General features: G+C 71.3%; 49 protein-coding genes and 2 tRNA genes (1 of these 51 running past the window's edge). 34 read left to right on the top strand and 17 right to left on the bottom strand.

What is annotated here, in order from left to right; genetic code table 11:
* A protein-coding gene (locus tag ACFTXQ_RS17190) for a M28 family metallopeptidase (RefSeq protein ID WP_382641504.1) crosses the window boundary here: on the top strand, positions 1-324 show its 3' end. The gene continues 1,158 nt to the left of window position 1, outside the view; the window shows 324 of its 1,482 coding nt (coding positions 1,159-1,482); its start codon lies off the left edge, out of view; the stop codon is at positions 322-324.
* A 67-nt stretch (positions 325-391) separates the two neighbouring features.
* Here the strand turns inward: ACFTXQ_RS17190 and ACFTXQ_RS17185 are convergent, their stop codons facing one another.
* On the bottom strand, positions 392-3,712 hold the full coding sequence (locus tag ACFTXQ_RS17185; RefSeq protein ID WP_382641502.1) for a S8 family serine peptidase: 3,321 nt from the start codon (positions 3,710-3,712) through the stop codon (positions 392-394).
* A 262-nt stretch (positions 3,713-3,974) separates the two neighbouring features.
* Positions 3,975-4,535, bottom strand: coding sequence for a CGNR zinc finger domain-containing protein (locus ACFTXQ_RS17180; protein WP_382641500.1), 561 nt, complete (start codon positions 4,533-4,535; stop codon positions 3,975-3,977).
* Positions 4,536-4,648: 113 nt separating this feature from the next.
* Here ACFTXQ_RS17180 and ACFTXQ_RS17175 point away from each other — a divergent pair, with 113 nt between their 5' ends.
* Together ACFTXQ_RS17175 and ACFTXQ_RS17170 are read left to right on the top strand one after the other, a co-directional pair.
* On the top strand, positions 4,649-5,107 hold the full coding sequence (locus ACFTXQ_RS17175; protein ID WP_382641498.1) for a VOC family protein: 459 nt from the start codon (positions 4,649-4,651) through the stop codon (positions 5,105-5,107).
* Entirely contained in the window at positions 5,107-6,015 is a 909-nt protein-coding gene (locus ACFTXQ_RS17170) for a pyridoxamine 5'-phosphate oxidase family protein (RefSeq protein WP_382641496.1), read from the top strand. Before ACFTXQ_RS17175 ends, ACFTXQ_RS17170 begins: the two co-directional genes overlap by 1 nt.
* Here ACFTXQ_RS17170 and ACFTXQ_RS17165 read toward each other — a convergent pair.
* Together ACFTXQ_RS17165 and pepN are read right to left on the bottom strand one after the other, a co-directional pair.
* Positions 5,991-6,950, bottom strand: coding sequence for a hypothetical protein (locus ACFTXQ_RS17165; protein ID WP_382641494.1), 960 nt, complete (start codon positions 6,948-6,950; stop codon positions 5,991-5,993). The genes ACFTXQ_RS17170 and ACFTXQ_RS17165 overlap by 25 nt on opposite strands.
* A gap of 230 nt (positions 6,951-7,180) precedes the next feature.
* On the bottom strand, positions 7,181-9,739 hold the full coding sequence (gene pepN, locus ACFTXQ_RS17160) for an aminopeptidase N (RefSeq protein ID WP_382641492.1): 2,559 nt from the start codon (positions 9,737-9,739) through the stop codon (positions 7,181-7,183).
* Between the two features lie 142 nt (positions 9,740-9,881).
* On the opposite strand from pepN, the gene ACFTXQ_RS17155 reads away from it, so the two are divergent.
* On the top strand, positions 9,882-10,526 hold the full coding sequence (locus ACFTXQ_RS17155) for a DsbA family protein (protein WP_382641490.1): 645 nt from the start codon (positions 9,882-9,884) through the stop codon (positions 10,524-10,526).
* Between the two features lie 124 nt (positions 10,527-10,650).
* Here the strand turns inward: ACFTXQ_RS17155 and ACFTXQ_RS17150 are convergent, their stop codons facing one another.
* Complete coding sequence (locus ACFTXQ_RS17150; protein ID WP_382641488.1) at positions 10,651-11,307, bottom strand: superoxide dismutase; 657 nt, start codon at positions 11,305-11,307, stop codon at positions 10,651-10,653.
* A gap of 160 nt (positions 11,308-11,467) precedes the next feature.
* A complete protein-coding gene (locus tag ACFTXQ_RS17145) occupies positions 11,468-12,877 on the bottom strand; it encodes an amino acid permease (protein ID WP_382641486.1) in 1,410 nt (469 codons plus the stop codon).
* Between the two features lie 169 nt (positions 12,878-13,046).
* Here ACFTXQ_RS17145 and ACFTXQ_RS17140 point away from each other — a divergent pair, with 169 nt between their 5' ends.
* Complete coding sequence (locus tag ACFTXQ_RS17140) at positions 13,047-13,829, top strand: SDR family NAD(P)-dependent oxidoreductase (RefSeq protein ID WP_382641484.1); 783 nt, start codon at positions 13,047-13,049, stop codon at positions 13,827-13,829.
* Positions 13,830-13,903: 74 nt separating this feature from the next.
* On the opposite strand, the gene ACFTXQ_RS17135 is transcribed toward ACFTXQ_RS17140, so the two are convergent.
* A complete protein-coding gene (locus ACFTXQ_RS17135) occupies positions 13,904-15,286 on the bottom strand; it encodes an amino acid permease (RefSeq protein WP_382641482.1) in 1,383 nt (460 codons plus the stop codon).
* Positions 15,287-15,577: 291 nt separating this feature from the next.
* Here ACFTXQ_RS17135 and ACFTXQ_RS17130 point away from each other — a divergent pair, with 291 nt between their 5' ends.
* A complete protein-coding gene (locus ACFTXQ_RS17130) occupies positions 15,578-16,162 on the top strand; it encodes a biotin transporter BioY (protein WP_382641480.1) in 585 nt (194 codons plus the stop codon).
* 92 nt (positions 16,163-16,254) lie between these two features.
* On the opposite strand, the gene ACFTXQ_RS17125 is transcribed toward ACFTXQ_RS17130, so the two are convergent.
* The gene (locus ACFTXQ_RS17125; RefSeq protein WP_382641478.1) at positions 16,255-17,691 is read right to left on the bottom strand and encodes an amino acid permease; all 1,437 of its coding nucleotides are present in this window, start codon (positions 17,689-17,691) and stop codon (positions 16,255-16,257) included.
* Between the two features lie 219 nt (positions 17,692-17,910).
* Here ACFTXQ_RS17125 and ACFTXQ_RS17120 point away from each other — a divergent pair, with 219 nt between their 5' ends.
* Together ACFTXQ_RS17120 and ACFTXQ_RS17115 are read left to right on the top strand one after the other, a co-directional pair.
* Positions 17,911-18,396 (top strand): ribose-5-phosphate isomerase, encoded by a 486-nt coding sequence (locus ACFTXQ_RS17120; RefSeq protein WP_382641476.1) that lies wholly within the window; start codon positions 17,911-17,913, stop codon positions 18,394-18,396.
* Positions 18,397-18,459: 63 nt separating this feature from the next.
* A complete protein-coding gene (locus ACFTXQ_RS17115; protein ID WP_382641474.1) occupies positions 18,460-19,269 on the top strand; it encodes an Fpg/Nei family DNA glycosylase in 810 nt (269 codons plus the stop codon).
* A gap of 32 nt (positions 19,270-19,301) precedes the next feature.
* On the opposite strand, the gene ACFTXQ_RS17110 is transcribed toward ACFTXQ_RS17115, so the two are convergent.
* Positions 19,302-20,537: a GNAT family N-acetyltransferase gene (locus ACFTXQ_RS17110; RefSeq protein WP_382641472.1), complete on the bottom strand. Its 1,236-nt coding sequence runs from the start codon at positions 20,535-20,537 to the stop codon at positions 19,302-19,304.
* A gap of 117 nt (positions 20,538-20,654) precedes the next feature.
* Here ACFTXQ_RS17110 and ACFTXQ_RS17105 point away from each other — a divergent pair, with 117 nt between their 5' ends.
* The 3 genes from ACFTXQ_RS17105 to ACFTXQ_RS17095 all read left to right on the top strand — a co-directional run bounded on the left by ACFTXQ_RS17105 (position 20,655) and on the right by ACFTXQ_RS17095 (position 25,169).
* Positions 20,655-21,797: a PP2C family protein-serine/threonine phosphatase gene (locus tag ACFTXQ_RS17105; protein WP_382641470.1), complete on the top strand. Its 1,143-nt coding sequence runs from the start codon at positions 20,655-20,657 to the stop codon at positions 21,795-21,797.
* Positions 21,798-21,912: 115 nt separating this feature from the next.
* Entirely contained in the window at positions 21,913-22,752 is an 840-nt protein-coding gene (locus ACFTXQ_RS17100) for an ABC transporter ATP-binding protein (RefSeq protein WP_382641606.1), read from the top strand.
* On the top strand, positions 22,752-25,169 hold the full coding sequence (locus ACFTXQ_RS17095; protein WP_382641468.1) for an FtsX-like permease family protein: 2,418 nt from the start codon (positions 22,752-22,754) through the stop codon (positions 25,167-25,169). Before ACFTXQ_RS17100 ends, ACFTXQ_RS17095 begins: the two co-directional genes overlap by 1 nt.
* Here the strand turns inward: ACFTXQ_RS17095 and ACFTXQ_RS17090 are convergent.
* Positions 25,166-25,768: an AAA family ATPase gene (locus tag ACFTXQ_RS17090; protein WP_382641604.1), complete on the bottom strand. Its 603-nt coding sequence runs from the start codon at positions 25,766-25,768 to the stop codon at positions 25,166-25,168. The two genes, ACFTXQ_RS17095 and ACFTXQ_RS17090, sit on opposite strands and share 4 nt — an antisense overlap.
* Complete coding sequence (locus ACFTXQ_RS17085) at positions 25,765-26,412, bottom strand: DUF4232 domain-containing protein (RefSeq protein WP_382641466.1); 648 nt, start codon at positions 26,410-26,412, stop codon at positions 25,765-25,767. Before ACFTXQ_RS17085 ends, ACFTXQ_RS17090 begins: the two co-directional genes overlap by 4 nt.
* Before the next feature lie 127 nt (positions 26,413-26,539).
* On the opposite strand from ACFTXQ_RS17085, the gene ACFTXQ_RS17080 reads away from it, so the two are divergent.
* From ACFTXQ_RS17080 to ACFTXQ_RS17070, 3 genes are all read left to right on the top strand, one after another.
* On the top strand, positions 26,540-27,928 hold the full coding sequence (locus tag ACFTXQ_RS17080) for a pyridoxal phosphate-dependent decarboxylase family protein (protein WP_382641464.1): 1,389 nt from the start codon (positions 26,540-26,542) through the stop codon (positions 27,926-27,928).
* Entirely contained in the window at positions 27,925-28,380 is a 456-nt protein-coding gene (locus tag ACFTXQ_RS17075) for an HD domain-containing protein (protein WP_382641462.1), read from the top strand. The genes ACFTXQ_RS17080 and ACFTXQ_RS17075 overlap by 4 nt, the downstream gene beginning before the upstream one ends.
* Positions 28,381-28,557: 177 nt before the next feature.
* Positions 28,558-28,752, top strand: coding sequence for a hypothetical protein (locus tag ACFTXQ_RS17070; protein ID WP_150519620.1), 195 nt, complete (start codon positions 28,558-28,560; stop codon positions 28,750-28,752).
* Between the two features lie 22 nt (positions 28,753-28,774).
* On the opposite strand, the gene ACFTXQ_RS17065 is transcribed toward ACFTXQ_RS17070, so the two are convergent.
* Positions 28,775-29,272 carry a DUF4231 domain-containing protein gene (locus ACFTXQ_RS17065; protein WP_382641460.1) on the bottom strand — a complete coding sequence of 166 codons (498 nt, stop codon included), beginning with the start codon at positions 29,270-29,272 and terminating at the stop codon, positions 28,775-28,777.
* 125 nt (positions 29,273-29,397) lie between these two features.
* A tRNA-Gly gene (locus ACFTXQ_RS17060) sits at positions 29,398-29,468 on the bottom strand.
* Between the two features lie 166 nt (positions 29,469-29,634).
* On the opposite strand from ACFTXQ_RS17060, the gene ACFTXQ_RS17055 reads away from it, so the two are divergent.
* The 5 genes from ACFTXQ_RS17055 (at position 29,635) to clpX (ending at position 34,397) form a co-directional block, all read left to right on the top strand.
* Positions 29,635-29,711, top strand: a tRNA-Pro gene (locus ACFTXQ_RS17055).
* Positions 29,712-29,900: 189 nt separating this feature from the next.
* Positions 29,901-31,292, top strand: coding sequence for a trigger factor (gene tig, locus ACFTXQ_RS17050; RefSeq protein ID WP_382641458.1), 1,392 nt, complete (start codon positions 29,901-29,903; stop codon positions 31,290-31,292).
* A 286-nt stretch (positions 31,293-31,578) separates the two neighbouring features.
* Positions 31,579-32,196, top strand: a complete 618-nt coding sequence (locus tag ACFTXQ_RS17045; protein WP_362467257.1) for an ATP-dependent Clp protease proteolytic subunit — start codon at positions 31,579-31,581, stop codon at positions 32,194-32,196.
* Positions 32,197-32,282: 86 nt separating this feature from the next.
* Positions 32,283-32,957: an ATP-dependent Clp protease proteolytic subunit gene (locus ACFTXQ_RS17040; RefSeq protein WP_382641456.1), complete on the top strand. Its 675-nt coding sequence runs from the start codon at positions 32,283-32,285 to the stop codon at positions 32,955-32,957.
* Positions 32,958-33,110: 153 nt separating this feature from the next.
* Positions 33,111-34,397, top strand: coding sequence for an ATP-dependent Clp protease ATP-binding subunit ClpX (gene clpX, locus ACFTXQ_RS17035; RefSeq protein WP_365172109.1), 1,287 nt, complete (start codon positions 33,111-33,113; stop codon positions 34,395-34,397).
* A gap of 73 nt (positions 34,398-34,470) precedes the next feature.
* Here clpX and ACFTXQ_RS17030 read toward each other — a convergent pair whose 3' ends face one another.
* The gene (locus ACFTXQ_RS17030) at positions 34,471-35,373 is read right to left on the bottom strand and encodes a hypothetical protein (RefSeq protein ID WP_382641454.1); all 903 of its coding nucleotides are present in this window, start codon (positions 35,371-35,373) and stop codon (positions 34,471-34,473) included.
* Positions 35,374-35,465: 92 nt separating this feature from the next.
* Entirely contained in the window at positions 35,466-36,050 is a 585-nt protein-coding gene (locus ACFTXQ_RS17025; protein WP_382641452.1) for a hypothetical protein, read from the bottom strand.
* 99 nt (positions 36,051-36,149) lie between these two features.
* Here ACFTXQ_RS17025 and ACFTXQ_RS17020 point away from each other — a divergent pair, with 99 nt between their 5' ends.
* The gene (locus tag ACFTXQ_RS17020; RefSeq protein ID WP_382641450.1) at positions 36,150-38,771 is read left to right on the top strand and encodes a valine--tRNA ligase; all 2,622 of its coding nucleotides are present in this window, start codon (positions 36,150-36,152) and stop codon (positions 38,769-38,771) included.
* Positions 38,772-38,857: 86 nt separating this feature from the next.
* On the opposite strand, the gene ACFTXQ_RS17015 is transcribed toward ACFTXQ_RS17020, so the two are convergent.
* Complete coding sequence (locus ACFTXQ_RS17015) at positions 38,858-39,406, bottom strand: vitamin K epoxide reductase family protein (protein WP_382641448.1); 549 nt, start codon at positions 39,404-39,406, stop codon at positions 38,858-38,860.
* Between the two features lie 152 nt (positions 39,407-39,558).
* Here ACFTXQ_RS17015 and ACFTXQ_RS17010 point away from each other — a divergent pair, with 152 nt between their 5' ends.
* The gene (locus tag ACFTXQ_RS17010; RefSeq protein WP_382641446.1) at positions 39,559-40,707 is read left to right on the top strand and encodes a sensor histidine kinase; all 1,149 of its coding nucleotides are present in this window, start codon (positions 39,559-39,561) and stop codon (positions 40,705-40,707) included.
* Between the two features lie 6 nt (positions 40,708-40,713).
* Here the strand turns inward: ACFTXQ_RS17010 and ACFTXQ_RS17005 are convergent, their stop codons facing one another.
* Positions 40,714-41,763, bottom strand: a complete 1,050-nt coding sequence (locus ACFTXQ_RS17005) for a rod shape-determining protein (RefSeq protein WP_382641444.1) — start codon at positions 41,761-41,763, stop codon at positions 40,714-40,716.
* A 117-nt stretch (positions 41,764-41,880) separates the two neighbouring features.
* Here ACFTXQ_RS17005 and ACFTXQ_RS17000 point away from each other — a divergent pair, with 117 nt between their 5' ends.
* The 13 genes from ACFTXQ_RS17000 to ACFTXQ_RS16940 form a co-directional block, all read left to right on the top strand.
* Entirely contained in the window at positions 41,881-43,392 is a 1,512-nt protein-coding gene (locus ACFTXQ_RS17000; RefSeq protein ID WP_382641442.1) for a bifunctional folylpolyglutamate synthase/dihydrofolate synthase, read from the top strand.
* Between the two features lie 3 nt (positions 43,393-43,395).
* The gene (locus ACFTXQ_RS16995) at positions 43,396-43,764 is read left to right on the top strand and encodes a DUF4233 domain-containing protein (RefSeq protein ID WP_382641440.1); all 369 of its coding nucleotides are present in this window, start codon (positions 43,396-43,398) and stop codon (positions 43,762-43,764) included.
* A 64-nt stretch (positions 43,765-43,828) separates the two neighbouring features.
* Positions 43,829-44,239 (top strand): nucleoside-diphosphate kinase, encoded by a 411-nt coding sequence (gene ndk, locus ACFTXQ_RS16990; protein WP_382641438.1) that lies wholly within the window; start codon positions 43,829-43,831, stop codon positions 44,237-44,239.
* 319 nt (positions 44,240-44,558) lie between these two features.
* Entirely contained in the window at positions 44,559-45,578 is a 1,020-nt protein-coding gene (locus tag ACFTXQ_RS16985; RefSeq protein ID WP_008738981.1) for a rod shape-determining protein, read from the top strand.
* Positions 45,579-45,709: 131 nt separating this feature from the next.
* Positions 45,710-46,651 carry a rod shape-determining protein MreC gene (gene mreC / locus ACFTXQ_RS16980; RefSeq protein ID WP_382641436.1) on the top strand — a complete coding sequence of 314 codons (942 nt, stop codon included), beginning with the start codon at positions 45,710-45,712 and terminating at the stop codon, positions 46,649-46,651.
* A 13-nt stretch (positions 46,652-46,664) separates the two neighbouring features.
* The gene (mreD, locus tag ACFTXQ_RS16975; protein WP_382641434.1) at positions 46,665-47,372 is read left to right on the top strand and encodes a rod shape-determining protein MreD; all 708 of its coding nucleotides are present in this window, start codon (positions 46,665-46,667) and stop codon (positions 47,370-47,372) included.
* 12 nt (positions 47,373-47,384) lie between these two features.
* Positions 47,385-49,565: a penicillin-binding protein 2 gene (gene mrdA, locus ACFTXQ_RS16970; RefSeq protein WP_382641432.1), complete on the top strand. Its 2,181-nt coding sequence runs from the start codon at positions 47,385-47,387 to the stop codon at positions 49,563-49,565.
* Between the two features lie 14 nt (positions 49,566-49,579).
* Entirely contained in the window at positions 49,580-50,779 is a 1,200-nt protein-coding gene (gene rodA / locus ACFTXQ_RS16965; protein ID WP_382641430.1) for a rod shape-determining protein RodA, read from the top strand.
* Positions 50,780-50,828: 49 nt separating this feature from the next.
* Positions 50,829-52,349, top strand: a complete 1,521-nt coding sequence (locus ACFTXQ_RS16960) for a CHAD domain-containing protein (RefSeq protein WP_382641428.1) — start codon at positions 50,829-50,831, stop codon at positions 52,347-52,349.
* Positions 52,350-52,424: 75 nt separating this feature from the next.
* Positions 52,425-54,347: a TIGR03960 family B12-binding radical SAM protein gene (locus ACFTXQ_RS16955; protein WP_382641426.1), complete on the top strand. Its 1,923-nt coding sequence runs from the start codon at positions 52,425-52,427 to the stop codon at positions 54,345-54,347.
* A gap of 62 nt (positions 54,348-54,409) precedes the next feature.
* On the top strand, positions 54,410-55,474 hold the full coding sequence (locus ACFTXQ_RS16950; RefSeq protein WP_382641425.1) for a hypothetical protein: 1,065 nt from the start codon (positions 54,410-54,412) through the stop codon (positions 55,472-55,474).
* A 111-nt stretch (positions 55,475-55,585) separates the two neighbouring features.
* Complete coding sequence (locus tag ACFTXQ_RS16945; RefSeq protein WP_382641423.1) at positions 55,586-56,365, top strand: TIGR03936 family radical SAM-associated protein; 780 nt, start codon at positions 55,586-55,588, stop codon at positions 56,363-56,365.
* 236 nt (positions 56,366-56,601) lie between these two features.
* Positions 56,602-56,999 (top strand): hypothetical protein (locus ACFTXQ_RS16940; protein ID WP_382641421.1); only part of this gene is annotated, 398 nt, incomplete at its 3' end.

The following is a 56,999-nucleotide window of genomic DNA, read 5'->3' as shown; positions in this document are numbered from 1 at the left end:
CAGATCGAGGCGCTGATCAACGGCTTCCTCGACAAGAAGGGCAAGCCGCACGAGGGCAGCGACTTCGACGGCCGCTCCGACTACGGCCCGTTCATCGAGAACGGCATCCCGGCCGGCGGCACGTTCACCGGGGCCGAGGGCATCAAGACCGCCGAGCAGGCCAAGCGCTACGGCGGCACCGCGGGGGCCCCGTACGACCCGAACTACCACGGGGCGGGCGACACGCTGAAGAACCTGGACCTCAAGGTCTTCGACACCAACCTGGACGTCATCGCGCACGCGGTCGGCACGTACGCCGAGTCCCTGCGGTCGCTGGGCAGGTAGGCGCACGCGGGAAAAGCCCGAAGGGCCGGTGCTCCGGGGAGCGCCGGCCCTTCGGTTTTCCTCCGTACTACGGGAGGACCTTCTCGATCTGCACGCTGCCGGTGCCGGCGGCGGTGCCGCGGGCGTTGAGCAGCTCGACCTGGCCGAAGAACTGACGGCCCTCGGGGGCCGCGCTGTTGACCAGGACGTTCGCCGAGACGGACGCGGAGGCGCCGTTGGCGAGGTTCACCGCGGCGGCATCGTCGACCTGGACGGAGCCCAGGGCGGCCGAGAAGTACACGTCGCGGTAGTCGTACGTGGTGGAGCCGGCCGGGACCGCGTAGCCGATCACCTTGACGGTGTAGGTACCGGCGGCCGGGTTGGCCAGGCTCACGGCCTCCTCGGAGTCGCCGTCGGCGGAGGAGCCGACCTTGACGCCGTCCTTGTAGACCTCGAGGTCGAGGTCGGCGCCGGTGTCGGACACCTTGCCGATGGCCACGTCGAGGCGGGAGACGCCCTCGCCGATGGTGACCTCGGAGGTCTGGGTCTCACCGTTCGCGATGGTCGGCTTGGCGACCTTCGCGGAGCCGAGCGGGCCGCCCTTGAGCTTGCCGCCCGAGATGGCCGCGGCGTCGTTCTTGACGGTCCACTGGACGGGCGACGGGGTGCCCTGCTTCACCTCGGGCAGGACCTTGACCGCGGGGTCGAAGGCCGCGCCGAGCACGGAGACGTCCAGCTTGAACGGGTTGTCGAGCAGCGGCGACGTGCGGCGCGACTCGACCTCGATCTCCCAGACGCCCGGGGTCGGCTCGGGGTACGAGCGCAGGTCGGGGCGGCACTTGTTGGCCGGGTTGTCGTAGTTCGGGTAGCACTGGGTGGTCGCGCTGTCCTCGACGCCCACACCGTACGGGTGGATCGAGATGAAGCGGGTCTGGCTGCCGGCCGCGAGACCGCCGAGGGCGACCTCGAGGGACTTGGCGCCCTGCGGCACGGTGACGAAGTACGACTTGTGGCTGTTGCGCTGCACGGAGGAGGTGTCCGACAGCGTGAACGACGGCTTCGCCAGCGGGGTGGAGACGACGACGGTCGACAGGATCTGCTTGTCGATGCCCTCGGTGGTCTCGTCGTCCAGCTGCAGGATGCCGCTGTGGACGCCGCCGGTCTTGGCCTTGGCCTCGACCTTGATGGTGACGGGCTTGTTCAGCGGCAGGGTGACGTAGTCGTAGCCGCCGACGACCTTGAAGGTGCCGTCGTTGTTCCGCCAGCTCAGGTTGTGGCGGGTGCCGTACTTGACGCCCGTGGTGCGGGTGACGACGACGTCGTAGACCTTCTTCTGGCCGACCTTGAGGCCGCCCTCGCGGTCGTAGACGCCGGTGCCGAAGCCCGGGGTCTTCAGGAACTGGTCGATCGCGGTGTCGACCGGCGCCTTGACGGTGAACTCGTTGGCCTTCGCGCCGCGCTGGATGGACTCCCACGCGCCGGGGACGTTGATGAGACCGGAACCCTGTGCGTGGGCCGGGACATCGTCGATCTTCTTGGCGGTGCTGGTCAGCGCCACCCGCAGGGAGGCCGGGTCCAGCTTGATGCCGTGCTGCTTGGCGGCCGAGATCAGCAGGGCGCTGGCGCCCGCCGCCTGCGGCGAGGACATCGAGGTGCCCTGGAGCATGCCGTAACCGGCCGGGAGGTTGTAGCCGGCCTCCTTCACGGGCGCACCGGGCAGCCAGGTCTGGATCGTGTTGATCGAGGCGCCGGGGGCGGTGATGGTGGGCGTGAACCCGCCGTCCTCACGCGGACCGCGCGAGGAGAAGGGGAACATGTTGTACTTCTTGGTCACGCCGGAGCCGTAGTTGGCGGCCCAGGTCTCCTTGGAGACCGCGGCGCCCACGGAGATGACCTTGTCCGCGAGGCCGGGGTCGCCGATGGTGTTGATGCCGGGGCCCTCGTTGCCCGCCGAGATGACGAGCTGGACACCGTAGGTGTCGATGAGGTTCTTGTAGAGCTCGGAGCGCGCGTTGTTGCCGTCGTTCAGCGCCGGCAGACCGCCGATGGACATGTTGACGATGTCCACGCCGCGGTTGACGACGAGGTCGATCATGCCCTCGGTCAGCGCGATGTTGGTGCAGCCGCCGGACCAGGAGCAGGCGCGCGAGGAGACGATCTTCGCGCCGGGCGCCTCGCCGTTCATCGCGCCGCCGAAGAGGCCGTTGGCGGAGGTGATGCCGGCGACGTGCGTGCCGTGCTCGGACTCGATGATGCCGACGTTGACGAAGTCGGCCTTCTTGCCGACCCAGTCACCGCCCAGCGGGTCCATCGGGACGTCCTTGCGGATCTCGATCACGAACGGGATGCGCTCGGCGACCTCGGTCGCCGGGTTGTCCGTGCCGAACCAGCCGATCTGGTAGCCGTCCTTGTACGGCTTCATCGGCTCGTTGTTCGTGAAGTCGCCGTCCTGGTCGGTGTCGACGCGGACGGTGCCGGCGGCGGCGTCGTAGAGCAGGCCGAACCGGTCGGTGGTGTCCCCGTCCCGGTTGACGTCGCCCTTCATGTCACCGTTCGCGGTGATCGACTCGCTGAAGCGGCTCCACTGGTAGCTGCCCTCGGGGGCCTTCCAGCTCTGGCCGCCCGCGGTGAAGGTGCCGCCCGTGGCGGTGACCGGGGTGATCTGGGCGCGCCAGGTGGCGTCGCCGTCGGTGATCGGGTCGGTCGCCGTGACCCAGTCGACGATCTTGCGCTCGCCGGTGGTGGTCTTCTGGAGGGCCGGGTGTCCGAGGTCGACGCCCGAGTCCATGATGCCGATGGTCACGCCGCGGCCGTCGGCCTGCGGGTTGTTCTTGACGAAGTCGACCGCACCGGTCTCGAAGGACGGGTTGTACGGGTTCTTCGCGGGGGTGTTCTTGTCCGGCGCCGGGTAGGCCTCGGCCGCGGTCTTGGTGGCCGCGCCCTCGGTGTGGGCGTCGGGGCGCGGGTCCGGCAGCTGGATCTCGTGCCGCAGGTCGATGCCGTGCACCGAGGACAGCTTGGCGGCCGCCTTCAGGGCCGCCTCCGCCTTGCCGGTGGGCAGGGTGGCGCGGACGTAGCCGAGGTTGTCGTACGTCTTGCCCACCGAGGCGCCCTGGACGGCGTCGAGCTGCTCTGCCACCTGCTTGGTCTGGCCGGGGGCGGTGGCGACCATGACGGTGACGTTCGCGTCACCCTTGGCCTTGGCCTCCTGGAGCAGTTCGGCGTCGGCCGAACCGAGCTTCTGCTCGGCGGACTTCACCGCCGGGTTGGAGCCCGGCTTGTCGGCGCCGGTTGCCGCGAAGACGGGCACGGATCCGGTGGCCGCGAGGGCGGCCACCAGTCCGGCCGCAGCCGCGACGCGCGCGACGCGCCGGGCCCCGGGTATGGGGCTTGGGGATTCGAGGGTCATCAGCATCCCTGGTAAGTGAAAGAAACGGTCCGGATTTCGGTGCCGGATGACCGGTCAGCTTTGCGCAAGCGACAGCCCTTTGGGGAGGGTTGTCATTGACCGAGACCTGCCATGGCGGACACTCGCCAGTGCGGGGTTTGCGCCAGTGCGGCCATGTCGGGGCATACCGGTGTGAACCGAGGGTGCTGAAGAGGGTATTTGTCGACTTACCCGCCTTGCCGTGACGAACGGTCTCAGAGCGGGTGTGACAGATTTGGCGCGCTCAGCGCTCGCGCGTGCGCGCGTAGTGGCGCGAGGCCTTCGCCCGGTTTCCGCAGGCGGCCATCGAGCACCAGCGACGGGTGCCGTTGCGCGAGATGTCGTGGAAGTGCAGGACGCAGGTCTCAGACGCGCACTTGCGGATCCGGTCGGGCGCGGAGCCGAGCAGTTCGAGGTAGTCGCGCGCGGCCGTCCAGGCCGGACCCCAGGCCGGATCGGCGAATTCGGCGCGCTCGCCCGGTCCTTCGGCGGTCAGCGTGGCGCGGATGCGGCCGTGCTCCAGCACCGCGTCGACCAGCGCCCGGGCGCTCTCGTCGGACGGGTCCGCCACCGCACGGGCCAGCGCCTCGCGGGCGGTCAGCAGGTGGACCAGGGTCGCGGCGTCTGCGCGGAAGCGGTCGGCGAGGCCGGCGCTGTGCAGCCAGATCGAGAGTCCCTCGATCCGGGTCAGCCCGAAGGCCCCGGCGAAGAGGTCGGTGAGCTCGCCCTCGTGCATCCAGCGGGTGTTCAGCAGGTCGAGGGCGACCGGCTCCCCGGTCAGGGGTCGTGGGTCCGCCGCCGTCATGTCCGCCTCCTGATGCCGCTAACCCCTCAAGGGTACGTGAGCGGTTGACGATCTCCCTTCTAACCTCTAACCTCGATTTAGAAGGTTAGAAATCCTCTGGGGAAGGTACTTCCATGACGACAGTCATCGGCACGCTCCGCACCGGCCACGTGGGCCTGAACGTCACCGATCTGGACCGCTCGCTCGCCTTCTACCGCGACGCCCTCGGCTTCGCGCTGCTCGGCGAGGGCAAGGAGGAGGGCCGCCGCTTCGCCTTCCTCGGCCAGGACGGCGAGCTCGTCCTCACCCTCTGGCAGCAGGCCGAAGGCGCCTTCGTCCCTGCCGCGGCCGGACTGCACCACCTGGCGTTCAGCACCGGCGGGATCGAGGAGGTGCGGGAGTACGAGGCGCGGCTGCGTGAGCTGGGCGTCGAGTTCGCGTACGACGGGGTGGTCGCCCACCGCGAGGGTGCGGCCTCGGGCGGCATCTTCTTCCACGACCCCGACGGCATCCGGCTGGAGATCTCGGCCCCGACCGGCGCCGAGGGTGAGCCCGCCCCCGTCACGGGGGCGCCGACCTGCGGGTTCTTCTAATGACCGGGGCATACCACGCGGGGCCGCTGGCCGTGCAGGAACGGGTCGGCGTACGGGAGCTCGCCGAGCACGTCGGCCGCTCGATCGGCACCGGCATCCGGGACGTCGCCGCGGCCTTCCTGGAGCTCCAGCCCCACCTGGTCGTCGGCGCGGCCGACGGCGCGGGGCGGATGTGGGCCTCCCTGCTGACGGGTGCGCCCGGTTTCGTACGGGCCACCGGGCCGGACCGGATCGCGGTCGCCGGCGGGCCCCCGGCCGGCGACCCGCTCGCGCAGGCGCTGGCCACGACCGGGACCAGTGTCGGCACCATCGCGCTCGACCCGCGCACCCGGCGCCGGATGCGGCTGAACGGGACCCTGGAGGTGACGCCCGGGGGCTTCGCCGTCGAGGCCGAGCAGGTGTTCTCCAACTGCCCGAAGTACCTCCAGAAGCGGGAGCCGCTGGACCTCGCCGCCGAAGGGGCCGGCGTCGTAGGGCGGGGGGACGCGCTCACCTCCGGCCAGCAGCGGGCCGTGCGCGGCGCCGACACCTTCTTCGCCGCCACCACGGCGGAGGCGGACGGGGCCGACGTCAGCCACCGGGGCGGGTTCCCGGGCTTCGTGGAGGTGCTCTCGCCGGTGGAACTGGCCTGGCCGGACTACGCGGGCAACGCCATGTTCCTCACCCTGGGGAACCTGGTCGCCGATCCGCGGGCCGGGCTGCTCTTCCCGGACTGGGAGAGCGGGGCGGTGCTCCAGCTCAGCGGCCGGGCGGAGACCGAGTTCGGGGGCGACGGGGAGCGGCGGGTCCGCTTCCGGGTGGAGTCGGTGGTGGAGAGCCTGCATCCGGGGCGGCTGCGCTGGAGCACCCCGGAGTACTCGCCGGCCAACCCGGCGCTCGGCGGTCACCTGGGCAGGACCACCAGGTAGGCGGCGGGCTCGCGGTCGCCGGACGCCGTCAGGGCGGTCCGGACGACCGCGGCCTGCTGCTCGGGCCAGTCGCGGAGCTTGCGCGGCGTGATGTGGATGACCGTCACCCCGAGCCGCTCCAGGGTCTCGCGCTTGCGCACGCACTCGGACCACTCCTCGTCCTCGCCCTGGCGCGGGGCGCGGGTGTCGATCTCCACGGCCACGGAGTGCTCGGGCCAGTAGGCGTCGACCCCGCCGAGGTGGGGGCCGCCGGGCAGCCGCAGGTCCACGTTCCAGACCGGCTCGGGGAGTTCGTAGCCCCGTACGAGGTGGTACAGCCGGTCCTCGGCCATGGCCCGGCCCTCCGCGAGGAGGGACTCGACGGCGTCGACCACGTGCGGCCGGTTCAGCAGCCGGGCCACGGTCAGCTCCCGCACGACGGCGGCCGGTTCGCAGTGGCCGGCGCGGACGGCCTCGCTGAGCAGGCGGCGTACCGTGCCGGCGTCGTCGAGCTGGGCGACGGCGTCGGCCACGGCCCGGGCGACGGGGGCCACCGGGAGCCCGGTCACCTCCTGGGACCGGGGCGGGGTGTGGGCGCGCACGATCCGCACGTCGCCGGTGGAGCGCAGCCGCCGGGTGCCGGGGACGAGGACGTCGATGTGCGAGAGCGCGAGCAGCGCGGGTGCGGAGGCGAACCGGTAGAGCGCGAGCGCCGCCAGCCCGGTGATCATGGCCTCGCCGCCGCGGCGCCCGGCGTAGAGCAGGGCGGCGTGCAGGCGCTCCTCACTGGTCGCGGGCCCGGAGTGGAGCAGGAACACCCCCGGCAGGATCTGCTGCCAGGGCCGCTCGGCGGCGTCCGAGGCGGTGACGCCGTGCTCGCGCAGCTGGGCGAGGGTCAGCACGCGGGGGCGGCTGCCGGTGAGGTGGGCGAGGGGGAGGGGTGCGTTCTGGTTCATGACGCGGTGATTCCCTCAGGCCATGGCCTTGCTAACCCCTGTTACACGCTCGTCGGCAAATCCGGACAAGCCGGGGCTAAAGTACGGGCGTTCGACGGCCGATAGGCTGCCCCGCCGCTTCCTGGGGCTCCGCCCCAGACCCCGCGCCTCAAACGCCGGCGAGGCTGGATTTGGCCGGCGTTTGAGGAGCGGGGGTCCGGGGGCGGCGCCCCCGGCAACGGCGCCGCAGGCTAGCTGCCCGCCGCCGCGTCGCAGCGCTGCGCGCGCAACGCTCGGGCCAGGTCGTCGCGGGACTCCAGGACCAGGCGGCGGAGCGCGGGGGCGGCGTCCGGGTGGGACGTGAGCCAGGCGTCGGTGGCCGCCACCGTGGACTCCGGGTCCTGGAGGGCCGGGTAGAGGCCCTTCACCACGTCCATGCCGATCTGGATCGACCGGTCCGACCACACCCGCTCCAGCACCGCGAAGTACGGCTCCGCGTAAGCCGCCAGCAGCCCCCGCTGCGAAGGCTGCTGCATGCCGTTGATCGTGGCCTCGACCAGCGCGTTCGACAGCGCGTCCGACTCCACCACCGCCGCCCACGCCTGGGCCTTGACCGCCTCCGACGGCCGCGCCGCCAGACACCGCACCTGGTGCCGCTTGCCCGACGCCGTGTCGTCCCGGGAGAGTTCGGCCCCGAGCGCGGCTTCGTCCACCGCCCCGTGCGCGGCCAGCGGCAGCAGGAAGTCCCACCGCAGCTCCTGGTCCACCTCCAGCCCGTCGATCCGCGCCGAGCCGTCCAGCAGCCCCAGCATCAGCTGGAAGTCGCCCTCCGTCGCCGCGCTCGCCGCGAAGAAGCGGGCCCAGGTCAGCTGGTGCTCCGACCCCGGCTCCGCCAGCCGCAGCTCGTGCAGCGCGCCCGCCGCCAGCTCCCGGCCGCCCTGCTCGCGCCGCTCGGGCGCCGTGTAGTGGGTGACCGCCGTCAGCGCCTGCGCGTGCAGCATCTGCAGCACGCCGACGTCCGTCTCCCGCCCCGCGTGCGCCAGTACCAGCGCGAGGAAGTCACGCGCCGGCATCAGCCCGTCCCGCGTGAGCCCCCACAGCGCCGACCAGCTCAGCGCCCGTGCGAGGGGGTCCGTCAGGTCGCCCAGGTGCGCCCGCAGCGTCGCCAGCGAGCCCTCGTCGAAGCGGACCTTGCAGTAGGTCAGGTCCTCGTCGTTGACCAGGATCAGGTCGGGCCGCTCCCGCCCCGCCAGCTCCGCGACCACCGTCCGCGCCCCCGCCACGTCCACCCCGGCCCGCGCGTAGCGCACCAGCGTGCCGTCCGGCTCCAGCCGGTACAGGCCGACCGCGACCCGGTGCGGCCGGAGCTCGTCGCCCTCCTGCACCACCGCCAGTTCGGTCACGCGCCCGTCCGCGTCGTACGTGACCAGCGGGGTCAGCACGTTCACGCCCGCGGTCTGCAGCCAGGCCCGCGACCACTCGGCCATGTCCCGCCCGGAGACCTCCGCGAGCACCGACAGCAGGTCGTCCAGCGTGGTGTTCCCGTACGCGTGCGCCTTGAAGTAGCGCCGCGCGCCTTCCAGGAACGCCTCCCGGCCGACGTACGCGACCAGCTGCTTCAGCACCGCCGCACCCTTGGCGTAGGTGATCCCGTCGAAGTTCAGCTTCGCGTCCTCCAGGTCACGGATGTCGGCCGTGATCGGGTGCGTGGACGGCAGCTGGTCGGCGCGGTAGGCCCACGCCTTGCGGCTGTTGGCGAAGGTGACCCACGCCTGGTCGAAGCGGGTGGCCTCCACCAGTCCGAAGGAGCCCATGAAGTCCGCGAAGGACTCCTTCAGCCACAGGTCGTCCCACCACTTCATGGTGACCAGGTCGCCGAACCACATGTGCGCCATCTCGTGCAGGATGACGTTCGCGCGCCGCTCGTAGGAGGCCTGGGTGACCTTCCCGCGGAAGATGTACTCCTCCCGGAAGGTCACCATCCCCGGGTTCTCCATCGCGCCCAGGTTGTACTCCGGCACGAAGGCCTGGTCGTACTTCCCGAAGGGGTACGGGTAGTCGAAGATCTCGTGGAAGAGGTCGAAGCCCTGCTTGGTGACGAGGAAGACGTCGTCCGCGTCGAAGTGCCGGGCCAGCCCCTTGCGGCACATCGCGCCGAGCGGGATCGTCAGGTCCCCGCGCGTGTAGGTGTCCGTCACGTAGTGGTAGGGGCCCGCCACCACGCAGGTGATGTAGGTCGAGATCGGCTCGGTCCGGGCGAACCGCCAGACACCGCCCTCCCGTGACTCCTCCGCACCGTTGCTCCACACCTGCCAGCCCTCGGGTGCGGTCACCTCGAAGCGGTAGGGCGCCTTCAGGTCCGGCTGCTCGAAGTTCGCGTACACCCGCCGGGCATCGGCCGGCTCGTACTGGGTGTAGAGGTAGACCTCGCCGTCCTCCGGGTCCACGAAGCGGTGCAGGCCCTCGCCGGTCCGGCTGTACGCGCAGTTCGCGTCCACCACCAGGACGTTCTCGGAGGCCAGCCCGTCCAGGGCGATCCGCGCCCCGTCGAAGACGGCGGCCGGGTCCAGCGCGCGCCCGTTGAGGGTGACGGAGTTCACCGAGGGGGCGATCAGGTCCGCGAAGGTGGAGGTGCCGGAGGCCGCGGCCCGGAAGCGGATCGTCGTCACCGAGCGGAAGGTCCTGGGGCCTTCGGCCGGCTCGGCCTCGTCCACGGCCGACCGGACGTCGAGGACCACCTCGTATCCGTCGACGGACAGCAGCTCGGCCCGCCGACGGGCCTCGTCTCGGGACAGGTTCTCTCCGGGCACGTGCACTCCTTCGTGCGTGATCGTGTTCTTGTGACGAATCCTCCCACGGTGGGAATGCGTACGGCCCGGGTCTGGTTGGCGACGGAGGACATGAGCCAGTGATGCCGTTTTTCCGACTGAGTACCGAGGACTGAGGAGAGACATGACCGACACCCAGGTGCGCGAGAAGACCCCGGTCGACTTCTGGTTCGACCCGCTCTGCCCCTGGGCCTGGATGACCTCCCGCTGGATGCTGGAGGTCGAGAAGGTCCGCGACGTCGAGGTCCGCTGGCACGTCATGAGCCTGGCCGTGCTCAACGAGAACAAGCTCGACGAGCTTCCCGAGCGCTACCGCGAGCTGCTCGGCCCCAAGGGCTGGGCTCCGGTGCGCGTGGTGACGGCGGCCCAGCAGAAGCACGGTGACGAGGTCACCGGCAAGCTGTACACCGCACTCGGCACCAAGATCCACAACGAGGACAAGGGCCCCACCCGCGAGGTCATCGCCGAGGCGCTGGCCGAGGTCGGCCTGCCGGCCGAGCTGCTCGCCTACGCCGACTCCGACGAGTACGACGAGGTGCTGCGCGCCTCCCACAACGACGGCATCGACCGCGTCGGCCAGGAGGTCGGCACCCCGGTGATATCCGTTCCGGGCGCCGAGGGCGATGTCGCCTTCTTCGGCCCGGTCGTCACCCCGACCCCGCGCGGCGAGGCCGCCGCCCGGCTGTGGGACGGCACCCTGCTGGTCGCCTCCACCCCCGGCTTCTACGAGATCAAGCGCACCCGCACCAAGGGCCCTTCCTTCGAGTAGCCCCGGATCGCGTCACGCACAGAAGACCCCCGTGAGTCACGTCCTCACGGGGGTCTTCCGCTGGAAACACCCGCACGCGAAGGTTGAGAAGACGATCACGAGGCGGGCGGCTGTGGGGTGCCGATCAGCCCTTGGCGGGGATCAGCAGCGGGGTGTTGGCCTTGGCGTCGGCGTAGCGCTTGGCCACGTCCTGCCAGTTGACGACGTTCCACATCGCCTCGATGAAGTCCACCTTCTGGTTCTTGTACTGAAGGTAGAAGGCGTGCTCCCAGGCGTCGAAGACCAGGATCGGGGTGCTGGCCACACCCACGTTGCCCTGGTGGTCGTAGACCTGCTCGACGACCAGGCGGCCGCTGACGGGCTCGTACGCGAGCACGCCCCAGCCGGAGCCCTGGGTGGCGGAGGACGCGAAGGTCAGCTGCTTCTTGAACTTCGCGAACGAGCCGAAGGACTCGGTGATCGCGTCGGCCAGGTCGCCCAGGCCGTCGGCCGCGGTGGGCTCGCCGCCGCCCTCTCCGGTCTTCGGGCTGGCCATGTTGTGCCAGTAGATGCTGTGCAGGATGTGGCCGGAGAGGTGGAACGCGAGGTTCTTCTCCAGGCCGTTGAGCGCGCCCCAGTTCTCCTTGTCGCGCGCCTCCTCCAGCTGCTCCAGCGTGGTGTTGGCGCCCGTGACGTAGGCCGCGTGGTGCTTGTCGTGGTGCAGCTCGATGATCTGCGGGTTGATCACCGGCTCCAGCGCCGCGTAGTCGTACGGAAGCTCAGGAAGCGTGTAGATGGCCATGCGTGTATCCGGTCCCCTCGGCGTGCCAACTGCTTATTGCAACCAATGCGCAACTGCACGCTAGCAGTATCTATTCCGGGTCACACGTAAGGGTCGCCTGAGTGCGAAGAGGCGGGCCCCGTGCAAGCGCACGGGACCCGCCTCGGTTGGTGTGGGGCCGTCAGACCCGGGCCGCGGCCCGGCGGCGCTGCATCACGTAGCCCGTCGCCGCGAGGGCGATCGTCAGGCCGCCGGTGAAGACCACCTGGATCCGGGTGTCCTCGTCCAGTGCCATCAGCACCAGGACCCCGGCCACCCCGGCCAGCGCCACCCAGGTCAGATACGGGAAGCCCCACATCTTCACGACCAGCTTCTCCGGGGCCTGGCGCTCCAGCCTGCGGCGCAGCACGAACTGCGAGACGGCGATGAAGCCCCAGACGATCAGGATGACCCCGCCGACCATGTTCAGCAGCCAGGCGAAGAGGGTGTCCGGGTACCAGTAGGACAGCAGCACGGTGACGAAGCCGAAGCCCGAGGAGGCGAGCACCGCGCGGCGCGGCACCCGGCCGCTGACCTTGCCCAGCGCCTTCGGACCCTGGCCGCGGGAGACGAGGGAGTAGGCCATGCGCGAGGAGCCGTAGACGTTGGCGTTCATCGCGGACAGCAGGGCGATCAGGATGACCGCGTTCATGATCTGGCCGGCGGCCGGGATGCCCAGGTGGTCCAGGGTGGCCGCGTAGGGGCCGTCCGCCGTGACCGCCGGGTCGTTCCACGGCAGCAGCGTGACGATCACCAGCATCGAGCCGACGTAGACGACCGCGATCCGCCACATGGTGGTCTTCACCGCCTTGGCCACGCCCTTGACGGGGTCCTCGGACTCGGCGGCGGCGATGGTCACCGTCTCCAGCCCGCCGTAGGCGACGACCGAGGCCAGCAGGCCGACCAGCAGCCCGTCCACCCCGTTGGGCAGGAAGCCGCCGTCGTGCAGGAGGTTGGCGCCGGCGGGGGAGGAAGTGCCGGGCAGCAGGCCCAGGACGGCCAGCACGCCCAGGCCCAGGAAGAGCCCGATCGCGCCGATCTTGAGGGCCGCGAACCAGAACTCGAACTCGCCGAAGTTGGAGACGGCGGCCAGGTTGGAGCCGCAGAACAGGGCCATGAAGACCAGCACCCACATCCACGAGGGCGTGCCCGGGAACCAGCCCGTCATGATGTGCGCCGCGCCGATGGCCTCGATGGCCACGCCCACGCACAGCAGCGTCCAGAACATCCAGCCGGCGGTGAACCCGGCCCACGGGCCGATCGCCCGCTCCGCGTGGACCGAGAAGGATCCGGAGGCCGGGTTGGCCGCGGACATCTCGCCGAGCATCCGCATCACGAACATCACGAGCAGCCCGGACGCGGCGTACGCGAGCACGATCGAGGGGCCGGCGGCGGCGATGCCGGCGCCGGAGCCGACGAAGAGCCCCGCGCCGATGACCCCGCCGAGGGCGATCATCGAGAGGTGCCGCTGCTTGAGGCCGTTGCCGAGGGGGGACCCGGCCGCCGGCTCGTGCCGCTGTTCGGGGGGTGCGAGGGTGCTGCTCTGGCGCATGGGGGCGTGCCTGTCCGGTGTGCGGTGGGTTGGTGCGAGGGCCTCAGTGTGTCGAGTGTCCGCTCAGCGGATGTTCTTCGTCCGATATCCGGACATCGGATTCACGTATCGTGATCATGTACGTACGCTCGGGGCGCCGGGCGGGCACCGGATCGAGGGGGTCGCCGGGATGGACCGGACCGTGACAGCGCTGCGCAGCAGTGGCCGGGGCGTGCTCGTCACCGGCGCCTCCCGGGGCATCGGGAGGGCGGTGGCGGCCGCGTTCGCCCGGCAGGGCGACCGGGTCGCGGTGCACTGCTCCACCCGGCAGGCCGACGCCGAGGAGACCCTCGCCGGGCTGGAGGGGGAGGGGCACGTCCTGATCGCCGCCGACCTCGCCGACCCGGCCGGCGTCGAGGAGCTGGCGGCCGGGGCCGACGCGGCGCTCGGCGGGGTGGACGTCCTGGTGAACAACGCCGCCGTCATGGTCGCGCACCCGCTGCCCGAGACCTCGTACGAGGACTGGCAGGAGGCCTGGCGCCGGACCGCCGCGGTGAACCTCTTCGGCGCCGCCAACCTGAGCTACTGCGTCTCCCGCCGCATGATCGGCGCGGGCCGCGAGGGACGCATCGTCAACATCGGCTCGCGCGGCGCCTTCCGGGGCGAGCCCGACCACCCCGCCTACGGCGCCACCAAGGCCGCCCTGCACGCCCTCGGGCAGTCGCTGGCCGTCTCCCTCGCGCCCCACGGCATCGCGGTCGCCTCCGTCGCGCCCGGCTTCGTCGCCACCGAGCGGGTCGCCGGCCGGCTGGACGGCCCCGAAGGCGAGCACATCCGGGCCCAGAGCCCCTTCGGCCGCGTCGCGGACCCCGGCGAGATCGCCTCCGCCGTGCTCTACCTGGCCTCCCCCGGCGCGATGTGGAGCTCGGGCACGGTCCTCGACGTCAACGGGGCCTCCTACCTGCGCACCTGAGCCGCGCGACGCGAACGGGACGGGACCCCCACGCAGCGGCGTGTAGGTCCCGTCCCGTTTCCCGTGGGCGAGGGTCAGGCCGCCTCGCGGCGCGCCCGCACCTCCCGCACCCACGCCACCAGCAGGACCACGGCCGCCGCGCCGGACGACCACAGCAGCTGGGGCCGCGCCGAGTCGTCGAACAGCATCAGGACCAGTACCGCGCCCATGCCGGCCAGCGCCGCCCAGGTCGCGTACGGGAAGAGCCACATCGGCAGGGTCAGCCGCTCCGGCATGTCCCGCTCGATGATCCGGCGCAGCCTCAGCTGCGAGACCGCGATCAGCGCCCACACGAACAGCAGCACCGCGCCGACCGCGTTGAGCATGTAGAGGAAGATCGTGTCCGGCCACAGCAGGTTCAGCACCACCGACACGAAGCCGAACGCCACCGAGGCGAAGACCGCGCGGCGCGGCACACCGCTTCCGGAGACCTTCAGCAGCGCCTTCGGCGCCTCGCCCCGCTCGGCCAGCGAGAACACCATGCGCGAGGACCCGTACAGGTTCGCGTTGAGCGCCGACAGCAGCGCCACGAACACCACGATGTTCATGATCTGGCCGGCCCCCGGGATGCCGATGGAGTCGAGGACGGCGACGTACGGGCTCTGGCCGGGCTCCAGCGAGTCCCACGGCAGCAGCGTCACGATGACCAGCATCGAGCCGACGTAGAAGAAGAGGATGCGCCACACGGCGCTGCGCACCGCGCGGGACACGGACCGCGCCGGGTCGTCCGACTCGGCGGCCGCGATGGTGACGACCTCCAGGCCGCCGAAGGCGAAGACGACGGCGAGCATGCCGGCGACGACCCCGCCGATGCCGGCCGGGAAGAAGCCGCCGTGGCCCGTCAGGTTGGCCATGCCCACCGGGTCCGTGTCGGGGAGCACGCCGAAGATCGCGAGGGTGCCGAGGATCAGGAAGAGCACGATCGCGCCGACCTTCAGGGCCGCGAACCAGAACTCGAACTCCCCGAAGTTGCGCACGGCGGCCAGGTTGCTGGCCGTGAAGACCACCATGAAGAGCAGCACCCAGACCCACTGGTCGACCGACGGCACCCAGCCGTGCGCGATCTTCGCCGCGCCGGTGGCCTCCACGGCGAGCACCACGACCAGCAGGAACCAGTACAGCCAGCCCGCCGAGAAGCCGGCCCAGCGGCCGAGGGCCTTCTCCGCGTAGACGGAGAAGGAGCCCGACGCGGGCATGGCGGCGGACATCTCGCCGAGCGCCCGCATCACGAGCATGGCGAGGACGCCCGCGAGGAGGTAGGAGCAGATGATGGCCGGTCCGGCGATGCCGATGCCGGCCCCGGAGCCGACGAAGAGCCCGGCGCCGATCACGCCGCCGAGGCCGAGCATCGTCAGGTGACGCTGCTTCAGGCTGTGGCTGAGGGGTTCCGGGGGCAGGTCGGGCAGGTGTTCGCGCATGAGGGGGTTCGTACTCTCGATAGGCAAGCGACGCTGGGGGCTGCGCAAGGGACGGGAGGGATTGGCGGGAATCCACAGTCTGGCCGGAGGGCGCCCATGGGCGCAAAAAGGATGTGTCGTCGATTGTTCCCCGTGATGGGGATCACTCCAACTCGGGTGTAGTGCGGGACCTTTGTCCAGTCCCCACCAAACCCGCCGGTATGGCTTTGTCCCGGCCGGTGGTGGGTCGGCGGCGCGGCGCGCACTAGCGTCACGGTGTCCCCTTGATCACCACCCCTCCCGGAGCCCGTCATGAGCACCGCTTCCGTCTCCTTCCGGCCCGGCGCCGTCCTCGCCGACCTGCTGCCCGCGAGCCGCGTCCGCGACATCGCGCTCGTCGCCGGCGGAGCCGCGCTGACCGGACTGGCCGCCCAGATCGCGGTGCCCGTCCCCGGCTCCCCCGTCCCGGTCACCGGCCAGACCTTCGCCGCGCTGCTCGTCGGCACCGCCTTCGGTGCCCGCCGCGGCTTCCTCTCGCTGGCGCTGTACGCCCTCGCCGGCGCGGCCGGGATGCCGTGGTTCGCGAACGGCACCTCCGGGGCGGGCGGCGCCTCCTTCGGCTACGTGCTCGGCATGCTGCTCGCCGCGACCCTCGTCGGCGCCCTCGCGCGGCGCGGCGCCGACCGCTCGGTGCTCCGTACGGCGGGCACGATGGTGCTCGGCTCCGCGGTGATCTACGCGGTGGGCGTGCCGTACCTCATGGCCGCCACCGGGATGTCCCTCGGCGTCGCCGTCGCCAAGGGCCTGATCCCGTTCCTGATCGGCGACGCCCTGAAGGCGGCCCTGGCGATGGGCGCCCTGCCGGCCGCCTGGAAGCTGGCCGGCCGCCGCGGCTGACGCGGCCGCCCGTCCCCGGATCCGCCGGAGCCCGGCCCGCCTGAGGAGGCGGGCCGGGCTCCGGCGTACGTGCACCACGGGGCGCGGGCGGGTCAGCCCTGCAGCGCGGCCCGCTTGCGGCGGAAGTCCAGGACCACGCCGATGGCCACGACCACACCGGCGACCAGGGTGGACAGGGTGACCACCTCGCGGTTGGCGTCGTCGACGAACATGTAGCCGATCACGAACATGATCAGGCCGGCGGTGGCCCAGGTCAGCCACGGGAAGAGCCACATCTTCACGGTCAGCTTCTCCGGGGCCTCGCGGACCAGGATCCCGCGCATCTTCAGCTGGGTGAAGCAGATCACCAGCCAGACGAAGAGCGCGATGGCACCGGAGGAGTTCAGGAGGAAGTTGAAGACCGTGTCCTTGAACGCGTAGTTGAAGTACACGGCGATGAAGCCGAAGACCGTGGAGCCCACGATCGCGGCCACCGGGACGCCGCGGGAGTTGACCTTGGCGAACGCCTTCGGAGCGTCGCCGCGCTCACCGAGCGAGAAGGCCATGCGGGAGGCGGTGTAGAGGCCCGAGTTCAGGCAGGACAGCACGGCGGTCAGGACGATGACCTCCATGATCGTGCCGGCGTGCGCGATGCCGATCGAGTCGAGGGCGGCGACGTACGAGCCCTTCTCGGTGATCGACTTGTCGTTCCACGGGAGCAGGGTCAGCACGATGAAGATCGAGCCGAGGTAGAAGACGCCGATCCGCCAGATGACGGAGTTGGTGGCCTGGCTGACGGCCTTGCGCGGGTTCTCCGACTCGCCGGCGGCGAGGGTGACGATCTCGCTGCCCATGAAGGAGAAGACGACCATCAGCACACCGGTGAGGATGGCGCCGTACCCGTTGGGGAAGAAGCCGCCGGCGTCGGTCAGGTGCGCGAAGCCCGCGCCCGGGTTGTCCGAGCCGGGCAGCACGCCGAAGACGGCGAGCATGCCGATGACCACGAACGCGCCGATGGCGACGACCTTGATGCCCGCGAACCAGAACTCGAACTCGCCGTACGAGGCGACGGAGCCGAGGTTGGTGGCGGTCAGGACCGCCATCACGATCAGGGCCCAGGCCCACTGCGGGACGGCCGGGATCCAGCCCTCCAGGATCGAGGCGCCGGCGGTGGCCTCCACGGCCAGCACGACGACCCAGAAGAACCAGTACAGCCAGCCGATGGAGAAGCCGGCCCAGCGGCCGAGGGCCCGGTCGGCGTAAGCGGAGAAGGAGCCCGAGTTCGGGCTGGCGGCGGCCATCTCGCCGAGCATCCGCATCACGAAGACGACCATCGCGCCGACGAGGGCGTACGAGATCAGGATGGCGGGGCCGGCCTTGGCGATGCCGCCACCGGAGCCGACGAAGAGGCCGGCGCCGATGACGCCGCCGATGGCGATCATGGACAGGTGGCGGTTCTTGAGACCGGCCTTCAGACCGTCGGAGGACTGGGCGGAACCGGGTTCACCGGTCGGGTCGCCTGCCTTCTGAAGGGTCGTCGTGGAGCTCATGGACGGATCCTTAGGTTCTCGGGTTTCGAGCCCGGGCATTCAAACCTGAGATGAACGCAGGACGGAAGACCTCAATCCGGATCGTTGCGATAGGACGAAAGTCCAGGACCTCGGTCCCGCCGTGTCCCATCTGCGCTCTTTGGGTTTACTTGAGCTTTAGAAGTGACTTACGCGACACCCGCTGAGGGCTGTCGGACCCCTTCGTGCCACACTCGTCCCATGCGCGTGTACCTCGGATCCGACCATGCAGGCTTTGAGCTCAAGAACCACCTGGTGGACTGGCTCAAGAACAACGGCCACGAGCCCGTCGACTGTGGGCCCCACATCTACGACGCGGTGGACGACTACCCGCCGTTCTGCCTCCGCGCCGCGGAGAAGACGGCCGCGGACGCCGACAGCCTCGGCATCGTGATCGGCGGCTCCGGCAACGGCGAGCAGATCGCCGCGAACAAGGTCAAGGGCGTCCGCGCCATCCTGGCCTGGAGCGTCCAGACCGCCCAGCTCGGCCGTGAGCACAACAACGCCAACGTGATCTCCGTCGGCGGCCGCATGCACACGCAGGACGAGGCCGTCAGCTTCATCGAGGCCTTCCTGGCGACCCCGTACTCCGACGAGGAGCGCCACACCCGCCGCATCGACATGCTCTCCGCCTACGAGCAGACCGGCGAGCTCCCCCCGATCCCGGCCCACCACCCGCAGGGCTGAACCGCTTCCGGCCGTGCCACCCGCAGAGAGGGTGGCACGGCCGTTTCCTTTGAGGAGCACGCAGTGCCCGAGGGGCATACGATCCACCGCCTCGCCGAGGACCACCTGAAGCGGTTCGCCGGGTGGCCGGTCGCCGTCACCAGCCCCCAGGGGCGCTTCGCCGAGAGCGCCGCCCTCCTGGACGGGCGGGTCCTGGACGGCGTCGACGCCCACGGCAAGCACCTCTTCCTCGGGTTCGAGGAGAGCGGCTGGATCCACATCCACCTCGGGCTCTTCGGCAAGTACGCGATCGGCCCCGCACCCGCCCCGCCGCCTACCGACACGGTCCGGCTGCGCCTGGCCAACGACGACCACTTCTCCGACCTGCGCGGCCCGACCACCTGCGCGTGGATCACCGACGAGGAGAAGGGCGCGATAAGCGCCCGGCTCGGCCCCGACCCGCTGCGCCCGGCCGACGACCCCGACCGTGCCTGGGCGCGCATCTCCCGTTCGCGCACCACCGTCGCCGCCCTGCTGATGGACCAGAAGATCGTCGCGGGCATCGGCAACGTCTACCGCGCCGAGGTCCTCTTCCGGCACGGCATCGACCCGTACCGGCTCGGCAAGGACCTCACCCGCCCCGAGTGGGACGCCATGTGGGCCGACCTGGCCGCGCTGATGCGCGAGGGCGTCCGCAAGAACCGCATCGACACCGTCCGCGACGAGCACCTGCCCGAGGCGATGGGCCGCCCGCCGAGGGTGGACGACCACGGCGGCGAGGTGTACGTCTACCGGAGGGCGAACCTGCCCTGCCACATCTGCGGGGGCGAGATCCGCACCGCCGACCTCGCCGCCCGCAACCTCTTCTGGTGCCCCGGCTGCCAGACCCGCTAGCGCGGAGCCGGACGGACGGGGCGGCGGCCGTGTCAGAACCCGTGCGGGAGCCAGGGCGCCACGTCCCCGACGAACGCGCGGGAGGCCTCCGCCACGGCGCCCGGGCGCGGCTCGCGCACCCGGCCCGCCCCCGCGAGCGAGGTGAGGGTGATCCCGCCCAGGTACGCGGAGCCCAGCTCCCGGACCGAGAGTTCCAGGTCCGCCGGCTCCTCGGTCCGCGTGCACTGCGCCCCGCCCTTGTCGTCGGCCACCAGCCGCCACCGCCCCTCGTTCCACGGGCAGAAGGCGTCCTCGACCTCCATGACCACGTCCAGCGGGGCTCCGTAGCTCCGCGCCTCCAACGCGGCCGGCAGGTCGACCAGCCGTACGTACAGCGAGTCCCGCGTGTTCGGCTTCGACCTGCGGACATCGCTGACCAGGTGCAGCAGCGGGTCGTCCACCGGCCGCCGCTTCGCCCGTACCGTCCACGTCAGGTCGATCCCGAAGAGGTAGCGCCACAGCGCCGCGCCCGTCACCGGGTCCAGCGCGTCGAGATCGAGCACCTCGACCTTGCCGTCCGAACCGCTGTGGTCCCAGTCCGGATGGACCCGGTAGCGGGCGTACCCCACCACCTCGCCGTCCTCCCGCTCGGCGACCACGCACTTCAGAGGGGAACCCCCGTTGCGCAGGGCGGGCGCGTCCAGCAGCGGGAGGCGCTCCCAGCCCGGCTGCCGGGCGACCATGCCGGGCCGCTGCGGGACCAGCGCCGCGTACACCCGCTCGCAGTCGGCCAGCGCCTGCTCCGGATCGACCAGCCGCAGCCGCACCCCGTCCGTGCCCGGCGGCACGGAGAGCCCGACGCGGGTGGTGTCGACGTCCACCGCCAGGACGTACGTTCCCGTGCCGTAGCCGAAACGCCCGTAGATCGCCGGATCCGACGCCGTCAGCACGGCGAGCGGTTCGCCACCCGCCCGGATGTCGTCCAATTGGCGGCGCATCAGCGAGCTCAGCACACCGCGCCGCCGGTGCGTGGGGGAGACCCCCACCATCGTGACCCCCGCCGCCGGGACGAGCGCCCCGCCCGGCACGGAGAGGCGGAAGCTGAAGGCCCCGGCCGAGCCCACGCAGGTCCCGCCGTCCCAGACGCCGAGCGAACGTTCCGTCTCCGTCAGCTTCCTGTAGAGCTTTCGCTCTTGCGGGACATCGGCCACGCCACCGAACGCCAGTTCCAAGTGGCTGTACCAGACATCCCACTCATCAGCCTGCAATACGCGCATCTCAAGAGCCATATGGCCATGCCTATCAGCACATTCCTGCCCAGTCCACGCGTTTTCGGGCGCCGGCGGGGCCCCGGTCCAGGGGTCCCCCTGCGCATCCACAGCGAGGATGGATAGGGTCCCGAAGCAATGGCCGGAGCCCGTGTGGAGACCTTCCTGGCCCGGACGCGCATGCTGTGGCACCGGGCCCGCACCGCCCTGCGCAAATCCGCCGTCGACTACTTCCGCGGCGACGCCTCCGACTGGCTCGCCTTCGCCGGCCTGCTGCTCACCATCCCCGGCTTCGCCTTCGGCACGCTGATGCTGCCCGTCTGGTTCTCGCCCTCCGCGCTCGTCCTGCCGATCGTCGCCGGGGGCCTGCTGCTGCGCCCCGCGTCCCTGCTCGCGCTGTACGCGGCCTCCGCGACCGCGCTCATCGTCGAGGCCCTCGTCCTCGGCCCCTACACCCAGGGCCCGGCGCGGGTCACGCCCGGCACCGTCCTGGTCGTCGCGGCCTGCGGGTTCTTCGGTCTGGTCATCGCGCAGTTCCGCAGCCGCGTCGGCGTGCCCTGGCGGCGCGGCGGCACCATGCTCTTCGACCTGCGCGAACGGATCCGGGTCCAGAGCAAACTGCCCGCCCTGCCGCGCGGCTGGCACCGCGAGATGGCCCTGCGCCCGGCCGGCGGCCAGTCCTTCTCCGGCGACTTCGTCGTCGCAGCCCGCACGAACGGCGGCCGGACCCTGGAGATCGTCCTGACCGACGTCTCCGGCAAGGGCATGGAGGCCGGCTCCCGCGCGCTCCTGCTCTCCGGCGCCTTCGGCGGACTGCTCGGCGCCCTGCCCCCGCACGGCTTCCTGCCCGCCGCCAACGGCTACCTGCTCCGCCAGGACTGGGACGAGGGCTTCGCCACCTCCATCCACCTCGTCCTGGACCTGGAGACCGGCGACTACGAACTCCTCTCCGCCGGCCACCTCCCCGCCCTCCAGCTCTCGGCCGGCAGCGGCCGCTGGCAGGAGAAGTCCGGCGAGGGCCCGCTCCTCGGCGTCTACGACGGCGCCGAATTCACCCCCGCCCGCGGCAACCTGCGCCGCGGGGACGTCCTGATGCTCTTCACGGACGGCCTCGTCGAAACCGCCGACCGCGACATCAGCGAAGGCATCGACCGCCTCACGGGCGAGGCCGACCGCTACGTCGCCGCCGGCTGGGAAGGCGCCGCCTGGCACCTGATCGAAAAGGTCGCCAAGGACGTCAACGACGACCGCGCCCTGCTGCTCATCCGCCGTTCGCCCTGACCGTCCGGTGGGGTTTACCCCACCCCCGGTCGACCGGCTCGCGCCATGGCCGCCGCCCCACCGTGATCCGTAGCGTCGGAGCCACGATCAGGCGATGCACGAGAGGCGGCACACCATGGGGCTCCGGCGAGCGAAGCGGCAGCAGCGGTCCGAGGAGGCGGCGGGGTACGGAACCCCGGCGGGACACGACACCTCGGCGGCCGTCGAGCTGCGCGGCGTACGGCGCCGGTACGGGCCGGGGGACACCGCCGTGCACGCCCTGCGCGGCATCGACCTCACCCTGCCGCGCGGCAGCTTCACCGCCGTGATGGGACCCTCCGGCTCCGGCAAGTCCACCTTCCTCCAGTGCGCCGCCGGACTCGACCTGCCCACCGAGGGCTCCGTCCGCCTCGGCGGCACCGAGATCACCGGCATGAACGAGAACCAGCTCACCGAACTGCGCCGCAGCCGCCTCGGCTTCGTCTTCCAGGCCTTCAACCTGCTGCCCTCCCTCACCGTCGAGCAGAACGTGCTGCTCCCGATGCGGCTCGCCGGCGGCCGCCAGGACCGGGCCCGCGCCGCCGAACTGCTCGCCCGCGTCGGCCTGGAGGGCAAGGGCCGGCGCCGCCCGGCCGAACTCTCCGGCGGCCAGCAGCAGCGCGTCGCGATCGCCCGCGCGCTGGTCACCCGGCCCGACGTGGTCTTCGCCGACGAACCCACCGGCGCCCTCGACACCACCACCGCGGCCGAGGTCCTCGCACTGCTCCGGGCCGCCGTCGACTCCCTCCACGCCACCGTCGTCATGGTCACCCACGACCCGGCCGCCGCCGCCCACGCCGACCAGGTGCTCTTCCTCGCCGACGGGCTCATCGCCGACCGGCTCCCGCGCAGCTCCGCCCAGACCATCGCCGCCCGGATGACCACGCTCACCGCGCGCCCGGCCACCGCCCCGGCGTACGCGGGAGCGGCCGCCTGATGCTCCCTCGCCCCAACGGCCTGGCGCGGGCGGCGGTGCGCTTCCGCCCCGCCGCCTTCGCCGGCACCTTCATCGCCCTGCTCATGACCGTCGCCATCGTCTCCGCCTGCGGCATCCTGCTGGAGACGGGAGTACGGGCGAGCGTCCCGCCGACCCGGTACGCCGACGTCCCCGTCGTCGTCGCCGCCGACCAGCAGGTCCACCTGCGGGTGGGCCGCGGCGACGGCGCCTACGACGTCGCGACGCCGGTCCCGGAACGCGCCCGGGTCGACGCCGCCCTGCTGGAACGGCTCGCTCCGCTGGGCCGGGCCGTGCCCGACGTGGTGTTCCCCGTACGCAACGAGGCGGGCGCCACCCTCGAAGCGTCGGGCTGGGGCTCCACGGTCTTCACCGGCGCCCGCCTCACCGCCGGCCGCGCCCCCGCCGGCGCGGACGAGACGGTCCTGGGCGGCGCCCCCGGCCCCGACCGCGTCACCCTCGACACCCCCGTCGGCAAGCGGGAGTTCCGCGTCGTCGGCCACACCGACACCCCGGGCGTCTGGTTCACGGACTCCGGAGCCCGCACCCTGTCGGGCCACCCGGACACCCTGGACGCGATAGCCCTCCTCCCGCCGCCCTCGGCCGCCCCGACCGCCACGGCACCCGGCACGGCGCCCGGCACCGGCGAAGCGGCATGGGCCGGGCGCGTCGCCGACGCGGTCGACGGCAGGGCCCTGGTGCTCACCGGGGCCGCGCGGGCCATGGACCGGCAGCTCAGCGGGGCCCAGGAGGTACTGGCCGGCATCGGCGGGTCCTTCGGCGGCGTCGCCGCCCTCGTCGCCGTCTTCACCGCCGCCGGAACCGTCGCCCTCTCCGTCGGGCAGCGCTCCCGCGAATACGCCCTGCTGCGCGCCGTCGGAGCCACCCCGCGCCAGATCCGCCGCACGGTCGCCACCGAAGCCCTCCTCATCGCCCCCGCCGCCGGAACCCTCGGCTGCCTGCCCGGCATCGCCCTCGCCGCCTGGTGGTTCGGCGAGCTCAAGGCCAAGGGCGCCATCCCCGCCCCCGTCGAGCTCACCGTCTCCTGGATCCCGCTCGTCACCGCCATCGGCACCGCACTCGTCGCCGCCCTGCTCGCCGGCTGGACCGCCGCCCGCAGGCCCGCCCGCATCCGCCCCGGCCAGGCCCTCGCCGCGGCCGCGGTGGAACGCCTCCGGCCCGGGTGGATCCGTACGCCCCTCGGCCTGGCAGCCCTGGCCGGCGGGTCCGCCTGCGCGGGCCTCGCCGCCACCGGGACCGGAGAGGACGCCGCCAACGCCGCCCTCGGCGTCGTCATGCTGTTCATGCTGGCCGTGGCCCTGCTCGGCCCGCTGATCGCCCGCGCCTGCGCCGCCGTACTCGGCCTCCCGCTGCGCGCCGCCGGCGCCGCCGGCTCACTGGCCGCCGCCAACTCCCGCACCCACGCCCGCCGCCTCGCCTCCGCGATCACCCCGATCGTGCTCGCCATGGCCTTCTCCTCCACCCTGGTCTTCCTCCACACCAGCCAGGACCGGGCCGTCCGGCAGCAACAGCAGGCCGGGCTGCTGGCCGACCACGTGATCACCGACCCCGGCTCCGGGGCGGCGGACACGAGCGGAGCCCTCATCACCCGTACCGCCGTCCTGGCGGAACTCGGCTCCGGCGGCGACCGCAGGCTCGAATCCGTCTCCGCGCAAGGGGTCTCCGGCGACCTGGCGAGCGTCCAGGACCTCGGCGTACGCGAGGGCAGCCTCGACCGCCTCGCCCCCGGCAAGGTCGCCGTGGACCGCAGCGTCGCCGACTCCGCGCACGCCGCCGTCGGCGACCGCCTCGACCTGCGCCTCCCCGACGGAACCACCGCCACCCCCGAGATCGCGGCGATCTACACCCGCGGCCTCGGCCTCGCCCAGGTCACCCTCCCCGCCGCCGACCTCGCCGGCCACACCACCTCGGGCCGCCCCACGGAACTCCTGGTCCGCGGCCCCGCCCCCGAAGGACTGGGCCCCGTCACCGACCGCGCGGCCTGGACCACCGCGCAGGACCTCGACCGCAGCCTCAACGCCTGGGCCAACACCACCATGGCGGCCGTCCTCGGCGGCTTCGCCGCCCTCGCCGCCGCCAACACCCTCGTGATGACCGTCCTCGACCGCCGCCGCGAACTGCGCATGCTCCGCCTGGTCGGCTCCACCCGCCGCCAGGTCCTGCGGATGCTCCGCTGGGAGGCCCTCCTGATCACCGGAGCCGGCATCGCCCTCGGCACGGCGATCGCCCTGACCACCCTCATCCCCCTCACCGAGGCACTGACCGGCGCACCCCCGCACATCCCGCCGCTCCTCTACGGCTCCTTCGCGGGCGGCGCCCTCCTCCTCGGCCTGGCCTCCACCACCCTCCCCGCCCGCCGCGCCCTGCGCCTGGGCTAGTCGAAGCGGATGTGCCGTACCCCGACGAGCGCGCGCCGGAGCCTGCCCCGGAGCGCGCCGTCGGTGTCCGGCGCCAGGCGGAGCCCCGCCGAGGCCGCGACCCGGTCGGCGACCCGGGACACCGTCAGCCGGTCGGTGGCCAGGTGCTCCGCGAACTCCGGAGCGCGCAGCGCCGCCAGACACCCGTCCAGCCGGGCCACGGCGAAACTCTCCCGCTTCAGCCCGCGCCCCAGCCCCCGCTCGCGCAGCCGCCGCAGTACGGTCTCCCGCTCGGCCAGCAGCGCGAAGTGCCGTACCTCGTGGCCGTGTTCGCGCAACCGCCCGACGGTCTCGGCGAAGTAGGCCGGCTCCGTCACGGTCATCGGCACCAGCACGGGCCCCGGATGCCGCCGGGCCACGAGGTCCAGTACCTCGAACACGCCCTGCCGCCACGCCGCAAGGTCCTGGAAGTCCCCGCGCAGCTCGGCCGGCATCATCCGGTGCAGCCCGAAGCCGACGTGCTCCGGATCGCACACGACGCTGCCCGGCAGCCGGCGCCGGATCTCGTGGGCGGTCTGCGTCTTGCCGCCCCCGAAGGGGCCGTTGAGCCAGATGATCACCGGGCCGCCGCCGTCCACGGGCCGATCCCCAGCTTCCCGGTGTTCCCGAGGTCGACCGGGCGGCTGAGCCGGAGCCACAGGCGGGGCGCGCCGGGCCGGGGCTCGACCTCCACGATGCGCGCCGACACCGCCGGCACGGTGGAGTCGGTGACGAGGTTGCGCCACACCATCGCCACCGAGGCGGCCTGCCCCGGGGCCAGCGTCACCCGCTCCGGCGGCGCGTCGACGTTCGGCGCCCCCGTGGTGATCCCGGCGGCACCGTGCTGGACGGAAACCTCGACCGGATCGTTCCGGTCGTCCCGCAACACCACGCTCGGATACCCCTCCAGGACGTACGGCTCCGCACCGCAGTTCACCAGCCGCAACTCCGCGACCCGCAGCCCCATGGCCGCGTCCCCGCCGCCCTCGACGACGCGCACCCCGCCCTCGGGACACGCCGCCTCCTCGGTCGCCCGCGGCGAGGCGGGCGGCGGCGAGTCGGGCCGCGGCACCGCGGGCCCGGTCTCCGCCGCCGTCGGCCTCCCGACCGGCCCGGCCGTCGGCCCCGGCGCGGCCCTCGGCGGCGGTGGCGTCCCGCACCCCGCCAGCACCCCGGCCACGACCGCGCCCCCGACCAACCCCCGCACCCACCGCTCTGCGATCATCCCCCGACCCTACGACCGCCATCCGGCCGGCGGAGGCCGGCCGCCGTGCCCAGTACCGGGGGCGGGGCGGGCCAATCGGGTGCGATTGGCCCGTTCCCCCCGGTCCGGCCGACCCTACCGTGCCCCCATGGACCGCACGCTCGCCGCCGACCTGGCCCGCCTCCCCGACCTCCTCGACGCCACCCGCCGCGCCGCCGCCGACGCCCTCGCGACGCTGGACGCGCGTCCCGTCGTACCGCCCGCCGGGGCACCGCACCGCCCCGAGTCCCTCCCCGAGCACGCCGCCGGGGCCGCGGCCGCCCTCGCCGCCTTCCAGGAGCGGTGGGAGCCGCGGCTCTCCGCCTCCGCGGGCCCCCGCTACCTCGGCTTCGTCACCGGCGGCGCCACCCCCGCCGCCCTCGCCGGCGACTGGCTCACCGCCGCCCACGACCAGAACTCCAACTCCTCCTTCGACGGCGCCGGCCAGGACCTCGAACGCGAGACCGTCGGCTGGCTCCGCGCGCTCTTCCACCTCTCCGACGCCCACACCGGAACCTTCGTCTCCGGCGCCACCATGTCCAACACCACCGGCCTGGCCATCGCCAGGGAATGGCTCGGCGAACGCCTCGGCGTCTCCCCGGCCGAGGACGGCGTCGCCGCCCTCGGCCCCGTCCGCGTGCTCTCCGGAGCCCCGCACTCCTCCATCGCCAAGGCCCTCTCCGTCCTCGGCCTGGGCCGCGGCTCCCTCGTGCGGGTCCCGACCCTCCCCGGCCGCGAAGCCGTCGACCCGGCCGCCCTGGACCGGGCCCTCGCCGACACCCCCGGCCCCGCCGTCGTCGTCGCCAACGCCGGCACCGTCAACACCGTCGACTTCGACGACCTCCCGGCCGTCGCCGCGCTCAAGGACCGGCACGACTTCTGGCTGCACACCGACGCCGCCTTCGGCGCCTTCGCCGCCCTCTCCCCGGACCACGCCCACCTCGCCGCAGGCCTCGACGCCTCCGACTCCCTCTGCGTCGACCTGCACAAATGGCTCAACGTCCCCTACGACAGCGCCGTCCAGTTCACCCGCCGCCGCGACCTCCAGGCCCGCGTCTTCCAGAACGCCGCCGCCTACCTCGGCCCCCTCGGCGAACACCCCGACCTCGTCCACCTCACCCCTGAGAACTCCCACCGGCTGCGCGCCCTCGCCGCCTGGTTCACGCTCCGCGCGTACGGCCGCCAGGGCCACCGGGAGATCGTCGAACGCGACATCGCCTGCGCCCGCGCGCTCGGCGACCGGCTCGCCGCCGACCCGGCCTTCCGCCTCCTCGCCCCGGTCCGCCTCAACGTCGTCTGCTTCACCCTCGCCGACGACCCCACCCCGGCCCGCCTGGCGGCCCTCCGGGAGGCCGCCGCCGCCGAGGTCTTCGTCACTCCGACCGTCCACGCGGGAACCGCGGCCCTGCGCGCCGCGTTCTCCAACTGGCGTACGACGCAAGCGGATGTACGCCGGGCCGCGGAGGCCCTCGGCGCAGCAGCAAGGGAGATCGCATGACGAGCCGTCCCCTGACCCTCATCGAGGTCGAGGCCCTGGCACGCACCGCACACGAGGGCCAGACGGACAAGGCCGGCCGCCCCTACGCCGAGCACCTCGCGGCCGTGGCGGAAGGCGTCCGCCTGCGCGGCGGCAGCCCCGAGCAGCAGGCGGCGGCCTGGCTCCACGACGCCATCGAGGACGAGGCCCTCAGCCTGACCTGGCTGGATTCCGCCGCCCTCCCGCAGTCCGTCAAGGACATGGTCCTCGCCGTCACCAAGCGCCCCGGCGAGCAGGTCGAGCAGTACGCGGCCCGCATCCTCGCCACTCCCGGCGCCCTGCTCGTCAAAGAGGCCGATCTGGCCCACAACGCCGACCCCGTACGGCTCTCCGTGCTGGACGGCCCCACCCGCGACCGGCTGTCCGCGAAGTACGCGTATGTCCGCTCCCTCCTCGGGCTCACCGCCCCGTGACCCGCGCACCGCGCCCGAAATATGCCCTGCGCACAGTGCCGTTGGCGGAAACGGAACGATGGTGATTCGTCACGGGGCGGATAGCCGGGCCCTGTTGGTGGGAGGATGGTCCATGTGGGGGTGTGCGCGGCCGTGCGCCCCGGGCCGACCAGGGGACGACCGAAGGTGTGATCAGTAGTGGCCATTTCGCTGTCAGTGGTGGTTCTGTTGGCGGTCATCCTGGTGGTGCTGATCCGCGGCAACCACATCAAGGCGGGCCCCGCCATCGTCGCGGCCCTCTTCGGGTTCTTCCTGGCGTCCAGCTCCATCGCGGACGACGTGAACCGTTTCCTCAACTCCCTCGCGACGATGATCGCGAACATCAAGCTCTAGGGACGCCCCTGGAGGGACGCCCCTAGAGGTCCCGCCGGTCCGGCCGTGTCTCGGGGATGACGTACTGGGCCTGGAGGTCGGCGTTCACCTGACCGCCCAGGGTCATGACGTTCAAGGTGGCGGAGTTCTCATTGGCGATGGCCTTCTCCACCCGCGCCACCAGCCTCGTGAAGGACTCGTCGTCCGAGAGGCCGGCGTACGGCCCCACCCGGGTCTCGAAGTAGACCTGCTCATGGCCGAGGAGCTGCTCGGTCGACCTGTAGTTCTTCCACATCTCGCGGTACCGGTACACGCTCTCCAGCGACACCGAACAGACGACGACCAGGCTGAGCACCGTGGCGGTGATCCTGGCGAACGGCAGGTCGATGTTGACGAGCGCCGGAACCAGCGCACCGCCGACCACGGAAGCGGTCCGCATCCTGAGATGCATGGCCTTCATCCTGACGGCCTTGCGGTCGTACCACCCCTGATACTGCGCGAGCCGCTCCAGATACCGCTCGGTCGCATCCGCCTCTGGCATGCGGGGAGTACACCGACGCGCAACGGCGCCGTCAATGGAAAGGCGTGCCGAGCGCGGGAAATGGCCGGAAACGACCGAGGGCCAGGCCGAGGAAACATCCTCCGACCTGGCCCTGAGCACTTCAGAGCGGGCGACGGGAATCGAACCCGCGTAGCTAGTTTGGAAGACTAGGGCTCTACCATTGAGCTACGCCCGCAACACGCGCGCCGCAGGTCCGGGGACCGCGGCACGGACAGCATCCTAGCGGGTCGGGCCGGGGGAGCGCACACCGCTTTCGCGCCGCGCGCGGCGACCTGCCGGGAAACTCGCGAAACCCCGCGCGTCGGAGGGTCTCCGGGCATGTACCCTACGTGTCGCACCGACGGGGTGTGGCGCAGCTTGGTAGCGCGTCCGCTTTGGGAGCGGAAGGTCGTCGGTTCGAATCCGGCCACCCCGACCACCAGCAGTCTCCCCTCTCCACGCTCCACCGAGGGCCACCACAAGATCGCGTTGTGGGCTGATTGCCGCTTGCGGTTACTATGCAAGCTGCGTGCCCGTGTGTCTGATGTACCGGGCCGAAGTCCGCTGAACCGCTGAATCGCAGCGAGACGGCAGAACCCCCAGCAGTCAGCCACAAGGAGACCGAACCGTGAAGAGCGCCGTGGAGACCCTGAACCCGACCCGGGTTCGGCTCACTGTTGAGGTGCCCTTCGAGGAGCTCAAGGACAGCCTCGACGCGGCGTACAAGAAGATCAACCAGCAGGTCACGGTGAAGGGCTTCCGCAAGGGCAAGATCCCTGCCCGCGTCATCGACCAGCGCTTCGGCCGCGGTGCGGTGCTGGAGGAGGCCGTCAACGACGCCCTCCCGAAGTTCTACACCGAGGCGGTCAACGAGGCCGACCTGAACCCGCTGGGCCAGCCCGAGGTCGACATCACGGAGCTGAAGGACGGCGAGCTGCTGGCCTTCACCGCCGAGGTCGACGTGCGCCCCGAGATCGAGATCCCGGACTACTCCGGCATCGAGGTCGAGGTCGACGCCATCGAGGTCTCCGACGAGGACATCGAGAAGTCGGTCGAGCAGCTGCGCGGCCGCTTCGCGTCCACCAAGGACGTCGAGCGCGCCGCCCAGGACGGCGACGTCGTCACCATCGACCTCGAGGCCAAGGTCGACGGCGAGGTGCTCGAGGACGGCGTCGCCTCCGACGTGTCCTACACCATCGGCTCGGGCGAGCTCCTCGAGGGCATCGACGAGGCCGTCAAGGGCCTGGAGGCCGGTGGCGAGGCCACCTTCACCTCCCAGCTGAAGGGCGGCTCCGCCGAGGGCAAGGACGCCGAGGTCACCGTCAAGGTCTCCAAGGTCTCCGCCCGTGAGCTGCCGGAGCTGGACGACGAGTTCGCGCAGATGGCGAGCGAGTTCGACACCCTCGACGAGCTCAAGGCGGACAGCCGCAAGCGCCTCGAGAACATGAAGCAGTACGACCAGGCCACGCAGGCCCAGGAGCGCGTCCTGGAGAAGCTGCTGGAGCTCGTCGAGGTGCCGATCCCCGAGAAGCTCCTCGAGGACGAGGTCAACACCCGCAAGCACAACCTGGAGCACCACCAGCTCGGCCAGATGGGTCTGACCATCGAGAAGTACCTGGAGTTCCAGGGCAAGACGGTCGAGGAGTTCGACGCCGAGACCAAGGAGCAGGCGGTCAAGGGCATCAAGACCCAGTTCGTCCTGGACGCCCTGGTCAACAAGGAGAAGCTGGGCGTCAACCAGGAGGAGCTCACCGAGCACCTCATGCGCCGCGCCGCCTCCTCCGGCATGTCCCCCGACCAGTTCGCCCAGGCGGTCGTCGAGGGCGGCCAGGTCCCGATGCTGGTCGGCGAGGTCGCCCGCGGCAAGGCCCTCGCGGTCGTCGTCGAGGCCGCCAAGGTCACCGACACCAACGGTGAGGTCGTCGACCTGTCCGACGAGGACGAGGAGCAGGTCGCCGAGGAGGTCGTCGAGGCCGCCGTCGAGGGTGACGCCGAGGCGAAGGCCGAAGAGGCCAAGTAACACCCCGGGCGCAGCCCGCTGAGCAGTACCCGAGCAGTGCCCCGAAGGGCCCGGACGCAGCCGCGTCCGGGCCCTTCGGCGCAGGCCCCGGAAGCCCCCCGGACCTTGCGCTCCCAGCGAACAGTTCGGGAAGCGGGATGGCGTTGTCCGACCTGCGCGTTAGGGTCCATGAATACGAGGGCTCTGCATTACCCGGACGCCGGCGGACACGTCCGCGCCGGCCGGGTGCGCCCCAGAACGAGACGCTGAGACGGCACATGGCCGTCGGAGACGAGCAGGTGGATACGTGACGAATCTGAAGCCTTACGCCGCGGGTGAGCCGTCCATCGGTGGCGGCCTCGGCGACCATGTCTACAACCGGCTGCTCGGCGAGCGCATCATCTTCCTCGGGCAGCAGGTCGACGACGAGATCGCGAACAAGATCACGGCGCAGCTCCTCCTCCTGGCCGCCGAGCCGGAGAAGGACATCTACCTGTACATCAACAGCCCCGGTGGCTCCGTGACGGCGGGCATGGCGGTCTACGACACCATGCAGTACATCCCGAACGACGTCGTCACCATCGGTATGGGCATGGCGGCCTCCATGGGCCAGTTCCTGCTCACCGGCGGCACCCCGGGCAAGCGCTTCGCGCTCCCGAACACCGACATCCTGATGCACCAGGGTTCCGCCGGCATCGGTGGCACCGCCTCGGACATCAAGATCCAGGCCCAGTACCTGCTGCGCACGAAGCAGCGCATGGCTGAGATCACCGCGCACCACTCCGGCCAGACCGTGGAAGCGATCATCCGCGACGGCGACCGCGACCGCTGGTTCACGGCGGAGGAGGCCAAGGACTACGGCCTCATCGACGAGATCATCTCCGCCGCGTCCCTGGTCCCGGGCGGCGGCGGCACCGGGGCCTGATCCCGGCCCCGGCGCGCGAGACCTCGTACGACGTCCCGTACGCCAGCCCGTACCAGGCAAGCCTCAGCCCGCAGAACGCCACCAGGATGGTGAACACCCAGATGCACATGAACAACCTTTCTCCCGCGAGCGGCCTCTACACCGGCCCGCAGGTGGACAACCGCTACGTCATCCCGCGCTTCGTCGAGCGCACCTCGCAGGGCGTGCGCGAGTACGACCCGTACGCGAAGCTCTTCGAGGAGCGCGTGATCTTCCTCGGCGTGCAGATCGACGACGCCTCCGCCAACGACGTCATGGCGCAGCTGCTGTGCCTGGAGTCGATGGACCCGGACCGCGACATCTCGATCTACATCAACAGCCCCGGTGGCTCCTTCACCGCGCTGACGGCGATCTACGACACGATGCAGTTCGTGAAGCCGGACATCCAGACGGTCTGCATGGGCCAGGCGGCCTCCGCCGCCGCGGTCCTGCTCGCCGCCGGCACCCCCGGCAAGCGCATGGCCCTGCCGAACGCCCGCGTGCTGATCCACCAGCCCTCCGGCGGCACCGGCCGTGAGCAGCTCTCCGACCTGGAGATCGCGGCCAACGAGATCCTGCGCATGCGCGACCAGCTGGAGACCATGCTGGCCAAGCACTCGACGACGCCGATCGAGAAGATCCGCGACGACATCGAGCGCGACAAGATCCTCACGGCCGAGGACGCCCTCGCGTACGGCCTGATCGACCAGATCGTTTCCACCCGTAAGAGCAGCGCGGTCTGATCCTTGCCGCCAGTTGGCGTGAGCACGCTGCCGGATTGGGCGGTGTGAACCACGTCAAGGGGGCCCCGTACGGGGCCCCCGGCAAGGTACCGTCGGATATGAGGCACCAGGAGCGCTGAACCAGGCGTCTCCCAGGCGAAGGGGAAGCACCTCGTGGCACGCATCGGTGACGGCGGCGACCTGCTCAAGTGCTCGTTCTGCGGAAAGAGCCAGAAGCAGGTGAAGAAGCTCATCGCAGGACCCGGTGTGTACATCTGCGACGAGTGCATCGACCTCTGCAACGAGATCATCGAAGAGGAGCTCGCGGAGACCTCCGAGGTGCGGTGGGAGGAACTCCCCAAGCCCCGCGAGATCTACGAGTTCCTGGAGAGCTACGTCGTCGGCCAGGAGCCGGCGAAGAAGGCGCTCTCCGTCGCGGTGTACAACCACTACAAGCGGGTCCAGGCCGGCGAGAACGGCGGCGCGCAGGGCCGCGACGACGCGATCGAGCTCGCGAAGTCCAACATCCTGCTGCTGGGCCCCACGGGCTCCGGCAAGACCCTCCTCGCGCAGACGCTCGCGCGCATGCTGAACGTCCCGTTCGCCATCGCCGACGCGACGGCGCTGACGGAGGCGGGGTACGTCGGCGAGGACGTCGAGAACATCCTGCTGAAGCTGATCCAGGCCGCGGACTACGACGTCAAGAAGGCCGAGACCGGGATCATCTACATCGACGAGATCGACAAGGTCGCCCGCAAGAGCGAGAACCCGTCGATCACGCGTGACGTGAGCGGTGAGGGCGTCCAGCAGGCCCTCCTGAAGATCCTGGAAGGCACGACGGCCTCGGTCCCGCCGCAGGGCGGCCGCAAGCACCCGCACCAGGAGTTCATCCAGATCGACACGACGAACGTGCTCTTCATCGTGGGCGGCGCCTTCGCCGGCCTGGAGAAGATCATCGAGTCGCGCGCGGGCGCCAAGGGCATCGGCTTCGGCGCGACGATCCGCTCGAAGCGCGAGATCGAGGCGAGCGACCAGTTCCAGGAGGTCATGCCGGAGGACCTGGTGAAGTTCGGGATGATCCCCGAGTTCATCGGCCGCCTCCCCGTCCTGACCTCGGTGCACAACCTGGACCGCGAGGCCCTGCTCCAGATCCTCATCGAGCCGCGCAACGCCCTGGTGAAGCAGTACCAGCGGCTGTTCGAACTCGACGGTGTGGAGCTGGACTTCGAGCGCGAGGCGCTGGAGGCCATCGCCGACCAGGCGATCCTCCGCCAGACCGGCGCGCGCGGCCTGCGCGCCATCATGGAGGAGGTCCTGATGTCGGTGATGTACGAGGTCCCGTCCCGCAAGGACGTGGCCCGCGTGGTCATCACCGCGGAGGTCGTCCGCTCCAACGTCAACCCGACGCTGGTCCCGCGGATCGTCCCGAAGGACCAGGGCCCCCACGAGAAGTCGGCGTAACGACACGGCACACCACGCAGAAGGGGCGCCCCTGACCGGGGGCGCCCCTTCTGCGTTGTGTCGTGCTCCGCGCCTAGTTCTTCACGCGGGCGGTGTTGTAGAGCTTCGCGGCGAAGTCCGCGGTCTGCTCCAGGGTGTAACCCGGCTTGCCGGCGAGGACGGAGCTCAGGTCGGTGGCGCTCACCATGGTCAGGGTGCTGTAGTCAGCCCAGATGCAGATGGGGAGCGTGAACTGCTTGGGGCCCTGGGTGCTCGCCTCCTTGGCGGTGTACTTGGCCTCCTGGCACTTCATCACGGCGCCCTTGAAGTTCGCCGGGGTCATCGCCTTGGGGGTGCCGACCATTTCGACGGTCATCTTGCTGCTCTCCTTGGCCGAGCTCACCTTGGCCAGGGCGAAGTAGGCGTCCAAGGCCTTCTCCGGGTCCGCGATCTCTCCGTAGACGCCGGAGAACTTGAGGGCCTTCGCCGTCAGGGGGTTCTTCGGGTCGCCGGACTGGTAGTCCATCTCCACCTGGGTGGGGTTCTTGACGCCCACTCCCTCGGCTTCCTGCTTGTCCTTCGCGCTGAACTCCGAGGGCTTGTGCTTCGGGTCCTGCTTGAAGTCGTCCACCCCCGGCGGGGCGACCAGCTTGTAGCCCTTGGTGTCCGCCGCGATGGAGCCGCCGGCGCCGCCGCCCTTCAGGAAGTACCAGCCGCCGCCCGCGATCAGCGCGACCGCGACGACCACGGCGATGATCACACCGGCCTTGGACTTCTTCGGCTGCTGCGGGGGCATCCCGCCGTACGGGGGCTGCTGCTGGTAGCCGTAGGCCGGCTGCTGCGGGTAGCCCTGCGGCGGCACGCCCGGCTGCTGCGGGTAGCCGTACCCGGGCTGCTGGGCGGGCTGGCCGTAGGGGCCCGGCGGCGGCGGGGGCTGCTGCCCGTACGGTCCCGGCTGCTGCGGCTGCCCGTAAGGCCCTGGCTGGTTGTAGCTCATCCCTGCGTCCCCCTTTAGGAACTTCTTATGTTTCCCACATCCTCTCGGAAGATCGACTCCGCGCGGCCTCCGGGGTCCCAGGCGTTACGGAACTACGACGCACGGACCTCCATCACGGCCCGCAGCTCACGGGCCCGTTCGGCGAGCGAGTCGAGGGTGACCGGCGCGTTCTCGATCGGGACCGTGACCGTCACCGTGGTGCTGTGGTCGCCCCATATGCACATGGGCAACGGGCCTTCGGCCATCGCGAGCACGGCGCAGCGCAGCGCGCCGCCCCCGGGCTCCCCGGCCTCGTGCGCGGTGACCTCCGCTTCCGTGGTGCCCATGCCCTTCAGGACCTTGGCGATGTGCGCGCCCGGATCCTCGTCGTTGAAGCGGCCCGCCGTGCCGCTGATCACCAGCTGCGCGGTGCCCGCCTGATCTGCGTACACGGCGACCACCCGCTTCCTGCCGGGCTTCGGCTCCCCTTGCTCCTTCCTGATCGCGTCGACCCGCGGCCCGGAGTCCTGCAGGGTCAGGCCCTGGAAGGCGGCGGGCGGCACCAGGTCGTACCGGCCCATGTCGTCGGGGCCGCCGAGCAGCGCCCCCATGGCGAACCTGCCGGCGGCGAGGGCCGCGGCCGCCGCCACCACCGCCCGCGCGGCCTTGAGGCGCCTGCTCTTCGTGATCGCGTTCATGCACCGCATGAGAAGGGTCGCCCGCCTCCGAGGTCAACGGCCGGTCGCCCTGCGGTATCGATTCGTAACGGGGGTGGGGCCACCCTTATCCTGTGGCTCGTGACCGAGAACACGCAGACACCCAGCAGCCCCGAATCCGAACTGCCGACCCAGTACGCGCCGGCCGAGGTAGAGGCGAAGCTCTACGAGCGCTGGGTAGAGCGCGGTTACTTCGAGGCCGACGCGAAGAGCGAGAAGCCCGCGTACACCATCGTCATCCCGCCGCCGAACGTCACCGGCTCCCTGCACCTGGGGCACGCGTTCCAGCACACGCTCATGGACGCCCTGACCCGCCGCAAGCGGATGCAGGGCTACGAGTCGCTGTGGCTGCCCGGCATGGACCACGCCGGTATCGCCACCCAGAACAAGGTCGAGCAGCAGCTCGCCGAGGAGGGCAAGTCCCGCCACGACCTGGGCCGCGAGGAGTTCGTCGAGCGGGTCTGGCAGTGGAAGGAAGAGTACGGCGGCAAGATCCTCGGCCAGATGCGGCGGCTGGGTGACGGCGTCGACTGGAGCCGTGAGCGGTTCACGATGGACGAGGGCCTGTCCAAGGCCGTCCAGACGATCTTCAAGAAGCTCTACGACGACGGTCTCATCTACCGCGCCGAGCGCATCATCAACTGGTGCCCGCGCTGTCTGACGGCCATCTCCGACATCGAGGTGGAGTACCAGGAGGACGCGGGCGAGCTCGTCTCCATCACGTACGGAGAGGGCGAGGACTCCCTCGTCGTCGCGACCACGCGTGCCGAGACGATGCTCGGTGACACCGCCGTCGCCGTCCACCCCGACGACGAGCGCTACAAGCACCTGGTCGGCAAGCAGATCAAGCTGCCGCTGACCGACCGGACCATCCCCGTCGTCGCGGACACGCACGTCGACCCGGAGTTCGGCACCGGCGCCGTCAAGGTGACCCCGGCGCATGACCCGAACGACTTCGCGATCGGCCAGCGCCACGGCCTGGCCAACATGACGATCATGGACGAGCACGGCGTCATCACCGTCCACGGCCCCTTCCTCGGCCTGGACCGCTTCGAGGCGCGCTCCGCCGTCGTCGGCGCGCTGCGCCAGCAGGGCCGCATCGTCGCCGAGAAGCGCCCGTACCTGCACTCCGTCGGGCACTGCTCGCGCTGCAGCACCACCGTCGAGCCGCGCCTGTCGCTGCAGTGGTGGGTCAAGGTCGAGACGCTGGCCAAGGCCGCCGGTGACGCGGTCCGCGACGACCGGGTCACGATCCACCCCAAGGAGATGGAGAAGCGGTACTTCGACTGGGTCGACAACCTCAACGACTGGTGCATCTCGCGCCAGCTGTGGTGGGGACACCGGATCCCGGTCTGGTACGGCCCGAACGGCGAGGTCGTCTGCGTCGGACCCGACGACGCCGCGCCGACGGGGGAGGGCTGGGTCCAGGACACGGACGTCCTCGACACCTGGTTCTCCTCCGGCCTGTGGCCGTTCTCCACCCTCGGCTGGCCGCAGAAGACCCCGGACCTGGAGAAGTTCTACTCCACCGACGTCCTGGTCACCGGCCACGACATCATCTTCTTCTGGGTCGCCCGGATGATGATGTTCGGTCTGTACGCCATGGACGGCGAGGCGCCCTTCAAGACCATCGCCCTGACCGGCCTGGTCCGTGACGAGCGCGGCAAGAAGATGTCGAAGTCCTTCGGCAACGTCGTCGACCCGCTGGACTGGATGGACAAGTACGGCTCCGACGCCGTCCGCTTCACCCTGGCCAAGGGCGCCAACCCCGGCACCGACGTGCCCATCGGCGAGGACTGGGTCCAGGCGTCCAGCAAGTTCGCCAACAAGATCTGGAACGCGACCCGCTTCGCGCTGATGAACGGTGCCACGATCGAGGGCGAGCTGCCCCCGGCCGAGCAGCTGTCGGCGACGGACCGCTGGATCCTGTCCCGTCTGAACAAGACCATCGCGCAGGTCGACGCCTACTACGACGACTTCCAGTTCTCGAAGCTCAGCGAGGCCCTCTACCACTTCGCGTGGGACGAGGTCTTCGACTGGTACGTCGAGCTGTCGAAGACGACCTTCTTCGCGGGCGGCGAGCCGGCCAAGGCCTCCGCCCGGGTCCTCGGTGAGGTCCTCGACGTCATGCTGCGCCTGCTGCACCCGGTGGTCCCCTTCGTCACCGAGACGCTGTGGACCACGCTCACCGGCCGCGAGTCCCTCGTCATCGCCGAGTGGCCGAAGGACAGTGGCTTCCGCGACGAGGCCGCCGAGGCCGAGGTCGACGGCGTCCAGGCGCTCGTCCGGGAGGTCCGCCGCTTCCGCAAGGAGCAGGGCCTCGACGACAAGCAGAAGGTCCCGGCCCGCCTGGACCTGTCCGCCACGGTGCTGGCCGCCCACGAGGCCGCCATCCGCCAGGTGCTGCGGCTCCAGCCGGAGGGCGACGCCTTCAGCGCCACCGCGACCCTCCCGGTCGCCGGCGCCACCGTCGCGCTCGACCTGTCGGGCACCATCGACGTGGCCGCCGAGCGCAAGCGCCTGACCAAGGACCTCGGCGTCGCCGAGAAGGAGAAGCAGCAGGCCGAGGCGAAGCTCGGGAACGAGGCCTTCCTGGCCAAGGCCCCCGACAACGTCGTGGACAAGATCAAGGGCCGCCTCGCCAAGGCCGAGGCGGACATCGCCCGGCTCCGGTCCCAGCTGGAGACGCTGCCCGCCGCGTAGTACCGGGTGAGAACACGCGAAGGCCCCCACACCGTCGGTCGATGTGGGGGCCTTCGCCGTATGCCTTCCCCGCGCGGGCGCCCGCGTCACAGCAGGCGGCGGCCGAACTGCGCGAGGACCAGCGCCGCCAGCACCGCGTACAGGGCCGCCGGGACCAGCCAGTGGGGGAGTGCCCGCAGCCGGGAGCCGGGGCCGGACAGGTGCCGTGTGACGTACCAGAAGAGCGGGATCATCACCGCCCAGACGACCGCGCACCACGGGCACAGCGCGCCGATCACGTACAGGCCCTGGCCGATCAGCCACACGGTGAAGCCGAAGCCCGCCGCGATCCCGGCCCACAGGCCGCGCCACAGCCACCGCGGGAACCGGGCACCGGCCACCAGCGCGGCCCCCAGGCCCGAGAGCGCCGCGAAGCCGGCGAGGCCGAGCAGCATGTTGGGGAAGCCGAGCAGGTTGCCCTGCCAGGTGGTCATCACGTCACCGCAGCTCAGCACCGCGTTGACATTGCATCCCGGGGTGAAGAGGGGGTCCTCCAGGGTGCGGATGCGGTCGTACGCGAGCACGCCGGAGGCCAGCGTGCCGATCAGACCGCCGATCAGCAGGAGCAGGGCGGTGCCGCGGGAGTGCGTGGTCATTCCCCGACGCTACGAGCGCCCGCCGGGCGGGCGGCAGAGCGGAAGGTCGCGGATGCGCAAGGTCTTCCGACCCGGGTCGCAGTGCCCTATATCACTCTTTATCCGGTCCCGGCTGAACCGATCCGGGGCGCCCACCACGGATGATGGAGGGCATGCACGTCAAGCCCGTCGCCTCGGCGCTCCACTGGGCCGTGGCCTCAGGCCGCCGGCTCACCCGGGGCTGGGCGGGCTCCGCGCGGGCCCTGGACGTCATCACGGCGGTCAGCTGCCTCGCCCTGATGGCGCTGGACCTGCCCGGCCTGGCCGCCGCCGACAACTCGCTCAACGGCCCGATGGCGGCCGCCGTGCTGGCCGCAGGCTGTTCGACCCTGCTGGTGCGGCGGCGCATGCCGTGGATCTCGTACCTCGCGGCGCTGCTGTTCATCGGCTGGCTGCACGAGCTCACCCTGATCCAGTTCGCGCTGTACTCGGTCGGCCGCTACCGAGGCCGCCGGGCCGGGATCCTCGCCACCGTCGGGTACGTGTGCTTCGCGCTGCTGGTGTTCAGCGTGCCGGGCTGGCCCGAGCCCCGGGCCGAGACCCTGAGCTCGTTCCTGAGCCTGGTCGTGCCCATCGGGGTGCTCGCCTCGGCCGTGGGCATCGCCGCCTACCGGCACGACCTGGTGGCGGAGCTGGCCGCCCGGCGGGCCGAGTCCGCCGTGCTCCAGGCGGTGCAGCAGGAGCGCACCTCCGTCGCCCGCGACGTCCACGACTTCGTCGGGCGGGAGCTGACCCTGCTGACGGTGCGTTCCGAGGTGCTGTCGACGCGGGCGCGCGAGACGGCGTACGCGAAGGACTTCGAGGAGCTGGCCGACACCGCGCGCCGGGCCCACCTGGTGCTGAACGAGATCATCGTGCAGCGTGGGGAGCGGGCCTCGACCCCGGGCGTCGACGGGCTGCCGGCGCTCGCGGAGGAGAGCGGGCGGGCCGGTTCGCCCGTACGGCTGGCCATGGACCCGGACGTGAACGGGCTGTCGCCGCTGCGGCAGGCGGCGGTCTACCGGGTGGTGCAGGAGTGCCTGACCAACGCGGCCAAGCACGCGCGGGGGCAGACCATCGACGTGTCCATCGCGGCGGACGGCCCGCAGCTGCGGATCGCCGTCAGCAACGCGCTGCCCGACCGGACGCCGGGCCGGGCCCCCGTCTCGGCGGGCTCGGGCACGGCGAGCATGTCCGAGCGCGTCCGCAGCCTGGGCGGCACCCTGACGGCGACGCGCACGAACGACACGTACGAGGTCGTGGCGACGCTGCCCCGAGGCTAGGGCTCCCTAGGCCTTGGCCGGGACCAGCAGGCCGTTCAGCGTGTCCAGGTCCTCCACGCAGCGGCCCGAGCCGAGGGCCACGCAGTCCAGGGGGTTGTCGGCGACGAACACCGGAATGCCGGTCGAGGAGGCCATGCGCAGGTCCAGGCCCGGCAGCAGCGCTCCGCCGCCGGTCAGGACGATGCCGTGTTCCATCACGTCGCCGGAGAGCTCCGGAGGGCACTCCTCCAGGGTGGTGCGGACCGCCGCGATGATCGTCTCGACGGGCTCGTCGAGCGCGGCCCGTACGTCGGAGGCGCTCAGCGACAGCGTCTTCGGCATGCCGCCGACCTTCTCGCGGCCGCGCACGGTGACGGTGCGGGTCTCCAGCTCGGGCAGGTCCGGCACCGGCCAGGCCGAGCCGATGGCCACCTTCACGTCCTCGGCGGTGCGCTCGCCGATGAGCAGGGCGTGCTCCTTGCGGACGTAGTCCATGATCGCCGCGTCGAGCCGGTCCCCGCCGACGCGAAGGGACTGGGAGGTCACGATGCCGCCCAGGGAGATCACCGCCACCTCGGTGGTGCCGCCGCCGATGTCCACGACCATCGAGCCGCGGGGTTCGGCCACCGGCAGCCCGGCCCCGATCGCCGCGGCCATCGGCTCCTCGATCAGGTGCACGGCCCTGGCCCCGGCCCGGGTGGAGGCGTGGACGATGGCCCGCCGCTCGACCTGCGTGACCCCCGAGGGCACGCAGATCACCATCCGGGTGCGGGGGCGCCGGCCGGGGACCGCCTTGCGCACGAAGTGCCGGATCATCTCCTCGGCGGCCTCGTAGTCGCAGATCACGCCGTCCTTGAGGGGGCGGATCGCGGTGATGGAGCCGGGGGTGCGCCCGATGGTCTCCTTGGCCTCGGTCCCGACGGCCAGCGCGGTGGTGGTGCCCGCCTTCACGGCGACGACCGACGGCTCGTTCAGGACGATCCCGTGCCCCCGTGCGTAGACGAGGGTGTTGGCGGTCCCCAGGTCTATCCCTATGTCGCGGCTGGTCGCTGTCTTGTTCATGCTGGCCTGCGGCATTTATTCCCCTATCTCCTGCCCGCAAGGCTTGCATAACGATCTGGTCGCCCCGCCCGCCGAAAGTCCCGAAACGCCCGGGTCGAAAGTCCCGCGGGTCCTCGTCCGTAGACTGGGCGTGTGAGTGAGCAGCAGCCCGAGAGCGACGACCGCTTCGACGAGTTCGACCAGATCGTGGCGGAGGAATCCGACCGCGACCCCGACCTGGCGGTGATCGAGGCCGGCAGCCGCACCCTGCGCGCGCAGGCCGGGCCGCCGCAGGGCGACCCGGTACCCGCCGCGCCCCTCGACCCGGAGGTGGCGAAGGCGCTGCTGGAGGTCGAGCAGGAGCTCGCCACCCGTTGGGGCGAGACCAAGCTGGAGCCGTCCGTGTCGCGGATCGCGGCCCTGATGGACGTGCTGGGCGAGCCGCAGCGCGCGTACCCCTCCATCCACGTCACCGGCACCAACGGCAAGACCAGCACGGCCCGCATGATCGAGTCCCTGCTGAACGCCTTCGAGCTGCGCACCGGCCGCTACACCAGCCCGCACGTGCAGTCGGTCACCGAGCGGATCAGCCTCGACGGGGCGCCGATCAGCGCCGAGCGGTTCGTCGAGACGTACCACGACATCAAGCCGTACGTGGAGATGGTCGACGCCGCCGAGGAGTACCGGCTGTCGTTCTTCGAGGTCCTCACCGCAATGGCCTACGCGGCCTTCGCGGACGCCCCGGTCGACGCGGCCGTGGTCGAGGTCGGCATGGGCGGCACCTGGGACGCGACCAACGTCATCGACGGCTCGGTCGCGGTGATCACCCCGATCAGCCTGGACCACACGGACCGGCTCGGCTCCACGCCCGGCGAGATCGCCCTGGAGAAGGGCGGCATCATCAAGCAGGACGCGACCGTCATCCTGGCGCAGCAGCCGGTGGACGCCGCCCAGGCGCTGCTGAAGAAGGCCGTCGAGGTGGACGCGACCGTGGCCCGCGAGGGCATGGAGTTCGGCGTGGTCGCCCGCGAGGTCGCGGTCGGCGGACAGCAGCTGACGCTGCGGGGCATGGGCGGGGAGTACGACGGCATCTTCCTGCCGCTCTACGGCGCCCACATGGCGCACAACGCGGCGGTCGCGCTGGCGGCGGTCGAGGCCTTCTTCGGGATCGGCCAGGAGGGTGCGCGCGTCCTGGACCTGGAGACCGTACGGCGGGCCTTCGCCTCGGTGACCTCGCCGGGCCGCATGGAGGTCGTGCGGCGCAGCCCGACGGTGGTCCTGGACGCGGCGCACAACCCGGCGGGCGCGGCGGTCACCGCGGAGGCGGTCACCGAATCCTTCGGCTTCAGCCGGCTGATCGGGGTCGTGGCGGCGAGCGAGGGCAAGGACGTCCGCGGGGTGCTGGAGGCCTTCGAGCCGATCTTCGCGGAGGTGGTGGTGACGGAGAACTCCAGCCACCGGTCGATGGGCGCCGACGAGCTGGCGGCCGTCGCGGTCGAGGTCTTCGGACCGGACCGGGTCCAGGTGGAGCCGCGGCTGGACGACGCCCTGGAGGCGGCGATCACCCTGGCGGAGGAAGAGGCCGAGTACGGAGGGGCCGGGGTCCTGGTGACCGGTTCCGTGATCACGGTGGGCGAGGCCCGCCTGCTGCTGAAGAGGGGCTGAGGGATGCGCACGCTGTGTGCGAGCACGCTGATCGGCGAGTTCTTCGTGATCGGCTTCGCGGGCCTGGTGGCCATGAAGAACCCGGACCTGACCCAGACGGAGGTCTGGGCGGTCTGCGGGATCACGATGCTGCTGTCCGTGCTGCTGTGCGGGATGCTCTCGCGCCCCGGGGCGGTCCAGCTGGGCTGGGCCCTGCAGATCGGCCTGATCGCGAGCGGGTTCGTCGTCCCGACGATGTTCTTCCTCGGTGCCGTCTTCGCCGCGCTGTGGTGGTGCTCGGTGCACTACGGCCGCAAGATCGACACGATCAAGGCCCGCTGGGCGGCCGCGCAGGAGGCGCAGCCCGTGCCCACGGCGCCTGACGCTGCGTGACGGGTCACCGGAACAGCCCTGTAGATTCGTCCTACCGCACCCGTATGCCGCAAGGAGCCGCAACATGACCCAGCGCACCCTCGTCATCCTCAAGCCCGACGCCGTCCGGCGCGGCCTGGTCGGCGAGATCATCGGCCGTATCGAGCGGAAGGCCGGCTGGACCATCCCCGCGCTGGAGCTGCGCACGCTGGACCAGGAGACCCTGGAGACGCACTACGGCGAGCACAAGGGCAAGCCGTTCTACGAGCCCCTCATGGGCTTCATGGCCAGTGGTCCCGTCGTCGTCCTCGTGGTCGAAGGGGAACGCGCCATCGAGGGTGTCCGCCAGCTGGCCGGACCCACTGACCCGATTGCCGCGGCGCCGGGCTCCATCCGGGGCGACTTCGGCACCGTCACCCGGGAGAACCTGATCCACGCCTCGGATTCCGAGGAGTCCGCGGAGCGCGAGCTGAAGCTGTTCTTCCCCGCTCTCTGAGCCCTTCCGGGACACGCTTCGGGCACGCTTTCCCTGACGCGACATCAGCCATATAGCGCTCACGACCTGGGGCGACCGAAGTAATTTCGGTCGCCCCTTGGTATTTCCGGCCACGAGCGGGAACGCCTGGGCAGGACACGACGTCACCACTAAGGGGGCGGGTATCCGTTCCGGCGGGATTGCCGGAGTCCCGTCGCGCGGTGGCCGTACTCACGGCACTACGATGGGGCCTCCACCCACACACCCACCTCGCCGACCTGACAGCAGCCGCTATCAACTGGAAGGCCAGACGCTCCTCATGGGGAACAAGGGGAACAACATGTCGTTCATCGGCCGTGACATGGCGATCGACCTCGGGACCGCCAACACGCTGGTGTACGTGAGGGGCCGGGGAATCGTTCTGAACGAACCGTCCGTGGTCGCCATCAACACGAACACCGGTGGCATCCTGGCAGTCGGCTCCGAGGCGAAGAAGATGATCGGGCGCACGCCCGGCAACATCGTCGCCGTACGGCCCCTCAAGGACGGCGTGATCGCCGACTTCGAGATCACCGAGCGCATGCTCCGGTACTTCATCCTCAAGATCCACAAGCGTCGCTACCTGGCGCGCCCGCGCGTCGTGGTCTGCGTGCCCTCCGGCATCACCGGAGTGGAGCGCCGCGCCGTCATCGAGGCGTCCACGCAGGCCGGCGCCCGCCAGGTGCACATCATCGAGGAGCCCATGGCCGCGGCCATCGGCTCGGGCCTGCCCGTCCACGAGGCCACCGGCAACATGGTCGTGGACATCGGCGGCGGCACCACCGAGGTCGCCGTCATCTCCCTCGGCGGAATCGTCACGGCGCAGTCCATCCGGGTGGCCGGCGACGAGCTCGACAACGCGATCATCCAGCACATCAAGAAGGAGTACTCGCTCCTCCTCGGTGAGCGGACCGCCGAACAGATCAAGATCACCATCGGGTCGGCGTACGACCTCGACAAGGACGAGCACACCGAGATCCGCGGCCGCGACCTGGTCTCCGGACTGCCCAAGACGGTCGTCATCTCGGCCGCCGAGGTGCGCAAGGCCATCGAGGAGCCCGTCAACGCCATCGTCGACGCGGTCAAGACCACGCTCGACAAGTGCCCGCCGGAGCTCTCCGGCGACATCATGGACCGCGGCATCGTGCTGACCGGCGGCGGCGCCCTGCTGCGCGGCCTCGACGAGCGGCTGCGCCGCGAGACGGGCATGCCGATCCACATCGCCGAGGACCCGCTCGACTCCGTGGCGCTCGGCTCCGGCAAGTGCGTGGAGGAGTTCGAGGCGCTCCAGCAGGTCCTCGACGCCCAGCCCCGGCGCTGACCGGCGTACATCCCCTCCATCCGGAGGACAACGCACAAGGATCCGCCGTACGGGTGCTGCCGGGCCCGTACGGCGGATCGTTGATATACAGGCAAAAGAGAATTCCGACGAGGAAGGCACGGCCGCCGCACGTGAGGGACACACGAGAAAGCCGGCTGCTCCTGGTGCTTCTGATCGCCATCGCGTTCGCGTTGATCACGGTGGACATCAGGGCGGGCGAGGAGTCGCCGGTCGACGGTGCCCGACAGGCCGCCGCCGCGGTCTTCGGGCCGGTCGAGAAGGGCGTGTCGACCGCGGTCGACCCGGTCGCCAACGCCATAGGGGCGGTACGGGATTCCGGCGAGCGTCACAACCGCATCGCCACCCTGGAGCGCGAGAACGCGGCCCTGAAGGCCAAGCTGGGCAGCGACTCGCAGACCCAGAGCCGCATCCACGAGCTCGACGAGATGCTCAAGCGGGCCGGCGCGGGACAGTACGGCATCAAGGGCGCCGAGGTCATCGCCATAGGAGCGGCCCAGGGCTTCTCCTGGACCGTGACCATCGACGCCGGCAGCAAGGACGGCATCGAGCGCGACATGACCGTCCTCAACGGCGACGGACTCGTCGGCCGGGTCTCCACGGTCGGCCCCGACACCGCCACCGTGGTCCTCGCCAACGACCCCGACTTCACCGTCGGCACCCGCCTGGAGAAGACCGGCGAACTCGGCTTCGCCACCGGCCAGGGCGACCGCGCCCTGTCCGTCCAGATGCTCAACGGCAAGGCCAAGGTCAGCCCCGGCGACCGCCTCGTCACCTTCGGCTCGCGCGGCAACAAGCCCTTCGTGCCGGGCGTCCCGATCGGCGAGGTCGTCAAGGTCGAGCCCTCGCGCGGCGACCTGACCCGTACCGTCTGGGTGCGCCCGTTCGTCGGCTTCTCGCGCCTGGACATCGTCGGCGTCGTGGTGATGCCGCCGCGCGAGGACCCGCGCGACGCCGTCCTGCCGCCCAAGCCCGAGGCCCCCAAGCCCATCCCGACGGTCACCGTCACGGTCACCCCTTCCGCCAGCGTGCCCGCCAAGCCGGAAGACGAGTAGGAGCAGACCGACCATGCCCTTCAACCGGATCCTGCTCTCGGCCACGCTCGTCGTGGTCGCCCTCGTCACCCAGGTCACCGTCCTGGGCCGGCTCCAACTGCCCGGCGCCGTCCCCGACCTGCTGCTGCTCACCGTCGTCGCCCTCGCACTCGTGTACGGGGCGGTCAGCGGCTGCCTGATCGGTTTCGCCGCCGGACTGCTCGCCGACCTGGCCCCGCCCGCCGACCACGCCGCCGGGCGGTACGCGCTCGTCCTGTGCGTCATCGGCTACGTGGCCGGGCTGGTCCGCCCCGACAACGGACGGTTCCGCTCCGCCTGGGGCCCCATGCTCACCGTCGTCGCCGCGGCGATCGGCTCCACGCTGCTCTACGCGGGCGTCGGCGCCCTCGTCGGCGACACCGCCGCCCGCCACGTGGGCCTGCTCGGGCTGCTGTTCACCGCGACGCTCTACGACCTGCTGCTGGCGCCGTTCACCGTGCCGTTCATCATGGCCCTGGCCCGGCGCGCCGAGAACGACCCGATGGCCGTCGAGGCCGGCGGCGGCCCCGCCAACAAGCCCGCCGACGTCTCCTCCGGCTGGCTCGCCGGCGGCACGGGCCTGCGCATCGGCAGCCAGCGCGGCGGCCTGCGCCTGAAGACCGCCCGCTCCCGCGCCAACAAGGCCGGCCGCATAAAGGGCGTCAAGGCCGTCAAGGGTGTGAAGAGCATCAAAAAGCTGTAGGGAGGAGCGGGCGTGACCAACATTCCGGAGACCGGCCGCACCTCCCGGGTGCAGATCCGGCTCATCATGATCCAGGTACTCGTCTTCTCGATGTTCATCACCCTCGGCGGCCGCCTCTGGTACCTCCAGATCCGCAACGGCGAGGAGTACTACCACGAGGCGCGGAGCAACCACGTCCAGCGGGTCGTCCAGCCCGCCGTGCGCGGATCGGTCCTCGACGCCCGCGGGGTCCCGCTCGCCGACAACGAGACCCGCCTGGTCGTCTCCGCCAGCCGCACCGCGCTGATGAAGATGAAGGACAGAGGCAAGGGAGTCATGACCCGCCTCGCCGACGTCCTGGACATGACCCCCAAGGAGGTCATGGAGAAGGTCCGCCTCTGCGACTCCCAGACGCCCGCCCCCTGCTGGAACGGTTCCCCCTACCAGCCGATCCCGATCACCCTCGAAGCCACCACGCAGCAGGCGCTGCAGCTGCGCGAACGCCCGGAGGACTTCCCGGGCATCACCGCGGAGCCCACCGCCGTCCGCCGCTACCCGGCCCCCGGCGGCGCCCGCACCGCCCAGGTGCTCGGCTACCTCTCGCCGGTCACCGACGAGGAGATCCAGAAGGCCAAGGACACCGACTCGCCGCACCTGCGGTCCGACCAGGTCGGCCGCTCCGGACTCGAACGCACCTACGACAAGCAGTTGCGCGGCAAGGCGGAGGTCACCTCCTACGAGGTCGACAACCTCGGCCGGGTCATGCACCAGACCAAGTCCGACCCGGGCGTGCCCGGCTCCACCCTCGTCACCAGCCTCGACGCCCGGGTCCAGGCCGTCGCCGAGTACGAGCTCCAGCAGGCGATGAAGACCGTCCGCCAGGAGACCGACAACATCACCGGCCGCAAGTACGAGGCCGACTCCGGTGCCGTCGTCGTCATGGAGGCGAAGACCGGCCGCATCGTCGCGATGGCCTCCCAGCCCGACTACGACCCCAACGCCTGGGTCGGCGGCATCTCCGGCAAGGACTACGCCGCACTCACCAGCAAGAACTCCAACTACCCGCTGCTCAACCGGGCCATCCAGGGCCAGGCCCCCGCGGGCTCCATCTTCAAGGTGGTCTCCGCGAGCGCGGCCGTCCGGGCCGGCTACGCCTTCGACGACAAGTACAACTGCAGCGCCTCCTACGACATGGGCGGCCGCAGCTTCGCGAACTTCGAGTCCAAGGGCCACGGACCCATCACCCTCGGCGAGGCCCTCAAGTTCTCCTGCAACACCGTCTTCTACGCCCTCGGGCACAAGGAATGGAAGCGCGACGGCGGCCTCAGCCCCAGGAAGGACGCCCACGACTGGTTCTACCGGACCGCCCGCGAGTTCGGACTCGGCGCCGAGACCCACATCGACCTGCCGAACGAGGTCAGCGGCCGCATCCCCGACCGCCAGTGGAAGCAGCGCTTCTGGAAGGCCAACAAGAACGCCTGGTGCAAGCAGGGCAAGAAGGGCGGCACCTACGTCGAGCAGATCGCCTACGAGAGCTGCCTAGAGGGCAACCAGCTGAAGGCCTACGACAGCATCAACTTCGCCATCGGCCAGGGCGACGTCCTCGTCACCCCCATCCAGATGGCCACCGCCTACTCCGCCATCAGCAACGGGGGCACCCTCTACGACCCCACCGTCGGCAAGGCCGTGATCAGCCCCGACGGCAAGCGCATCGAGATGATCAAGCCGCAGTCCCACGGCAGGCTGCCGATCGACGCCCAGACCATCAGCGACATCGACGGCGGCCTGCGCATGGTCGTCGAGCCCGGGGGCACCGCCGCCTGGCGGTTCATGGGCTGGCCGATGGACAAGATCCCGATGCACGCCAAGACCGGTACCGCCCAGGTCTACGGGAAGCAGACCACCTCCTGGCTGGCGACCTACACCAAGGACTTCACGATCGTCATGACGATCTCCCAGGGCGGCACCGGCTCCGGTGCCTCCGGCCCCGCCGTCCGCAACCTCTACAACGCCATCTACGGCCTCGACATGGAAGGCAAGCAGGACCTGAAGAAGGCCCTGCTGCTCAAGCCCGAGGCGACCCTGCCCAGGATCCGCCCCGACGGCTCCATCGACTCCCCCGAGATCCGGCCGTACGTACCGCCGTCCCCGGAGCAGCCGGAGCCGCCCGCGCTCGCCGGGCCGCCCGCCGCGCGTCCCCCGCAGCACGACTGAGGACCGAAACAGACATGCAGACCGCCAACAAGTTCTCCGTCTCCCGGTACGCGCCCGAGCGCGGGGCGATGGCCAGGCTGACCGCCCGCGACTCGGTCGTGCGCCGGCTCGACTGGCCGATACTCCTCTCCTCGCTGGCCCTGTCCCTCATCGGCTCCCTGCTGGTGTGGTCGGCGACCCGCAACCGGACCTCCCTGAACCAGGGCGACCCGTACTACTTCCTCGCCCGGCACGCCCTGAACACCGGCATCGGCCTCGTGCTGATGATCGGCACCATCTGGCTCGGCCACCGCACCCTGCGCGGCGCGGTGCCGGTCCTCTACGGGATCTCGCTGCTGCTGATCATCGCGGTGCTCACCCCGCTCGGCGCCACCATCAACGGCGCCCACGCGTGGATCGTCATCGGCGGCGGATTCTCCCTCCAGCCCTCCGAGTTCGTGAAGATCACGATCATCCTGGTCATGGCGATGCTGCTGGCCACCCGCGTGGACGCGGGCGACCTCACCCACCCCGACCACCGCACGGTCGTCAAGGCGCTGTGCCTGGCGGCCGCCCCGATGGGCATCGTCATGCTGATGCCCGACCTGGGCTCCGTCATGGTCATGGTCGTGATCGTCCTCGGCGTGCTGCTCGCCTCCGGCGCCTCCAACCGCTGGGTGCTCGGCCTGATCGGCTCGGGCGCGGGCGGGGCCATCCTGGTCTGGCAGCTCGGCGTCCTCGACGAGTACCAGATCAACCGCTTCGCGGCATTCGCCAACCCCGAACTCGACCCCGCCGGCGTCGGCTACAACACCAACCAGGCGCGCATCGCGATCGGCTCCGGCGGACTGACCGGCTCCGGGCTCTTCAAGGGCTCCCAGACCACCGGCCAGTTCGTGCCGGAGCAGCAGACCGACTTCGTCTTCACGGTGGCGGGGGAGGAACTGGGCTTCGTCGGAGCCGGACTGATCCTCCTGCTGCTGGGCGTCATCCTGTGGCGGGCCTGCATGATCGCCCGCGAGACCACCGAGCTGTACGGGACGATCGTGTGCGCCGGGATCATCGCCTGGTTCGCCTTCCAGTCCTTCGAGAACATCGGGATGACCCTCGGGATCATGCCGGTGGCCGGACTCCCGCTGCCCTTCGTCTCGTACGGCGGCTCCTCGATGTTCGCGGTGTGGGTGGCCATCGGGCTGTTGCAGTCGATCAAGGTGCAACGGCCCTTGTCGGCCTAATCCGCCGTTCACCCTGCCGACGTGATCCGTTCGGGACTAAGTTCGGTCTATGGCGGACACGAAGCGCGAAATCGAGCGGAAATTCGAGTTCTCTGAGGCCACACTCTCCCGGCGCGGCGTGCCGGACCTGACGGGCACGGCCGCGATCGCGGCCGTCTCCGACCAGGGCACCGTCGACCTCGACGCCGTCTACTACGACACCCCCGACCAACGGCTCGCCGCCGACGGCCTCACCCTGCGGCGCAGAACAGGCGGCGCGGACGCCGGCTGGCACCTGAAACTGCCCGTCTCCCCGGGCGTGCGCGACGAGATCGCGGCCGCGCTCAGCGACACCGTGCCGCCCTCACTGGCCGCCCTCGTCCGCTCCCGGGTCCGCGGCACCGGGCTCGAACCCCAGGTCAGGCTCATCTCCTCGCGCCGGGTCAGCCACCTCCTCGACGCCGAAGGGGCCCTGCTCGCCGAACTGTCCACCGACGCGGTCCGGGCCGAGCGCGGCAACGACACCGCCGCCTGGACCGAGGTCGAGGTGGAACTGGCCGACGGCGTCGACCCCGCCCTGCTCGAAGAGGTCGAGAAGACCTTCCGCAAGGCCGGACTGCGGGTCTCCGACGCCCCCTCGAAACTCGCCCGCGCCCTGGCCGAAACCGGCACCGCGCCCCCGCCCCGGCCCGCGCCCGACCCCGGGGACGGCACGGCGGGCGCGTACGTCCTGGCGTACCTGCGCGAACAGCGCGACGCCCTGGTCGCCCTGGACCCGGCCGTGCGCCGCGGCCTGCCCGACTCCGTCCACCAGATGCGCGTGGCCGGCCGCCGCCTGCGCAGCGCCTTCAAGACCTACCGCAAGGTGCTGGACCGCGCCGTCACCGACCCCATCGGCGAGGAACTGAAACTGCTCGCCGCCGAACTCGGCGTCGACCGCGACCAGGAAGTCCTGCTGGAGCGCATCCAGACCCGCCTCGGCGAACTGCCGCGCACCCTGCTCCTCGGCCCGGTCCGCGGCCGGCTGCGCACCTGGAACGCCATCCGCCGCTCCGGATCCCGGCGCCGCGCCCTCGCCGTCCTGGACAGCCCCCGCCACCTCGCCCTCCTTGACTCCCTCGACGCCCTCCTGGCGAACCCGCCCCTGCGCGCCGCCGCCGCCCGCCCCGCGCGCACCGTCCTGCCCAAGGCGGTCCTGCGCGACTGTGAACGCCTCGCCGGCCGGGTCGCCGACGCACTGGACCTCACCCCCGGCGAGGAACGCGACCTCGCCCTGCACGAAGCCCGCAAAGCGGCCAAACGCGCCCGCTACGCGGCGGAGGCGGCCGTCCCCGCCCTCGGAAAGCCGGCGAAACGCCTGGCCAAGGCGATGAAGTCGGTCCAGAGCCTGCTCGGCGACCACCAGGACAGCGTGGTCGCCCGCGAAGCCCTGCGCGGCCTCGCCGTCCAGGCGACGGGCGCGGGGGAGTCGGCCTTCACCTGGGGCGTGCTCTACGCCCGCGAGGAAGCCCTGGCCGAGCGGCGCGAACGGGAACTCCCGGACGTCTGGGCCGAAGCCTCCGCCCCCGCCCTGCGGGCCGCCCTCGGATGATCATGCGGGAGGGGGCGGCCGAGCCTCGGGGTACGCTTGAGAGTCGCCCCCTGCCCGCTTCACGAAAGTCGCGTGATGTCCGAGTCGGTCTTCCCACAGCTCGAAGCTCTGCTCCCGCATGTGCAGAAGCCCATCCAGTACGTCGGCGGTGAGCTCAACTCCACCGTCAAGCCCTGGGAGAGCGCGGACGTCCGCTGGGCGCTCATGTACCCGGACGCGTACGAGGTGGGGCTGCCCAACCAGGGCGTCATGATCCTCTACGAGGTGCTGAACGAGCGCGAGGGCGTGCTCGCGGAGCGCACGTACTCGGTGTGGCCGGACCTCGAGGCGCTCATGCGCGAGCACAAGGTCCCGCAGTTCACCGTGGACAGCCACCGCCCCGTCTCGGCCTTCGACGTGTTCGGCCTGTCCTTCTCCACCGAGCTGGGCTACACCAACATGCTCACGGCCCTGGACCTGGCGGGCATCCCGCTGGAGTCCAAGGACCGTACGGTCGACCACCCGATCGTCCTCGCGGGCGGCCACGCGGCCTTCAACCCGGAGCCGATCGCGGACTTCATCGACGCGGCCGTCATCGGCGACGGCGAGCAGGCCGTCCTCGACATGACCGAGATCATCCGCGCCTGGAAGGCGGAGGGCCGGCCGGGCGGCCGCGAGGAGATCCTCCTGCGCCTGGCCAAGACGGGCAACATCTACGTCCCGGGCTTCTACGACGTCGAGTACCTGCCCGACGGCCGCATCGGCCGCGTCGTCCCGAACCGCTCCGGCGTGCCGTGGCGCGTGTCCAAGCACACCGTCATGGACCTCGACGAGTGGCCGTACCCGAAGCAGCCCCTGGTCCCGCTCGCCGAGACCGTCCACGAGCGCATGTCCGTGGAGATCTTCCGCGGCTGCACCCGTGGCTGCCGTTTCTGCCAGGCCGGCATGATCACGCGCCCCGTGCGGGAGCGAAGCATCACCGGCATCGGCGAGATGGTGGAGCGCGGCCTCAAGGCCACGGGCTTCGAAGAGGTCGGCCTCCTGTCGCTCTCGTCGGCGGACCACACCGAGATCGCCGACATCGCCAAGGGCCTCGCAGACCGCTACACGGACGACAAGATCGGCCTCTCCCTCCCCTCCACCCGCGTGGACGCCTTCAACGTGGACCTGGCCAACGAGCTGACCCGCAACGGGCGCCGCTCCGGCCTCACGTTCGCCCCCGAGGGCGGCTCCGAGCGCATGCGCAAGGTCATCAACAAGATGGTCTCGGAAGAGGACCTGATCCGTACGGTCGCGACGGCCTACGGCAACGGCTGGCGCCAGGTGAAGCTGTACTTCATGTGCGGCCTGCCGACCGAGACCGACGAGGACGTCCTCCAGATCGGCGACATGGCGGTCAACGTCATCGCCAAGGGCCGCGAGGTCTCCGGCCAGAACGACATCCGCTGCACGGTGTCGATCGGCGGATTCGTCCCGAAGCCGCACACCCCCTTCCAGTGGGCGCCGCAGCTCTCGGCCGAGGAGACGGACGCCCGCCTGGGCAAGCTCCGCGACAAGATCCGCGGCGACAAGAAGTACGGCCGCTCCATCGGCTTCCGCTACCACGACGGCAAGCCGGGCATCGTCGAGGGCCTCCTCTCGCGCGGCGACCGCCGCATCGGCGACGTCATCCGCGCCGTCTACGAGGACGGCGGCCGCTTCGACGGCTGGCGCGAGCACTTCTCGTACGACCGCTGGATGCAGGCGGCCGAGAAGACGCTGCCCGCCTACGGCGTGGACGTGGCCTGGTACACGACCCGCGAGCGCACCTACGAGGAAGTCCTGCCCTGGGACCACCTGGACTCCGGCCTCGACAAGGACTGGCTCTGGGAGGACTGGCAGGACGCCCTCGACGAGACCGAGGTCGAGGACTGCCGCTGGACCCCGTGCTTCGATTGTGGCGTCTGTCCTCAGATGCAGACCGAGATCCAGATCGGTCCCACCGGCAAGAAGCTCCTTCCGCTGTCGGTCGTGAAGTAACCCTTGGGTCACGAGAGGCCCCCGCCCGCAACGGGTGGGGGCCTTTCGCGTGTCCTAGGGGCATGGAACCCGACAAGCGGCCTACCGGTGACAGCGGCGAAGGGTGCCTGGTGGGCGTCATCAGGATCCCCGTGAAGGTCGTCGCCGTGGGCGTCGTGCTGCCCGTACGAGTGGTCTGGGAACTGCTCGTCGGCCTGGGGCGGGCCGCCCGCCGGCACGTTCTCGGGCCGCTGTACGTCCACGTCGTCGAGCCGGCGCTCCGAGCGCTGGGGTGGGTGCTGACCGCCCTGCTCAAGCTCGTGTTCGTCTGGCCGTGGGTCGGGCTGTGGCGGTACGTCCTCGTGCCGGTCGGGCGGGGGGTGGCGTGGCTGGGGCGTGGCGCGTACGCGTATCTGCTCGCGCCGGCCGGACGGATCCTGGGCACCTACGTGTTCCGGCCCCTGTGGGAGGCGCTGGCGTGGGTCGGCCGGGGCGGGCTGCGGTACCTGTTCGCCCCGCTGGCCAAGGGCGTCACGTGGGTCCTGTGGGCCCTCGGCATGGCGCTGTTCGTCTGGCCGTGGGTCGCGCTCGGGCGGTACGTGCTCGTGCCCGTCGGACGCGGGATCCGCCGGTACGTGCTCACCCCGGTCGGGCTGGGCCTCGTATGGCTGGGGGTCGCGCTGTTCCGGTACGTGCTGCGGCCCGTCGGGCTGGGCCTCGTATGGCTGGCGGTCGCGCTGTTCCGGTACGTGCTGCGGCCCGTCGGGCTCGGCGTCGCGTGGGTGGCGGCGGGGGTGTACCGGTACGTGCTCACCCCGGTCGGGCAGGTGCTCCGGTGGGCCTGGCACGTGGCCGGGCTGATCCTCGGGGTGCTCTGGCGCGGGGCCAAGTGGGTCGGGTGGGCCGTGGTCGGGTGGCCCGCCTCGCGGGTCCACCGGTACGTGCTGACCCCCGCCGGGCACCTCCTGCGGGAGGTGTGGCGGACCGCGCGGTCCGCGATGCGCGAGGCGCGGGCCTCCGTGCGGCAGGCGCTGTTCGGTGCTCCTCCCCGGGAACCGGCGAGGTCACGGGCGCGTACTCTGGGTAGTACGACAGCCGCCGACGCGGCACCCGCCGACGAGATCTCCCTGCCCCAACGACAGGGGTGAGCCGGGGCGGGTCGAGAAGACCTCAGGGCGACGCGCGAGCCGCGGAGCCCCGCACAAGGAGAAGAACCACTGGGCAAGCGACAGCCCGAAGGCCCGCCTCCCGCACCGGTGGTGCAGCGCATCCGACTGCGCTACACCAAGCGCGGCCGCCTCCGGTTCACCAGCCACCGCGACTTCCAGCGCGCCTTCGAGCGGGCCCTGCGCCGCGCCGAGGTGCCGATGGCGTACTCGGCCGGCTTCACCCCGCACCCCCGCGTCTCGTACGCGAACGCCGCCCCGACGGGGACCGGCAGCGAGGCCGAGTACCTGGAGATCGGCCTCGCCGAGGCCCGCGACCCCGAGAAGCTGCGCGAGCTGCTCGACGAGTCGATGCCGGCCGGCCTCGACATCGTCGACGCCGTCGAGGCCCGCACCTCGGGCCTGGCGGACCGGCTGACCGCCTCCGTGTGGGAGCTGCGCCTGGACGGCGTGGAGCCCGCCGAGGCCGAGCGGGCCGTGGCGGCCTTCCTCGCCGCCGAGACGGTCGAAGTACAGCGCCGGACCAAGAACGGCATGCGGACCTTCGACACCCGTGGTGCCGTCGTCACCCTCGAGGCACTTCCGGCTCCGGCTGATAGGCCTCTGGACAATGCCTGTGCGATACTGCGCCTGGTTGTTCGGCATCTGACACCTGCCGTGCGACCCGACGACGTCCTGTCCGGTCTCCGAGCTGTGGCCGACCTGGCGCCGCCGGTCCCCTCAGCGGTGACCAGGCTGGCGCAGGGGCTCTTCGACGAGGAGTCCGGCACGGTGACCGACCCGCTCGCGCCCGACCGCGAGGCTGTCACGGCCGCCCCACCCACGGCCGCCGTAGCCGCCGACGCGAAGGCGCCGGAAGGTCCCGCCGCGTAGGGATCGTCGTCGTCGCGCCGCCCTGGCACTCGGGAGCCACCTGGGTCGGGCAGCGCACAGACCTGAAGACTTCCGCCAGGCCGTACGGACTTTTGCGTACGGAACCGGCGGCCATGGACTACAGCTCCCGTGTGGCGAACGCGCCCCGGAGGCCGGCTCCGCGCTCATTACGCGGAGCCGTGCCGGACCGGAAGTCAGCCGCGGCGCCCGGGGGCGTGACGGGAGAACCGCCCGCAATGCCCAACAACGAAAACGGCACCACCGCCGACAACAACAGCCCGAGCGACAACCTGCCTCCGCGCAGGCGTCGCCGCGCCGCTTCCCGGCCCGCCGGGCCGCCCGGCGCCACCGCCGCCGAGGCCGCTGCGGTGACCGAGGCCGCCCCGGCCGCACCCGTGGAGGAGGCCGCCCCGGCCGCCGCCCCCGCTCGTACCCGCCGCCGTGCGACCCGCGCCGTGGCCGCTCCCGAGGCCGCCGCCGCGGAGGCCGTGGTCGTCGAGGCCGCTGCCGCTGCCGCCACCGCCGCGCCCGCCGTCGCCGAGGAGCCCGCCGCTCCGGCCCCGCGGACCCGCCGCCGTGCGACCCGCGCCGTCGCCGCCCCGGAGGTCCGATGCCGGGCGTGCGCCACCCAACC

This window comes from Streptomyces sp. NPDC057010 (genome assembly GCF_042673805.1).
Classification (GTDB): Bacteria; Actinomycetota; Actinomycetes; order Streptomycetales; family Streptomycetaceae; genus Streptomyces.
This window is presented reverse-complemented; position numbering and strand designations above follow the sequence as displayed.

Coding starts and splice junctions, on each gene's coding strand:
- ACFTXQ_RS17185 (WP_382641502.1), bottom strand. CDS start 3,712: ATGACCCTCGAATCCCCAAGCCCCATACCCGGGGCCCGGCGCGTCGCG.
- ACFTXQ_RS17180 (WP_382641500.1), bottom strand. CDS start 4,535: ATGACGGCGGCGGACCCACGACCCCTGACCGGGGAGCCGGTCGCCCTC.
- ACFTXQ_RS17175 (WP_382641498.1), top strand. CDS start 4,649: ATGACGACAGTCATCGGCACGCTCCGCACCGGCCACGTGGGCCTGAAC.
- ACFTXQ_RS17170 (WP_382641496.1), top strand. CDS start 5,107: ATGACCGGGGCATACCACGCGGGGCCGCTGGCCGTGCAGGAACGGGTC.
- ACFTXQ_RS17165 (WP_382641494.1), bottom strand. CDS start 6,950: ATGAACCAGAACGCACCCCTCCCCCTCGCCCACCTCACCGGCAGCCGC.
- ACFTXQ_RS17155 (WP_382641490.1), top strand. CDS start 9,882: ATGACCGACACCCAGGTGCGCGAGAAGACCCCGGTCGACTTCTGGTTC.
- ACFTXQ_RS17150 (WP_382641488.1), bottom strand. CDS start 11,307: ATGGCCATCTACACGCTTCCTGAGCTTCCGTACGACTACGCGGCGCTG.
- ACFTXQ_RS17145 (WP_382641486.1), bottom strand. CDS start 12,877: ATGCGCCAGAGCAGCACCCTCGCACCCCCCGAACAGCGGCACGAGCCG.
- ACFTXQ_RS17140 (WP_382641484.1), top strand. CDS start 13,047: ATGGACCGGACCGTGACAGCGCTGCGCAGCAGTGGCCGGGGCGTGCTC.
- ACFTXQ_RS17135 (WP_382641482.1), bottom strand. CDS start 15,286: ATGCGCGAACACCTGCCCGACCTGCCCCCGGAACCCCTCAGCCACAGC.
- ACFTXQ_RS17130 (WP_382641480.1), top strand. CDS start 15,578: ATGAGCACCGCTTCCGTCTCCTTCCGGCCCGGCGCCGTCCTCGCCGAC.
- ACFTXQ_RS17125 (WP_382641478.1), bottom strand. CDS start 17,691: ATGAGCTCCACGACGACCCTTCAGAAGGCAGGCGACCCGACCGGTGAA.
- ACFTXQ_RS17120 (WP_382641476.1), top strand. CDS start 17,911: ATGCGCGTGTACCTCGGATCCGACCATGCAGGCTTTGAGCTCAAGAAC.
- ACFTXQ_RS17110 (WP_382641472.1), bottom strand. CDS start 20,537: ATGGCTCTTGAGATGCGCGTATTGCAGGCTGATGAGTGGGATGTCTGG.
- ACFTXQ_RS17105 (WP_382641470.1), top strand. CDS start 20,655: ATGGCCGGAGCCCGTGTGGAGACCTTCCTGGCCCGGACGCGCATGCTG.
- ACFTXQ_RS17100 (WP_382641606.1), top strand. CDS start 21,913: ATGGGGCTCCGGCGAGCGAAGCGGCAGCAGCGGTCCGAGGAGGCGGCG.
- ACFTXQ_RS17095 (WP_382641468.1), top strand. CDS start 22,752: ATGCTCCCTCGCCCCAACGGCCTGGCGCGGGCGGCGGTGCGCTTCCGC.
- ACFTXQ_RS17085 (WP_382641466.1), bottom strand. CDS start 26,412: ATGATCGCAGAGCGGTGGGTGCGGGGGTTGGTCGGGGGCGCGGTCGTG.
- ACFTXQ_RS17080 (WP_382641464.1), top strand. CDS start 26,540: ATGGACCGCACGCTCGCCGCCGACCTGGCCCGCCTCCCCGACCTCCTC.
- ACFTXQ_RS17075 (WP_382641462.1), top strand. CDS start 27,925: ATGACGAGCCGTCCCCTGACCCTCATCGAGGTCGAGGCCCTGGCACGC.
- ACFTXQ_RS17065 (WP_382641460.1), bottom strand. CDS start 29,272: ATGCCAGAGGCGGATGCGACCGAGCGGTATCTGGAGCGGCTCGCGCAG.
- ACFTXQ_RS17040 (WP_382641456.1), top strand. CDS start 32,283: ATGGTGAACACCCAGATGCACATGAACAACCTTTCTCCCGCGAGCGGC.
- ACFTXQ_RS17030 (WP_382641454.1), bottom strand. CDS start 35,373: ATGAGCTACAACCAGCCAGGGCCTTACGGGCAGCCGCAGCAGCCGGGA.
- ACFTXQ_RS17025 (WP_382641452.1), bottom strand. CDS start 36,050: ATGAACGCGATCACGAAGAGCAGGCGCCTCAAGGCCGCGCGGGCGGTG.
- ACFTXQ_RS17015 (WP_382641448.1), bottom strand. CDS start 39,406: ATGACCACGCACTCCCGCGGCACCGCCCTGCTCCTGCTGATCGGCGGT.
- ACFTXQ_RS17010 (WP_382641446.1), top strand. CDS start 39,559: ATGCACGTCAAGCCCGTCGCCTCGGCGCTCCACTGGGCCGTGGCCTCA.
- ACFTXQ_RS17005 (WP_382641444.1), bottom strand. CDS start 41,763: ATGCCGCAGGCCAGCATGAACAAGACAGCGACCAGCCGCGACATAGGG.
- ACFTXQ_RS16995 (WP_382641440.1), top strand. CDS start 43,396: ATGCGCACGCTGTGTGCGAGCACGCTGATCGGCGAGTTCTTCGTGATC.
- ndk (WP_382641438.1), top strand. CDS start 43,829: ATGACCCAGCGCACCCTCGTCATCCTCAAGCCCGACGCCGTCCGGCGC.
- ACFTXQ_RS16985 (WP_008738981.1), top strand. CDS start 44,559: ATGTCGTTCATCGGCCGTGACATGGCGATCGACCTCGGGACCGCCAAC.
- mreD (WP_382641434.1), top strand. CDS start 46,665: ATGCCCTTCAACCGGATCCTGCTCTCGGCCACGCTCGTCGTGGTCGCC.
- rodA (WP_382641430.1), top strand. CDS start 49,580: ATGCAGACCGCCAACAAGTTCTCCGTCTCCCGGTACGCGCCCGAGCGC.
- ACFTXQ_RS16960 (WP_382641428.1), top strand. CDS start 50,829: ATGGCGGACACGAAGCGCGAAATCGAGCGGAAATTCGAGTTCTCTGAG.
- ACFTXQ_RS16955 (WP_382641426.1), top strand. CDS start 52,425: ATGTCCGAGTCGGTCTTCCCACAGCTCGAAGCTCTGCTCCCGCATGTG.
- ACFTXQ_RS16950 (WP_382641425.1), top strand. CDS start 54,410: ATGGAACCCGACAAGCGGCCTACCGGTGACAGCGGCGAAGGGTGCCTG.